The following is a 56960-nucleotide window of genomic DNA, read 5'->3' as shown; positions in this document are numbered from 1 at the left end:
GGCCAGGCTGGCGATCACCGTGGCCCGGATGTTCTTCAGGAACAAGAACACCACCACGACCACCAGGGACACGGCCAGGGCCATGGTGAGCTTCACGTCGGCCACGGACTCCCGGATGGTCTGGGAGCGGTCGTACATGACCTCGAACTCGATGGACTGCGGCAAGGTGGATTGGATGGCGGGCAGCAGGGCCTTGATGTCGTCCACCAGCTTGATGGTGTTGGTGCCGGGCTGGCGGCGCACGGCGATGGTGAGCGAGGGGTCCTGGTTATGGTACGAGGCGTTCTTGTCGTAGAGGGTGGAGTCCACGGCGGTGCCCACGTCTCTTAAGCGTATGGGGTTGCCGCTGCGCCAGGCCACTATCTGCTCCAGGTAGTGCTTGGCGTTCATGAGCATGCCCTTGGCCTTGATGGTGAAGAGCTTCACCTCGCCGTAAAGCGAGCCCGTGGGCAGATTGACGTTCTGGGCCACGAAGGCGTCGGCCACCTGGTTGACCGAGAGGTTGTAGGCCGCGAGCTTGTCAGGATCCACCTGGATGCGCGGGGAGTAGGTCTGGTCGCCGTAGATGGCCACCTGGGCCACGCCGGCCACCATGGAGATGCGCTGGGACACGAAGGTCTTGGCGTAGTCCGTGAGCTTGTAGAGCGGCAGGGTCTTGGAGCGCATGCCGATGTAGAGCACGGGCACGTCAGCCGGGTTGACCTTCTGGTAGGTGGGCGGGTTGGGCAGGTTGCTGGGCAGGTAGCCCGAGGCAGCCGAGATGGCGGTCTGCACGTCGGAGCCCGCGCCGTCGATGTTGCGGTTCAGTTCGAACTGCAGGACGATGGTGGTCTGGCCCAGGGTGTTCACCGAGTTCATGGAGGTGATCCCGGCGATGGTGGAAAACTGCTTCTCCAGGGGCGTGGCCACCGAGGAGGCCATGGTCTCGGGATCGGCTCCGGGCAGGGAGGCCGTCACCTGGATGGTGGGGAAGTCGATGGCCGGCATTTCGGACACCGGCAAGGAGTTGTAGGCCGTCATGCCCAGGAACAGCAGGCCGAAGGTGATGAGCGCCGTGGCGATGGGGCGCTTGATGAAAAGATCGGTCATTGGGCTGTCCCGGCTCCAGCGGTGGGCTGAGCGGCAGGCTGGCCCTCGGCATTCTGCCTGGCGCTCACCGGGCCTCCCGGGGCCACGCGGATGACGCCGTCGGTGATCACCGTCTCACCGGGGGCGAGCCCCTCGAGGACCACCACCCGGCTCCTGCCCACGGTACGGCCCAGGCTGACCTTGCGCAGCTCGGCGGTGGACTTGTCCGACACCACGAACACGAAGGAGCCGTCCTGGCGGGTCATGACCGCATCGGCGGGGATCACGATCTGATCCTTGTCCACGGCCAGGGTGGCGGACATGTTGACGTACTGGCCGGGCCAGAGGGCCAGGCTCTCGTTGGCGAACTGGGCCTGGAGGCTGATCATGCCGGTCTGGGGGTCCACGGCGTTGTCGATGGCGGTGAGCGTGCCGCGCTCCTTGACGTCCTGCTCCTCCTTGGGGAAGCGGGCCGAGGCGGAAATACCGTTCTTGCCGTAATACTTGCGCACCAGGGCCAGGTCGGCCTCGCTCACGGAGAAGCGCACCAGCACGGGCTGGATCTGGTTGATGGTCACGATGGTGGAGGTATAGGCGCTGACCGTGTTGCCGGGCTTGACCTGCTGGTAGCCGGTGACGCCCGTGACGGGCGAATTGATGCGGCAGTAGTCCAGGTTGATGCGAGCGGTCTCCAGCGCCCCCTGGTCGGCCTTGACCTGCTGCCAGCCGGTTTCGTAGGAGGTGCGGCGCTGCTCGTATTCGTCCTGGCTGACCACCTCCTGGCGCACCAGCTCCTTGTAGCGCACGTAGTCGCGCCCGGCCTGCCCGGCCGTCGCCCAGTCGCGGGCGAGATTTCCCTTGGCCTGGACCAGGGCGGCCTCGAAGGGCTGCGGATCGATGAGGGCCAGCTGCTGGCCCTCGCGCACCAGCGCGCCCTCCTGGAAGGACAGGGACGCAAGCTTGCCCGTCACCTGGGGCTGCACGGCCACGGTGCGCTGGGCCACCACATGCCCCACGCCCTTCACCACCAGGGGGGCGTCCGCCCGTTCGACCTTGACCACGCCGACGACCACCGGGGCCACGGCCGGGGCTTCCGTCTTCTTCTCACAACCGGGCAGCAAACAGACCGCCAATACCAACGCCGGAATGATCTTCACCGTGAACGCCTCGGAGAAACTGTTTTCCGGCGCATTACCCGTTTTGGCATCCCGCGTCCAGAACGTGCCAATTCGCTAGACTACCTAAGCTTTCGCCTCGCCTTTGCCTGTCCCGCCTTCCTCTCCCAGGGCCCGCGTCAGTTCGAGCGCCAGGCCGAGCCCACGGCGTATTCCGGGGTCTGCGAGCGCGCCCAGAAGGGCCAGGGGACCGGCCTCGCCCGCGCGCTCCAGGCGCACCTTGGAGGGAACCTCCGACAGTTTGGAAAGGACGGCCGCCGCATTGGGGTCGCCCAGGTTGCGGGCCAGGCCCATGAGCACCACCAGGCCGTCGCCCATGCGCTCCATGTCCTGTTCCCCATACGCGGAGCTGACCTTCTCCATGACGCCCACCAGCCCCTTGAGCACGGTGAACACACCCTTGGACTCCAGGTCCTCCAGAGTGGCTATCCACACCGGCACGCTCTGGCGCACCAGGGGCTCCAGGTTGTCCACCAGATTGAGGAGCGCCCCCAGCTGGTCCAGGGCCCTGTTGAAGGTGCGCACGTTGCGCATGGACTTCTTCACCAGGGCCAGGAGGTCCTCCAACTGGAAGTCGCTCTCCACGTCGGCCAGTTCCACGATCAGCGCCCGCACGGCCTCCTCCACCCTGGGGGCCAGGTCGCGGCGCAGGTTCTCCACGGACCGGGCGGCCTGCGTGAGCGGCGCCACGTCGGCGCGCAGGGCCTCGATGCCCTCCATGATCCTTTGGTCCTCGGCCATATGCCCTCCCGGCGTCACATTTTGCAGGCCGCGCCCGCGCGCATCTTGCCGGCCAGGTTCATCTGGTTCTCCAGGGGCAGGTCCTTGCCGCGCATCATGAGCTCCCAATAGACCCAACGGAACATCATCTTGCCCCAGTGGTTGGCCAGGCTCTCCTTGAGGAGCGAAAACGGCCCCACGCCCGGGAAGGGGAACTTGCCCGGCAAGGGCTCCACCTCGTAGTTGAAGTCCAAGAGGATGGCCTTGTCGTAGCCCGCTTCCAGGAAGCATGTGGCGTGGCCGTCGTAGCTGGGCAGCGGCTCGTGGCCGTCGATCTCGCGCAGCAGGTTCTCCACCAGCGTGTAGGCCTGGTAGTGGGCAGAGCTTCCGGCCTTGGACGTGGGCACGTTGGAGGCGTCGCCCAGCACGAAGATGCGCTCGGCCTTGTCGGACTTGAGGGTGTTCTTGTCCACGGTCACGTAGCCCATGGGGTCGGTGAGCCCGGAATTTTCCAGGCAGGCCGCCCCGAAGTTGGGCGGGATGGACACCAGCAGGTCGTAGCCCACGCTTCGTCCGTCGTGGGATTCGATGGTCTTGGCGTCCGAGTTGACCCGGGCGATGTTGAAGTTGGGGGTGACGTTTATGCGCTTCTTCTCCGCGATGTGAGCCAGGGCCTTGGCCGCGATGGGCTTGGTGAACACGCTGCCGAGCGGCGTGACCAGCTCCAGCTCCACGCTTTGGCGCGCCCCGGAGGCGGTGAGGAACCAGTCGCACATGAAGAGGAACTCCAGCGGGGCGATGGGGCACTTGAAGGGCAGCTCCGCGATGTTGAGCACGATCTTGCCGCAGGTGAAATACTTGAGCGCCTTGCGCAGCCGTTCGGCCCCTCCCAGGGTGTAGAAATTGTGGATGTCCGTGTCCCAGGCCTCGGCCATGCCCTCCACCTCGCCCGTGTTCAGGCGCGCGCCCGTGGCCACCACCAGCCAGTCGTAGGGATAGGAACCGCCCCGGGTCCGGACCGTGCGGTTTTCCGCGTCCACGCCGGTGACCTCGTCCAGCACGAACTCCACCCCCGGCGGAATAAAGAGGCGCTTGGGCTGGAGGATGTCCTCGCGCGAGTAGAGCCCGAAGGGGATGAACAGATAGCCCGGCTGGTAGTGGTGCTGCTCGTCGCGGTCGATGACCAGGATCTCCCATTCGTCCTCGGGCAGCTGCCCCCTGAGCTGGTTGGCCGCGATGGTCCCGCCCGCCCCCGAACCGATGATCACGATCCTTCGCATGGAATCCTCCGTGAACGGCTGGTTCGTCCCGGCCGGACGGGCCCGGGGTTTGCTCGCGAAAATAGCATTTTCGCGAGCAAAGTCCACCTTGAAGGAATGAAAAGAGCGCATGCCATGGCGGCCGGAAAAGCCCGAGCGCCCCTTGCGCCCCGCCACCCGCCGCGTTACTACACGCCCCCAAGAGCGGCCGGTTTCCGGCGCGCAACGTAAACCACATCATCCGGCACCATGGGCAAAATCCTCTCGATTCTTTTTCTGCTGGTCCTCGTCGGCGCGGGCGTCGGCGCATACTTCTTCACCAGGGACATGACCCCTCCAGAAGCCGCCCTCACTCCCGATCGGGCGGCCACCGGCAGCAAGCGCGAATTCACCCTGACCGCCAGGGACGCCTCGGGCGTCAAGGCCGTCAAGATCTCGGTGCTCCAGGCCCAGAAAGAGACCGTGATCGTCAACAAGACCTTCGAGCCCGCACAGCGCGAGGTGGTGGAGAAGTTCACCCTGGAGCAGGCCGGGCTGCGCGAAGGCCAGTTCGACCTGAACATGGTGGTCACGGACAAGTCCGTGTTCAACTTCGGCGCGGGCAACACCACCCGCATTTCCAAGACCATGGCCCTGGACAACCGCGCCCCGGTGATCAACGTGCTCTCCCAGGCGCACATCATCAAGCAGGGCGGCGCCTGCGGCGTGGTCTACCAGGTGAACAAGGACGTGGAGCGCTCCGGCGTCATCGTGGGCGACATGTTCTTCCCCGGCTACAAGCTCGATACCGGCAACTACGCCTGCATATTCGCCTTCCCCTGGAACATGGACCCCGCCCGCTTCCAGCCCCGGCTCTACGCCGAGGACTCCGCCGGAAACGAGCGCTCCATCACCTTCCGCTACCAGGCCAAGGCCACCAAGTTCAAACACGACAGCATCAACGTGGGCGACGATTTCCTGCAGTCCAAGATGCCCCAGTTCGAAACCATCTACCCCGACATCAAGGACCCGGCCCAGCTCTACATCAAGGTCAACCGGGACCTGCGCAAGGAGAACGTGGCCAAGCTCGTGGAGCTGTCCAAGAACACCTCGCCCAAGATGCTCTGGGACGGCGGCCCCTTCCTGCGCCTGCCCAACGCCGCGCCGCGCGCCGCCTTCGGCGACGGGCGCACCTACATGTACAAGAACCAGCGCATCGACGAGGAGACCCACCTGGGCGTGGACCTGGCGTCGCTGGAGAACGCCCAGGTCCCGGCGGCCCAGAGCGGCAAAGTCATCTTCACCGGGTTCTTCGGCATCTACGGCAACGCGGTGGTCATCGACCACGGCTGGGGCCTGCAGACCATCTACTCGCACCTGTCGCAGATCAGCGCCAAGGTGGGCGACGACGTGAAGAAGGGCGAGATCATCGGCAATACCGGGGCCACGGGCCTGGCCGCCGGAGACCACCTGCACTTCGGCATCATCCTGGGCGGCATCGAGATACAGCCCATCGAATGGTGGGACCCGCACTGGATCAAGGACAACATCACCAGCAAGTTCCAATAGGCCTTCGCGCTCAATAAGCGCCCAACATTGCGAACTGGACCGCGCGCCTGGGGTTTCCGCCCCGGCGCGCGGTTTTGTCTTTCCAGCCTGCGTTTCCCCGTGGACGGCCTCCCCGGGACTGTTTTCCCGCGCACTAGCCGTGTTGACCCCGCCCCGCCTATGCGGCAGAGTATGGAGGATTCCCAATCCCGACAGAGGAGCTCCATATGCTCAAAGCCGTCATCGCAGCATTGCTGACCGTGTTCCTGGCGCTTCCCGCCCTGGCCCAGCAACAGATGGGACCTCAGATGATGGGTAATCAGCCCATGGGATCCCAGATGATGAACCGCCAAACCCCAGGCCCCATCCCCAACCTCGTGGGCGCTTGGGAGGCCGGGGACTTCCAACTGCACCACAAGACCCACGGTTTCATTAAGGCCGAGGGCAATACGGCCAAACTGGTGGTGACCGCGCAGGAGGGCCGGGTGTTCCATGGCACGGTGGAATGGGGAGGCAAAAACGCCGGCAAGGATTCGTTCTCCGGCGTCATCGACAAGGACAACACGACCTTCTACCTCGCCGGACACACCGAAGGGCTGCGCCTTGGCAAGATGGAAGGCCCCGACGCGTTCACCTTCTACTATCTGGTTCCCGGCGGCGTAAGTCCCAGGGCCGGATACGTGGAATACAAACGGGCGAAATGAACGCAAAAGGCCTCCGGGTTTACGCCCGGAGGCCTTTTTGTTTCCGTCATCCGGCTGAGCTTGCTAGCGCAGCATCTCCAGGTTGATCACCACCTCGGCCGTGTCGCCGAGCGCGCCCATGCGCTGGAACTTGCCATCGCCCACGTGGAACTCCAGCAGGTTGATGGAGAACCGCGCCTCGAACCCGACCACCTGCTTTCCCTGCTCCAGGGGCGAGGGTTTGGTCCCCAGGTAGGTGAAGGGCAGCTGGATGCGCTTGGTCACGTCCTTGATGGTCAGGTCGCCCTCGGCCACATACTCGCTGCCGCCCTTGGATGTTATCTTCTGACTGACGAACCACATGGCCGGGTACTTGCCCACGTCGAAGAAGTCCGGACTCTTCAGGTGTTCGTCGCGCTTGGGCACGCCGGTGCTTATGCTGGCCATGTCCACGCTCACGTCGATCACGCTGCCCTCCAGGTTCTGCGGATCGAAGCGCACCGTGCCGGAATAGCTTTCGAAGCGTCCCGGCACCTTGGCCAGGATATGTTTGACGAAGAACATCACCGAGCAGTGGGGCGGGTCGAAACTCAAGGCCGGGGCGGGAGCAACGGTCTTGGACTCCGCCCCAGCCGGGGCGGGCCCGGCGTGCGTGGCTGTGGTCCCCGAAGGCTTGGCGGGGGCTGCTGACGGCGATCCCGGCGCCGCGGGCTGAGCCGGCTGGGCCTGAGCCGGCTGCACTTGAGCCGGCTGGGCCTGGTCCGTCCCGGCAGCCACGGCGATGGGAGCCCAGGCCGCAAGCCCGGCGACGGCCACGAGCGCGGCGATGCTCCAGAAGCGCGGAAAGCGTGTCATGGTTCCTCCCGGTTTCACGTTGCGGCTTCGACCGGCCGCCGGAGACCGTACCTTCAGTTTGTGAAGCCTCCGGAGCCCACAGGGACAAGCCCTTTGGGCTCCCCCCGCTCTACTTGAAGAGCGGCGCGTACTGACCGTACCCTTCTTTTTCCAGATCCTCGGCCGGAATGAAGCGCAGCGCAGCCGAATTCATGCAGTAGCGCAGCCCCGTTGGCGGAGGCCCGTCGTTGAAGACGTGTCCCAGGTGCGAACCAGCCAGCTTGGAGCGCACCTCGGTGCGCACGGAAAAGAGCGAGCGATCCTCCTTGGTGACGATGTTGCCCGGCTCCAGGGGCCTGACGAAGCTCGGCCAGCCCGTTCCGGAATCGTACTTGTCGAGGGAAGAAAACAGCGGCTCGCCCGAGACGATGTCCACGTAGATGCCGGCGCGCTTGTTGGCGTTGTACTCGTTGTCGAAGGGCGGTTCGGTGCCTTCGTGCTGCGTCACCTTGTACTGCATGGGGGTGAGGGTCTTTTTCAGTTCAGCGTCGCTCGGCTTCGTGAACGCCTTGGGACCGGCAACGGGTCCGCCCTGCCCCGGCCCTGGTTCGTGCTGCTCGCCCCAGGTCTTCTTCAGGAACTGGTCGCGCCCGGAGCCCCAGCGGTAGTAGTTGTACCGCACGGGATTGTTCTTGTAGTAGTCCTGGTGGTAGTCCTCGGCAGGATAGAAGGTCTCGTAGGGCCGAATCTCCGTGACGATGGGCTTGCCTTCGAATACGCCGGATTTCGCCAGGCGCTCCTTGGATTCCTCGGCGATCCGCTTCTGCTCCTCGTCGTGGTAGAAGATGGCCGAGCGGTACTGCTTGCCCCGGTCCACGAACTGCCCGCCCGCGTCGGTGGGGTCGATGTGATGCCACAGGTATTCCACCAGTTCGGCATAGCTCACCTTCCCCGGATCGAAGAACACCTGGATCGATTCCATATGGCCGGTGCTCCCGGCGGAAACTTCCTTATAGGTGGGGTTCGGTTCCTTGCCTCCGCAGTAGCCGGAAATCACCCGTGTGACTCCCGGGACCTTCTCGAAGTCGGATTCGGTGCACCAGAAGCATCCACCCGCGAAGGTGGCCACGGATTCGCCGGGTCTCGGCTTGAGCTCCTCGGCGGTAACGGCCAGGGCGCCGCCGTCCAGGGGCCAGATGCAGCCCGCCGCCACCAGGGTGAAGAACCAGCCCAGGGTCAGTGAAAACGTCCTCATGATATTGCCCTCGGATACGTCTGGGTGCCTGGCTCAGACCGCCAGGGCGCAGGTCTCGTAGTCCTTGGAGAAGCCCCAGCTGCGGGCCTCGGCTTCCTCCACCCAGGGTTTGGCGTGCCCGTGGCTGGCGCGCACGCCGTTGGAATCGGTAAAGACGAGAGCTCCCGGCCCCTCCACCATCAGGATGGCTCCCATGCTGGTCATCATCCCCGTCCTGGGAGCGATGATTCCGATGATCTCGCCGGTGGCGTCGTCAAGTACGGGCAGAGAGAACAGTGCGCGCATGAGGTGCCTCCTGTGTTGAAGTTAAGAGTCTTATCGGCCACATACCACGCTTTTCAGGAAAGGCAACGTAAAAGCGGCCGGTGCATTGCACGTTTACCTGTCCGCACCGGCCCGGGACATCCCCGGAAGCTTCTGTTTACGCCCGGTCCGGGTCCTGTTATGGCCTTGCCGGAAAACTTCCGGAGATTTCGATGGGTGCACGCATCCCCACCACCCTGGCAGCCTTTCTAGCCGTTCTGAGCGTCCTGGCGGCCGCATTCCTCCCCCTTCCCCTCGAGGCAGCCGACACCGCCCCTGCCCCCAGACAGGAGGGAAAATGGCGCATCGCCTACGTCGAGGGAGGCACCTACGAGAACTACCAGAAGGTCCTCAAATCGTTCGTGCGGGGTCTCGAGAAGCTCGGCTGGATCCAGGCCGACGAAACCTTCCACAAGACCAGCTTCCCGGACGATCGGGCCATGTGGGCCTGGCTTTCGCAAAACGCCCGAAGCGACTACCTGGAATTCGTGCCCGACGCGTTCTGGTCGGCCAACTGGGAGGAAACGGCGCGGGAGCGGAACAAGGACGAAGCCATCAACCGTCTGCGCGAGCGCAGGGACATCGACGCGGTCATCGCCATGGGCACCTGGGCCGGGCAGGATCTGGCCAACGACCGGCACTCCACCCCGGTGATCGTCTTCCAGTCCAGCGATGCGGTGAAGGCGGGCATCGTGAAGTCCGCCCAGTATTCCGGGCGGCCCCATGTCTTCGCCCTCTGCGATCCCGCGCGCTACAAGCGCCAGGTTTCCGTTTTCCACGACATCGTTCACTTCAGGAAATTGGGCGTGACCTTCGAGGACAGCCCGACGGGACGTATTTACGCCGCCATCGACGACGTGAAGGACGTCTGCCGTGAACAGGGCGTGGAACTGGTGGAATGCCACGCCGTGACCAACTCGCCGGATTTCTCCCAGGCCGTGGCCAGCTTCCGCGCCTGCAACGAACGGCTCGCCAAGGAAGCGGACGCGGTGCTCATCACCCATTCCATGACCGTGAAGCCCAGCACCATGCCCGAACTGTTCAAGCCGTTTCTGGACGCCAAGATTCCCACCTTCGCCCAGATGGGCTCGGGAGCAGTCCGCCGTGGGGCGCTCCTGAGCCTCTCCCAGACCGACTTCAAGGCCATCGGCCTGTTCTACGCCAGGGCGTTTTCCCAGATACTGCGCGGAGCCAGCCCCGGCAGCCTGCCCCAGGTGTTCGAGGATCCGCCGGTTCTCGCCGTCAACCTGGAAACCGCAAAGCGCATCGGATTCAACCCCCCGAGCGACGTCCTGGCGGAATCGGAGGAAGTCTTCACCAGCATTCTCACCCAGGATTCTCAATGAGGCTCCCCAGGCGATGACACGTCCCTTCGCCACAATTCAATCGCGGATTTTCGCGGCTGTGGCGGCCATTTTCGCCGCTGGTGGACTGCTGGTGTTCTCCATGGCCAGGACCATGCTCACCGATGACATCCTGACCCTGGAAAAAGGATTCGCCACCGAGATACGCAGCCTCGTGCGTCTCACCGCCGAAAACAGCTTCAACCGCTACCTCGACCTCAAAAGCGCCGCCGTGGCCGAGCGCAAACGCCGCATCCAGCAGGCGTGCAGAGGCGCGCTGGTCGGCATCTCCCTCCTGCACAGCCTCGAGAACGCCGGGGACATGACCGGCGAACAGGCCCGCAAGAAGGCCCTGGCCTGGGTCAAGAGCCGCACCTTCGGCCCGGACGCAAGTTCCGTCTTCATCCTCGACCACGACCTCACCGCCCTCGCAGTGAAGGACCCGGGGCTCGAAGGTAGGAAATGGACCGGCTTTCCCAACCTCAAGGGCCAGGACGCATTCGAACTCGTGGGAAAGACCGTCCGGGAGACGGGCAGCGCGAGTTCGGTCTTCTGGTGGGCCGATCGCGACGGCGGCCAGAAGAGCAAGCGCATGGGCATGTTCTTCGCCTTTCCGCAGTGGGACTGGATCGTGGGCACCATGGTGGACATGGAGGAGTTGGAGAAGATCGACGGCGTCCTGCGCGAGAAGGCGGTCCAGGAACTGGCCTCGGACCTCTCCGGCATACACTACGGAGACAAGGGGCGTCTTTTCATTGTGGACAAGACGGGGCGGGTTCTCCTCAACCCTTGGCGCGAGGGAACGGCGGCAAGCGGCATGACCGGGAACGCCGCGGGATGGGCCTTCCCGGAAGAGGTGCTGCGCTCCGCCCAGGGCACCGGCCAGCCAGTGGAATACCGATGGCCGAACCCCGTCACGGGCGAACCCGAGAGACAGATCGCCTTCGTGGAGCATTTCAAGCCCTTCGACTTGAACATCGCCCTGATCGCAAGCATGGACGAACTCACCCGGCCGGGCGACAAGCTGGCCCTCGTGCAGGCCGTCATCGCCTTCGGAGTGCTGATGCTCGGGTTGTGCGCGCTCTATCCGATCCTTTTGGGCATATCCAAACCGCTCAAGGTGCTCTCCGAGGAGGCCCGCGAGCTGCCCAGGGGCAATTTTTCGCGGCCGGGCCAGCTCGCCATGGAGCTGGACACCCTGGCCGAAGGCGCCACCACGGAGGTGGCCGACCTGGCCAAGGGCTTCCGGTTCATGCTCCAGGAACTGGCCACGCACCTGCAGGCCATCAGCGAATCCCAGGCCATGCTCACCTATCTGAACCGCACCCTGGAGCAGCGGGTGGACGACCGCACCAAGGACCTGGAACTGGCCAACTCAAGGCTCCAGGCAGAAATCGCCGAGCGCATCGCCACGGCCGAGCAGATGATCCAGGCCAAGGACGAAGCCCTGGAGGCGTCCAAGGCCAAGAGCCAATTCCTGGCCAACATGAGCCACGAGATACGCACGCCCATCACCTCCATCCTGGGGCTGGCGGAGCTGTCGCTGCTGGCCTCGTCCCGGGGCAAGGAGGGGCACTACTCCAGGCAGATCATCCAATCCACCCGCGACCTTCTGGCCCTGGTCAACGACATCCTGGACCTCTCCAGGGTCGAGGCCGGAAAGATCACTCTCGAAAAGATCCCCTTCGCCCCCAGGGAGACCATCGACTTCGCGCTGGGCCGCTTCCAGGCCGCCTGCCGGGAAAAGGGGCTGTCCTTCTTCGTGCGCTGGGAGGGGAACCTGCCCGGCCGCCTGTTGGGCGATCCCCTGCGCCTGTCCCAGGTGCTGGGCAACCTGGTGGGCAACGCGGTCAAGTTCACCCGCAAGGGCTCGGTGACCGTGACCATCGGACCGGCCAGGCCCTGCGGGGATGGGCGCATCGAAATCCAGGCTGCGGTGGCCGACACGGGCCCCGGGATCGCGCCCGAACAGAAGGAGAAGGTTTTCGAAGCCTTCCATCAGGCAGACTCGGGCTATTCCAAGTCGCACCAGGGAAGCGGGCTGGGACTGGCCATCTGCCGCGAACTGACCGCGCTCATGGGCGGGAGCGTCTGGGTGGAAGCCGGCCACGAGGGGGGGAGCGTCTTTTTCTTCACCGCCCGCTTCGAGTCCGCTCCGGCCCAGACCCAGGAGGCCCTCCCCCAGCCGTCCGCAGGGGCGGTGCATGGGCGACGGCTGCGAATCCTCCTGGCCGAGGACAACGCCCTCAACCGGGGCTTCTTCGAGGAGTTCCTGGAATCGCTCGGGCATCAGGTCCTTTCCGTGGAGGACGGGCAGGCCGCTCTGGACGCCCTGGTGCGCGAGGAAGTCGATCTGATCCTGATGGACGTGCAGATGCCGCGCCTGGACGGCCTCGAGGCGACCCGCCGAATCAGGGCCGGGGAATGCGGTCCCCGTGCGGCGGCGGCGCCCATCGTCGCCCTGACCGCGTCGGCCATGCTGGGCGACCGGGAACGCCTGCTCCAGGCGGGCATGAACCACTACCTGTCCAAGCCCGTCAAGCTGGACACCCTTCAGGGTGCGGTGGAGATGTTCACTCAGGGGCCGGACGGCGATCCCGCCCCGGAGTAGCGTAGGCCTTCCCGGCTCATCCTCTCGAACGCCGGGGGCCCTTCCTTCCGGCGGGCCTGCCGCGTCCGCCCCGGCCGGGCTCAGGCTGGGGTCCGGCTGGGCCGCCCTGCGCCGTGCCCCGGCTCTTCCCTCCCCCGTTTCGGCGAGGGTCCTTTGCTGCCTGCGCGGCCGGACCCGCATGCGAGCCGCCCGCGCCGCCGCGAGAGGCGCGGGGATGCGTTCCGCCGCCTTCCGGCTCGCCGCCCCGGCGTCCTGGCGCGCCGTTGCGCTCCTGTTCCTTCCTGTCGCCGCCGCGCCTGCCCGCCCCTGCTCCGGCCAGGCGCCGCTCGCGTCCGGAACTGAGCGCCGCGTGCTGGCCCAGGCGCTCGGCGTCGCTTCGGGCCACATGGATGGGCTGGCCTTCCAGGTCGGTCCCGGCGAAATACATGGCCGCGGCTGCGGTTCCGGGAAGCGGGATGAAGCACTGCACCTGGCTCGGCTTCCAGCCCTTGGCCTTGAGCCAGCCCGAGAGGTCCTCCATGTCCTGCATGGTGCAGCCGGGGAAGGCGCTCATGAGGTAGGGGACCACATACTGCTCCTTGCCCGCGCGGTCGGATTCGTTCTCGAAAAGCCCCAGGAACTGCTCGAACACCGAAAAGCCCGGCTTGCGCATGAGCCGCAGCACGTGGGCGGCCATGTGTTCGGGGGCCACCTTGGCCTGCCCGCCGGTGAACTCCCGGATCATGCGCGACAGGGCGGGCTTGTCCGCCAGCCCCAGGTCCATGCGCCAGCCGCTGGCCACCCGCACGTGGCGCACGCCCGGCACGCGGGACACGTCGTCAAGAAGCTCCACGAAGGCGTCCTGGTCCACCTGGAAATGCTTGCAGATGCGCGGCGTCAGGCAGCTTGACCGCACGCAGGAGGTCATGTCCCCGGCGCAACGGCCTCCCCACATGTTGGCGCTGGGGCCGCCCACGTCGCTTATGCTGCCGGTGAAGCCCTTGGTGCGGGCCAGGCGGGCCGCCTCGTCCAGGGCCGAGCGCCTGCTGCGGGAGCGGATGCGCCGCCCCTGGTGCAGGGCCAGGGTGCAGAAGGAGCAGCCCCCGGCGCAGCCGCGGTGGATGTTCAGGCTCCCCCGGATCATGTCCGCCGCCGGAATGGCCTCGGAGTACGACGGGTGGGCCTGCCTGGTGAAGGGCAGCGCGTAGAGCCCGTCCAGGGCGTCCCCTTCCAGGCCCTCGCCCGGCGGGGTCAGCACCACCAGCCGGTCGCCGCTTCGCTGCACGGCGGTCTGCCGGTTCTGGTGGACGTGGCGCTCCATGGTAAGCGTGGCCTTTATGAGGAGCCTCGGGTCGGCCAGGATGTCCTCGTGGGAGGGCAGCTCCAGCACGTCCATTCCTTCGGGAAGACTGCCTGGCTTGCACGCGTACACCGCGCCGGGAACGCGCTGCAGCACGTCCGCGAGTTCCCCTCCCTCGGATTCCAGTCGGTCCAGTCCCTCGGCCAGGGACAGCACCGAGTGCTCGGCCATGCCGTAGAGCACCACGCTGGCCTTGGCGTCCAGGAGGATGGATCGTCTGAGCGAGTCGGACCAGAAATCGTAGTGGGACACGCGCCGAAGCGAGGCCTCGATGCCGCCCAGGGCCACAGGGATGCCCGGAAAGGCCCGGCGCACGAGGTTGGCGTAGACCACCGACGCCCGGTTGGGCCGCGCGCCCGCCTGGCCGCCCGGGGTGTAGGCGTCGTCGGAGCGTTTTTTGCGGAAGGCCGTGTAGTGGGCCAGCATGGAGTCCAAAGACCCGGCCGTGACGCCGGCGAACAGACGCGGGCGGCCCATGACGGCCAGGTCGTCCGGCGCTTCCCAGCGGGGCTGGGCTATAATGCCTGTCTTGTAGCCGTGGCTGACCAGCCAGCGGCCCAGAAGCGGCGCGCCGAAGGAAGGATGGTCCACATAAGCGTCGCCGGTGACGAGGAGCACGTCCAGTTCGTCCCAGCCGAGGCGGTCCATCTCGGCGCGGGTCATGGGGAGGAAGGCGGGTTGGTCGATGGGGGTGCGGGGCATTTCGTGAGTATGGCCACTGGAAGTGTTTCCGTCCAGTGGCCTTGCCGGTCCCACGCAAAAAGGCGGCCTCGCGGCCGCCTTTTTGCTATTCGGGATTCCAAAGGGCGTAGCCCTTTGGCCGCCGGAGGCTCTAACCTCCGGCCTTTTCTCTTTTACTCGACTACCAGCTCTTCTTCCTCTGGTCTGCCAGGGCCTTGGCCTGCTCCTCCCAGTCGCTGAATCCGGCGTGGTAGAGGGCGTCGGCCACGGTCTTCTCCCAGTCCCAGGCGGCGTAGATCACCGGCTTGTGGAAGGCTCCCCGGTACTTCTCCAGCTCCTGGCGGTAGAAGCCCTCCTTGGGGGTGTCCAGGTGGTCGCGCAGCTGAGTGGCAAGCCTGGTCAGCTCGCCTTCGTACCACTCGGAGAGGTCCTTGGCGGACTTGTACTTCTTCAGGATGTGCTCGTACTTGTGGGATTTCAGCAACTCGTGCAGCCGGTTCAGGTGCTGCTCGCCGATCCAGCCGCCCAGCCTGGACACCGGGATGTTCATCCCTTCCACGGAGGCCACGTCGAACTTGGTCTGGTAGTAGGTGTCGGGCACCACCGAGGCGCTCACGATGCCAGCGATGGACACCAGGCCCCGCAGGATGAGGCTGTTGGACACGCCCTGGCCACAGAAACCCACCTTCTTGCCCATCTTCTGTCCGGTGAAGATGGTGGCGAGGATTGCCCAGACCACGGCCGGGTCCTCCTCGTCGTAGATGTGCTGCAGGCTCGGGTTGTCGCGGTCGGTGGCCAGCACCATCTGGGTCATGTCGTTGGAGCCGATGGAGAAGCCGTCGAACTCCTGGATGAACTCCTTGGCCAGGATGGCGTTGGAGGGAATCTCGCTCATCATGTGGATCTTCAGGCCGTCCTCTCCGGAACGCATCTTGTGCACCTTGGAGAGGTAGCGCTTCATGGAGCGGGCTTCTTCCAGGGTGCGCACGAAGGGCAGCATCATCTGGAGGTTCTTGCCGCCGAAGATGCCGCGCGCCAGCTTGAAGGATTCGATCTCCCAGTCGTGGATGTTGCGGGAGACGCCCCGGTAGCCGAGCATGGGGTTGTCTTCGTAGTTCTCGAAGAGCATGCCGCCCACCAGGTTGCGGTACTCGTTGGATTTGAAGTCGGTGGTGCGGTAGATGATGGGCCGGCCGTAGAAGGCCATGGCGAAGAGCGCCAGGTTCTGGGCCAGGGTCTGGACGTAGAGCTCCTTGCCGGTGCGGTAGCCGCGCGAACGCAGCTGCTTGCCGATGCGTCCGGGCAGGGTGCGCACCTCTTCCATGTCGCGCTGGATGCCCACCTGGCGGGCGATCTCGGCGCGCATCTGGGAGATCTTCTCCAGGGTCTCGATGATGAAGGGCTCATTCGCCACGGCCTGGGCGCGCTCGGCCACGTGGGCCTTGACTTCCATGCGGCGCTTCACGGCCTCGGCGTGGGTGGAGGTGTCCTGCAGCTCCTCCCAGTAGCCCATGATGACGGCCACGTGGTCTTCCAGGCTAGTGGAGGTCTTGAGCACCTCCAGGCGGCGGGTGGCGTTGCCCAGGTATTCGTCGAGCTTCTTGTCCAGCTCGCGCAGGCGGCGGTGGATGGCCAGCACCTCGTCGGTGCCTCTGGCTCCTTCCCTCTCGGTCAGCTGCTCCAGCTCCTTGGCGAGGCCGGTGACCAGGCCCACGTACTGGCGGAGCTTCAGGTCCATGGGGATGTAGCCCGCAGCCATCTGCTCGCGGATGACCTTGGTCAGGCGCTGGTCGTATTCCAGCAGCTTCTTGTCCACCAGCTGGTTCAGCATGCCCTGGTCGTAGGCTTCAAGGGCCATGGGGTGCACGCCGATGTTGCCCAGCATGAATTCGGCGCGCAGGAGGCCCACTTCGAAGTCCTGCACCATGCGCAGGCGCGACAGGAACAGGGCCTGGCCCACGTCGGCCAGGATGAGGCCGACCTTGGTCTTGGTGGCGGGAAGCTTGGAGAGGTCCATCTCGCCGCCCACGGCCACCAGGGGCAAAAGGCCCCGGTAGGCCACGCCGCGCGAGCCGTCCACGGTGACTTCCTGGCCGTCCAGGGAGCGCAGGAGCTCCGCGCGCTGGATGCCGATGACCGCCGGGATGCCAAGTTCCCGGGAGGTGATGGCGGCGTGGGAGGTGTCGCCGCCCACGTCGGCCAGGATGGCGGAGGCCACGCGCATGCCCGGCACCATGTCCGGGTCGGTGCGTTCGGCGGCCAGGATGTCGCCCTTGTTGATCTTGTTGAGCTCCAGGGCCGAGCGCAGGAACTTCACGGTGCCCTGCCCTGCTCCGCGCGAGGCGCCGTTGCCCTCGAGGATGACCTCGGCCCGGGCCAGGGCAGCCTTGTCCACCTCCATGCGGCGCATGAAGATGGTGTCGGGGTGCAGTTCGAATTCCTCGTTCCAGCGGGTCTCGGGGCGGGCCTGCACGAACCAGAGCCGCTCGGACTGGTCGATGCAGAACTCGGTGTCCATGATCATGCCGCCGTAGGCCACGGAGATGGCGCGCACGCCGCGGGCCACTTCCTCGGCCTGGGCCAGGGACAGGGCCCAGCGGTAGGCTTCGAGCTCGTCCACGGGCACGATCTTGGTGCCGCCGCGCTCGTCGTAGATGATCTTTTTGTCTTTAAATCCCATGAAGCGGATGACCACTTCGCGGGAGTCCTCGCTCTGGAACACGTAGAGCTTGTCCGGGGTGACCATGCCGCCCACAACCGCCTCACCCAGGCCGTAGGAGCAGTCGATGGAGACCAGGTCCTTGCGGTCGGTTCCCCGGCAGCCGGTGGAGGTGTCGGCGGAGAAGGCCGTACCGGAGATGACCGGGTTGATCATGCGCATGATGCACACCGAGAGCGAGGTGTTCTCGATGGCCCATTCCTGCTTGGCCTTCTCGGCGATGGTGTTGTCACCGGTGCGTTCGGCCAGCTGCACGGCGTCCAGGATGGCCTCGCGGCGGTAGGTCATGGAGCGCAGGTTGTAGGCCGAGGAGCAGTCCCACTGGTAGGCTTCGACCACGCGGTCGTCGCCCACGATGTTGAGATACGTGTCCTGCAGGCCCGCGAAGGCTTTCTTGCGCGAGTCCTCGCCGGCGGCGGAGGAGCGCACGGCCACGGGCACGTCTTCGAGCCCGGCGTCCCTGCAGATGTCCTGGTAGGCGCTACGCACGGCCTCGGCCACGTCGGCGGGCATGTCCACGCAGAGGATGGCCACCTGCACGAGAACGCTTCTCTTGCGCAGCTGGTCGATGCCCTCGGGGGAGGTGGCGAAGCCTTCCACCACGTTGTTGACGAAGGTGCGCAGCTTGATGAGCGTGGCCTTCTCGGGGGAGGTGGCCTTCACTTCCTGGGCCAGGGTGCGCACGAAGTGCTTGAGGAACTCGGGGTCCTTGTTGACCTCTTCGCCCGCCCAGTCGATGCGGTTATATTCGTGGTCCACGGTCTGGCGGATGAGCGCCGCGTTGACCTTGGTCTCGTCGAGGAGCTTATGGAAAGCCACGGAGGAAACGGCCCGGAACTGCGGGGCGCGGATTCCGGACACCTGGCTTATGATGGCGGTGTTGTAGTTCTTGCCCCCCACCAGGAGCTCTGCCTCTTCTCCGATGGCCGCGATGTCGGCGCCGGTGAGGATGAGCTTCTTGGTCATTTCTTTCTTCTCCTTGGCGGGAGCTTTGGGGGCGGCAGCTTTGGCAGCGGCTTTAGCCATTCGATTCCTCCTTAGGAATATCCAAACAACGTCCTGGAACGCCAGCCTCGTGGGCTTCGCGCTATCAGATTGAGTGACGGACGGGCAAGTGAAACCCGTTTAATCCGCGTATTCCATACCGTGCCCGCACCAGGGGCAGTACTGGAAGTCCTCGGCGGCCAGGGGGGCCTTGCAGCCGGGACAGACCTTGCTCACGGGCATGAGCTCCACGAGCAGTTCGCCTTCCTTCACCGGAACCATCTTCTTGTCCTCGAAGTAGTCGGCGTTCTTGATCACCCGCTTCACCACTCCCTCGACCTGGGAGAAGACGGACTTCTCCTGCTTCATCACGGAGATGTTGAACACCTCCTGGCCGGGCTTGAGGAAGTCGCCGGGGCTCACGTGCATGACCCACAGGTCGCCGTTGCACGGGGCCGCGATATGGTACGGATTGGACGGGTCGGCCATCTCCACGGCCTGGGCCTCGCGGCCGCCCAGGGCCTCGGCCACCTTGACCTGGTGGGACAGGATCTCCGAGTCCAACACGTAGCGGACCACGCTCATGCCCTGGTGGTCCGGGGCGGAGATGTCCAGCAAGGTGAATGTGTGGGGCTTGCCGCGGGAGTCCTCGAAGAACATCTCCTGGCCGGGCTCCAGGCCCTCGAACCACACATCCAGGGGCAGGCGGTTGGGGTCGCCGTATTTGGTGCGGAACTCGATGGTCTTGAGCGCGTCGCCGGGATGGTTCAGGTACATCACGAACTCTTCGCCGGAAGGCTGGCGCTGCAGGCGTTTCTCCAGGGCTTCGAACTCGCCGGTCAGGTCCACGTCCTTGAGCGAAACGAGCGGGGATTCCATGGTGCGCTGCTCGATGGCGGTCTTCCAGTCGGAGCCGAAGGCGGACTCGTAAACCCAGTCGGCCGGCCAGCCCAGGGGAAGCTTTCCGTACTTGCCCAGCAGCAGCTGGCGGAAGGCGTCGTTGGCGTCGGCGTAGAGCATGAGCCGGTCGGCCTTGCAGGCCTGGGTGATGCACTCGTCGGGATGCTGGCTGGTGGCGTCGAGCACTTCCAGCATGTCGCGCACGGCGCGCTCGCCGCCACGCTTGTAGGCCCCGGTGACGGCCAGGAAGGCCGTGTTCCAGGTGATCTGCGAGCCGGGGGTCACGTCATGGTAGCGCACGATGCGCCGCGTGCCCGCCAGGAACTTGAGCATGTACGGGAGCAGGTGGATGTAGCCCTGCTTGAGCGCGCCCTCCTGGCTGGAGCTGGTGGCGCCGCCAGGCATGCCGTGCTCCACCACGTCGTAGTCGATGCCCTGGAAGTAGGGGGCGGTGTACTTGTCGTAGTAGGGCATGATCTGCTTGAGCACAAAGCCGCAGGTGCGGATCATGTCCTTGTTGAGGCTGGTCTTGAGGCCCAGCTCGTCTTCGAGGTAGGCGGCCGTGGAGAGCACCTCGCCCTGGCCGTACCAGCGCACGGAGGCCCCGATGGCCGTGTCCACGATGTGCGCTCCGGCCTTGGCCGCCGCGCCCACGGCGGGGACGAACAGGCCGTCGGTGTAGTGGCGGTGGTAGTCCACCACCAAGTCCGGGTATTTCTCGCGGATGGCCGTTACCAGCGAGGAGATGAAGCGCGGCGGGCACACGCCGGCCATGTCCTTGAGGCCCAGGGTGATGATCTTGGTGACCTTGCGCTTGGAGAGCCCGGCCACCTTGCCGCAGCACTCCAGGATGTCCTCGAGCACGCCCATGTAGTGGTGCACGTCGAAGCCCTTGGCCCAGGAGAGCGAGATGGCGGGCTGGAAGATGTTGCCCTTGGAGTTGAGCGCCACTTCGGCGAAGGGCAGCATGTTCTCGATATGGTTCAGGAAGTCGAAGCAGCGGATGATGTCGTAGTGCTCGCAGATCATCTCGCCGGTCAGGCGCATGACGTTCTTGGGCTGGGGCTTGTAGCCGAGCACGTTGGTGGAACGGATGAGGATCTGCTTGCAGGTCTTGGGGGCGAAGCAGTTCCACTGCTCCCCTTCGGTGAAGGGGTAGGTCATGTTGGCCATCATGGCCACGTGGAAGTGCGCGCCCCCGCCGTTCTCAAGCGACAGGAAGCCACAGTTGTCCAGGTAGGGGCCTATGAGGGCATCCTCGGCCAGACGGAAGCGGTTGCCCGAGTTGGACTGGGTGATGTCGCGGGTGGTGGTGTCCACGAAGTGCACGATGCCCGAGTCGCGGATCTGGTCCAGGAGCGCCTGGCGGTCGCCCCGCGGATACGGGGCATTCCAGGACTTGTGGTCAAGCAAAGGCATGGCCGGGATGAAGCGGCCCAGACGCTTGTCCTGGCGTCCCCGGTACTCGCCCAGCTGCACGTGGGTGTTGTAGCCCTTGGCGGAGATTTCCGAGGTGAGGCGCGCCAGGCGGAAAGCCTCGGGCTCCACGTCGCGGTATTCGAGCAGTTCGGGCGCGGTGGCGATGAAGTTGGTGTCGTAGTCGCCCGAGCGGAAGCGGGCGTTGTTCATCACCTGCAGGTGGAAGGGGATGGTGGTCTTGACCCCGCCCACGATGTACTCGCGCAGGGCCCGGTCCATGATGCCCACCACCTTTTCCCAGGTGCGGGCGTAAGTCATGAGCAGCGCGCCGGCCGAGTCGTACTGCGAGGGGAATTCGTAGCCGGCGGAGATGCAGGAGTCGAGACGGACGCCCGGGCCGCCGGGGGAGATGTAGCGGGTGATGAGCCCGGCGTTGGGCGTGAATCCCTGGCGGGGATCCTCGCAGTTGATGCGCACCTGCAGGGCCCAGTTGGTGGGCTTGGTGTTGTTCTTGGTGTAGCGCAGCTTGGCCCCGAAGGCCACGGCGATCTGCTCCTCGACCAGGTCGATGCCGTAGCGGCATTCGGTGATGCCGTGCTCCACCTGAAGGCGCGTGTTCACCTCGATGAGATACGGGGTGCCGTCGGGCTCCACCAGGAATTCCACGGTGGCCAGCGAGTAGTAGCCCACGTGCTTGATGAGCTTCTCCGACCAATCCTTCAACTGCTCGCGCAGTTCGGGGGTCATGCCCTTCCAGGGGGAAGGGGTGATCTCCACGAGCTTCTGGTGGTTGCGCTGCACGGTGCAGTCGCGCTCGTCCAGGGCCAGGACGTTGCCGTGCTTGTCGGCGATGACCTGAATCTCGATGTGGCGCACGCTGCGCAGGTACTTCTCCACGTAGAGGCGCGGGTTGCCGAAGCTGGCCTGGGCCAGGGCGGACGCCTTGGAGAAGGCCTCCTCCAGCTGCTTGGGCTCATGCACCACGTAGATGCCGCGTCCGCCGCCGCCGCCCTCGGCCTTGAGCATGATGGGGAAGGTGATCTGGCTTGCGATCTCGCGCGCCTCGGGCACGCTCACGGCCGACTCGGAACCGGGCACCACGGGGATGCCGAGCTCCTTGGCCACGTTGCGCACGGCCACCTTGTTGCCCAGCAGGTTCATGGCCTCGGAGGTGGGGCCGACGAAAACGATGCCCGCCTCGGCGCACTTGGCCGGGAAGGTGTGGTCCTCGGAGGCGAAGCCCCAGCCCGGGTGGATGGCCGCGATGCGCTTGGCCTTGGCCTCGCGGATGATGAGGTCCAGGTCGAGGTAGGCCCTGGGATCCTCGCCGAGCAGGATCAGCTCGTGGGCGCCGGCCACCGACGGGGAGGTCATGTCCACTTTGGTGGCGGTGAGAACCGGCACGGCCTGGAAGCGCTCGCGGATGGAGCGCAGCACGCGCCTGGCGGTTATACCGCGGTTGGCGACAAGTATCTTCTTGCCCTGGATTTCCTTGAGAACGTCCTGAAAGCTCTTAACGCCCATGGGGATGTACCTAACCTGGATTCTTGAGCGGGCCCTCGGGAGCCCGCCAGATGCTGCCGGAGGTGAGAAGCCGTTCGCCCGCCACGCCAGCGGGCTTAACCCTAAGCGCCCCGTCCGGGGCGAGCCCTATGATCCGGGCCCGCCAGGGGGTCTCACCGCCCTCGCGGACCAGCACGTCTTGGCCCAGCCATTCAAGATGGGGCTCGATCAAGGACGTTACGTTGTGGGGTGTGCCTTGGGTAAGAGTCGTTTCGTAACAGATTTTCACAAAATCCACAAGATCGCGCCACAACCCCAGGGGGGTGGCGTTCAATCCGCAGGCCTTGAGGTATCCGGCAGGCACGGCGTGGTCCTCGCGCAGCATGGCCAGCGGCGGCGAGCTCACCAGGTTGAGCCCGATGCCGGCAAGCACAGTGCCCCTGCGCTCCTCCACCAGCATGCCGCCCACCTTCACCCCGCCGGCCAGGATGTCGTTGGGCCACTTGATGCGCGCGGGAACCTTCCTGCCGAGCAGGAATCCGGCCATGCAGTACCCCAGGATCAAGGGCAGCAGGCTGTCGTATTCGCGGGGAGGCTGCGGCAGCACCAGGGCCGCGTACAGGTTGCCGGGCGGGGAATCCCAGCCGCGCCGGAGCTGCCCGCGCCCCGACCACTGTGATACCGCCAGCACGGAATCCCACGGATCCAAAAGCTTGTTCTCGGCCATGGGCCGGGCCACGTCCAGGCAGGACGAGCATGGCCCGCACACGACTATCCTGCCCCTGACCTTCTCGCTCGAAAGCCACCAGGACTCCTGGGCGCAGGCCGAACACCACGGAACCAAAACCTCTTGCCAAGGCGCGAAAGCACGCGCATCCTCTGCCCACCCCGGGTGGCAATCCGCCAGTTTTTCGGGAAACAACGGATCGGCCAGCTCCTCACGCCCCTGCGCCCACAGGAGCACGCCCGGTCCCGGAATACGGGGACCCTGAAGCTCCGTCACGGATCGGAACCCTCCATGGAAATATACCTGGTTGGCGGCGCGGTGCGCGACCTCCTGCTCGGAAGGACCGTCACCGACCGCGATTACCTCGTCGACCACGCCGACCACGCTTCGTTTCTTGGGCGGTATCCCACGGCCCGCCTTGTCGGCAAGTCATTTCCGGTGGTTATCCTGGACGGGAGCGAATATGCTTGGCCGCGCGGCGGCTCGCTCGAACGCGACCTGGAACTGCGCGACCTGACCGTGAACGCCATGGCCCTGGACGAGAAGGGGCTCCTGCGCGCCCACCCCCAGGCCCTGCACGACCTCCAAGCGAAAATCCTGCGCCCCTGTTCGCCCACCTCGCTCACCGACGACCCGGTGCGGGTCTTCCGGGCGGCGCGCTTCGCGGCCCAGTTCCCGGACTTTTCTCCTAGCCCAGAGCTTCTGGACCAGATGCGCAGCGCAGCCCAACAGGGGCTTCTGGCCGGCCACGCGGCCGAACGCGTGGGGCGTGAGGTGTCCAAGGCCCTTTGCGCGCCGGTGCCGTCTCGCTTTTTCACTCTTTTGGCGAAGGCGGACTGCCTCCTGCCCTGGTTCGAGGAGCTGGCGGCCTGCGTGGGGGTGCCTGCCGGGCCTCCCGCCTACCACGACAAGGACGTGTTCGACCACGCCTGCGAGGTGATGGACCGGCTGGCAGGAGACGCCCTGCTCGCCTGGATGGCCCTGGCCCACGACCTGGGCAAGGCGACTACTCCCCGCGAGGAGTGGCCCGCCCACCACGGGCACGACAGGACCGGCGTCGCGCCTGCCCGGGAGTTGGCCCTTCGCCTTCGCCAACCGCGGGTCTTCATGGAGGCGGGCATGGCCGCCTCGGCCGAGCACATGCTCGCTGGCCGCTACGCCGAACTGCGCCCTGGCACCAAGGTGGACCTGCTCGTGCGCCTGGAGGCCAAGAAGCTCACCGCGCGCATGTTCCGGCTGGCCGCAGCCGACAAGCGCCAGGCGGACGAGGACACCCTGCGCCAGGCCCGGCGCGACCTACGCGTGATCCTCAAGGTCAGGCTGCCGGACGACAAGAAGGACCTGGGCGAGGCGTCAGGGGAGATGCTCAGGCAGCTCCGGTGCGACGCGCTGGCCGCCATTCAAGGCGTAAGCAAACCTTGTCCAATCATACACACATAACAAATGCACAATCCAAACTATTCAGCATTGTTATTATAATTCGTTTTTTCTCGCTTTTCCCTATGAATTCTATCAGACAAATAATACAGCCCAAGAAATGTAGTAACAAACAAATTTGAAATCATAAATGAAAATATAAACATAAATACTAACTTAACATATGCAAAAACATTCTCATCCAGAATGAAAATTTTTAAATTATTAACGCCTACATCAACGACAGAACTCAACCCACAAATGATAATTGACAACGCCGAAAGATACCCAAACATCAAGCACAAAAACCGCCTTCTCGACAATTGCTCAGGCTTGTTTCTATAATGCGTCACAAGCCTCGGCGGCGTACCCGTCATCGGCTCATCCATGTTACTCTTGTTGAACGTAGAAATTGCAGCCAATGCTGCGATATAAAATCCTGGCAAGATTTGAAGGAGACCATTAATCTTTACAATCAACCCGTCCGCACCTACCAATTTTGGCTTTGCAGGTAATATTACATATAATGCCACCATAACGATTGCCAACACTAGCGGAGCGACAAAATCATATTTATATTTGGATTCGTGAGTCACACGCAAATAATCAACAACTCTAAACAATCTTGAAAACACGGTCTTCATGACTCACCTTCCCTACTAACTTCCTTCATCAACATTTTTTTCATCTTTTTATTCAATTCACCATGAATTTCATGCGTACACTGCTTAATCACCTCAGCTGTTGAAACAAAATCATATTTTCCGTAAGCAATGCTTTGTGCATCATTTTTACTCACACCAAAACTAATGGTCCTCTCTTTCCCCCACTTATTTTTAAGACGTACACGAATCTCTGAATACCCTTCCTTCTTCCCTTTTTTCCTAATTCTATCCATCAATGAAAACGCTGCATCACTTTTAAATGCCTTCTTAACCGACAAAGCCACGGTCGAGGACAGAGGTTCAATTTCATCATCTTGATCAAAGTCTTTGATCGCTTTCTTATATTTTACCAGTTGAAATTCCTTTAAAGCACCGTTGTCTAAATCGTCTTTTAATTCTTGTGACGCAAGAGCTTCAAAATAAACTTTCGGCCTGCATTTTTGATCTACACCATTTTCATTCTTAAAAGTATAATTGCTTCCTTTCCGAAGCAAATAATTAATGAACGGCCCAATTAACCCTCGACCAACACCAGGAATACACTCTAAAACTGCGAGATTCCCTCCAGACTTACTATCACTCATCGAGATGACCAAGTGCACAGAAACAGCTACACCCTCACCAGCAAGCTTAGGCTCTTCTCTCAAGTCGCCTGTCTCCAGATTTTCAAAGACAGGATTGCTAACATTTTTATCAGAATAATTTATTAGGAGCGTTACTGCACCACCATCTTCATCAACAATAAAATCCCTAATGCGCATAGCTGCAGTCCGCTTTTTAAGATACTTAAACGTTTCACCATCCTTAAATTACTTCAATAAAACCTCAAGCGTCTCGGAAAAGGTAAAAGCATCAAAATCTCCATCTTCAGGTAACGACGTGATCGTCATATCAAAATACAATAACTTCCTTGTCTTTTGATCCAGCATTACTATCCCTCCACCTCTCAAAATATTCGAGTGATGCACCGATTATTGCAAAATTAAAACGAAATAACAAATGAAAAATCGACACCACGGAACTCTTACCACCATATATTCCACCCCTCGTATCGGGCGTCACCACCCGGCCTGATCCACCGCGTAGAAGTCGCCGTGGCCGGGGAACACCCTGGCGCGGCCGCCTTTTTTCTTCATCCCGGCCTCGGTGTGCAGCATGAGCTCGCGCAGCATGCCCATTTCCTGGCTGAAAAGCGCCGAATCGGCGTTGGTGCTGGTGAGCAGCGACTTGTGCACGGACAGGGCCTCGCGCTCGCGGGGCGACAGGCTGGCCGCGTCCAGCAGGTAGTCGCCCGAGAAGAGAATCCCGAGCCCGGGGTTGAAGTAGAACACCTGCCCGGCGGCGTGGCCGCCCAGGCTCTCCAGGGCCAGAAGCTCCAGGTCGCCTACCGCCGTCTTGCCGATCACGGGGAATCCGCCGAACTCGCCCGTGGCGGGCTCGAAGGCGTCGATATGATCCGGCGCGGTCAGCCCCGAAAGCCTGCCCACGAGCCGGGTGAAGGGCCGGTTGATGCCCGCCAGCGGCCCCCGGCCCAGGGTGCGGTCCTCCTCGGCGAAGACCCGCGCTCCGTCCGGGTGCATGAGCACCCTGGCCCCGTACAGGGCCTGCAGGCGTCCGGCCCAGCCCGCGTGGTCCGCGTCAGGATGGGTGGCCAGCACCGTGCGGATGCGCGAGGGGTCGAACCCGTGCGCTCCCAGCCAGGCGGCCACGTCGTCGAAGTAGACCCCGAAGTTGGTGTCCAGCATGCTGAACCGGTCGTCGTGGCAGAGGAGGTAGCTGTTGGCCCCCTCGGGGCAGGCCAGCATGTACATGACCACGCCCGGGGTCAGGCGCACCGGGCCGGTCAGGCGCAAGGTGAAGCGCTCGCCCGTGGTGCCCACGGCCATGGCCGCCAGCCGCAGGATGTTGGTGAATACCTCGGAGGCGGCCAGAGTTTCGCCCGTGGCCCCCGAGGCGTGGCGGAACTCGTCCAGGGCCTGGCGCACGGCCTGGGAGGTGCTGAAGAGTTCCTCCAGGGTGTTCATGCGCTCGGGCGGCAGCACGTGCCTGAGCTTGAACAGGAACGCCTCCACGCCGGAGAGGCCCAGGGCCTCGTCCACGTCGGCGTCCTCCCCGCCGCGCCAGAGCACGTGGTAGTGGTAGCCCGCCCGGGTGAGGTCGCCAAGGAGGTCCGATACCTGGCGCGCCCCGCTGGTGGACACCGACACTTCGGCCATCTCCGGATCGGAGGCGATGTCGTAGCGCATGTGGATGACGTTGGCCCCGAACGCCTTGAAGCGCCCCGCCAGGGTGGCCAGCGCCCCAGGGCGGTTCTCCAGGGCCACCTTGAAGCTCAGGACCCCGGCCACGTCGGTTATGATCTGCGGCTCCGCCCCCTGCTGCGGCGGGGGGGCCAGAAGCCCGCGGGCGTCCATGGCGTCGAGCACCGTGCCCGCACGGGCGGCGCTCAGGCAGGTGAAGGACACTTCCACCCGGTTGGGATGGCGGCCCCGGTCGTAGAGCAGGCGCTCGATGTTGCCCCCGCTCTCGGCCGTGAGCTCGGCCATGTCGGCCAGGGTTCCGGGCCGGTCGGGCAGGTCCACGGCAAGCGACGCCCGCCATGCTCCGTCCTCGCGGAAAAGGACGCACTCGGGACAGCTCTCGGCCTGGTCCATCCTCCATTCCTCCTCGAAAGATTTGATGCCGGCCGGGATTGCATGCGCCCCCGGGCCTGGATTAGGGTCGATATTCCGCCGAGGCTCCCGACGTGGGAGAGCGCCCGGCGGCAAACCGCGCGTCTGCCGGAAATCCGGCGACGCGTCCGGAGCCCTCCGTATGGACGAGCCGATCAGACTTGGCAAGGGCGCTTCCGCAAGCCGCACCGAACTCTCCATGGCCATGCTGCCCCAGGACGCCAACCCCTACGGGTCCATCCACGGCGGGGTGATCCTCAAGCACATCGACGCGGCGGCGGCCATGGCCGCCATGCGCCATTGCCGCTGCAACGCCGTCACCGTGGCCATCGACCAGGTGAGCTTCCTGGCCCCCTCGCGCGTGGGGGAGCTGGTGACGTTCAGGGCCCAGGTGAACTTCGTCGGGCGAACCTCCATGGAGATCGGGGTGCGGGTGGAGTCGGAGAACCTGTTCTCCGGCCAAGTGCGCCACACGGCCTCGGCCTACCTCACCTTCGTGGCCCTGGACACCAGCGGCAGCCCCACCCCCGCCCCGCCGCTGCTGCTGGAGACCGAGGACGACTACCGCCGCCACGCCGAGGCCGTCACCCGGCGCAAGCTGCGGGCCGGGGCCTGTTCGTAGGCGCTTGCCATCGCGCCCCCGGCCGGGTACACGGCGCTGCCCGCCATATCCGTCCTCCGAGGTTCCCCCATGTCCTTCAAACGCGTCCGTGAAGAAAAATCCAGCTACGCCCAGAAATTCTGCGTGGGCCAGGCAGGCAAGATCATGCGCCAGCTGGAGATGCTCTCTCCCGGGGCCAAGGTGGGCGTGGCCGTTTCCGGCGGAGTGGACAGCTTCGTGATGCTGAACGTCCTGCGCCTGCGGCAACGCATCGTGCCCTTCAAGTTCGACGTGCTGGCCCTGCACGTCAATCCGGGCTTCGATCCCGCCTCCCACGCCCCGCTGGTGGAGTGGTGCGCCGAGAAGGGCGTGGCCCTGCACTCCGAGGTGACGGACCATGGACCCAAAGCCCACTCCCCCGAGAACCGCAAGGCGTCGGCCTGCTTCTACTGCGCCATGCTCCGGCGCACGCGCCTCTTCCAGCTGTGCGAACAGTACGGGCTGACCCACCTGGCCATCGGCCACAACGCCGACGACCTGGTGACCACCTTCTTCATGAACCTCTTCCAGACGGGCAGGGTGCAGGGGCTCTCGGCCTCGGAGCCCTTCTTCGGGGGCAAGCTCCGGATGATCCGCCCGCTCATCACGGTGGAGAAGGACCACATCAAGCGCGCGGCCCGGCAGTGGGGGCTGCCCATCTGGTCCAACCCCTGTCCGTCGGCCGGCAATACCCGCCGCTCGGACTTCGAGGGCTGGCTCAAGGAGATGTTCGCCAAGGACAGGCGCTTCAAGGCCAACGCCTTCGGGGCGCTCACCCGCTGGCAGCTTGACACCGGGCTGGCCCGGCCCTAGCCTCGCGCCGCCCCTGGTCCTGCGGACGCTCCGGGCGGATAACCCATGCCAGACTCATCCAGATTCGAAATCTTCAAGGACCTGGGCAACATCTACAAGCCCGTGCGTCCCAAGATGCGGCTCGTCCGGGCCGTGCTGGTCCTCATGTGCCTGGTGCTGGCCGGCAACGTCTGGTGGCTCATGGCCACCCTGGCGCGCCCAAGTCTCGAGGAGGAACTCGAGGACAGCCTCAAGTCGGCCTCCATGCGCACCCAGGCCCTGGAGCGCATAGCCGCCAAGACCCACGAGGCCGAGGAGGGCGTGGACCGCCTGCGCCAAGGGGACGCACAGCTCAGGGAGATGATCCGCCTGGACAAGGAAGCCAGGAACGCGGCCCAGGGCGTGGGCGACGGAGCGGACCAGAAGCCCGCCCAGCAGGCCCTGCTCACGCGGATGGAGATCCGGGCGGCCTACGTCCGGGCGCTGAATCGGCCGGTGCGCATGGTCATGGCCGATGCGCAGTCGCTGACGAACATGCTGGCCCAGGGCCCGTCGCCCATGGGGGCGGCTCCGGACGCCTGGCCGGTGCGGGGCGTTGTCTCGTCGGAGTTCGGCGTGCGCCTCTCGCCGTTCGCGGGCCAGGAGGAATTCCACAAAGGCGTGGACATCATGGCTCCGGCCGGGTCTCCGGTGCGCGCCCCCGCCCCCGGGGTGATCCTCTTCGCCGGGGTGGACGCCGAGGGCAGCCAGGCCGCCATGCTGGACCACGGCGGCGGCTACGTGACCACGTTCTCCCACATGCAGCGCCTGGACGCCAAGACCGGCGACAGGCTGGACCGGGGGGACCCCATCGGCGCGGTGGGCCAGGAGGGGCGCTCCACCGGGCCGCACCTGCACTATGAAGTGCGCCTGCACGGCGTGCCCGTCGATCCCCGCAAGTACCTGCCCTAAGCGGCTGTCTCCGCCATTCGACTCCGTTCGCGCTCCGCCTCGCCTGGCCCGGGATTTGCTAACACGCCCGGCATGGAGCTCTTCAACATCCAGGCCTCGCACTTCTTCAGCTTCTTCCTGACCTTCATGCGGGTGAGCATCGTGGTGTTTCTGCTGCCCTTCTTCGGGGCGGGCAACATCCCCAACCCGGTCAAGGGCGCGTTCTGCCTGGTGCTCTCCCTGGCCATCTGGCCCAAGCTCTCCTTCCCCGGGGACATGCTGCCCATGAACGTCTTGGGCCTCATCGTGATGTTTCTCGGGGAGATGGTGCTGGGACTGGTGCTGGACATCATCATCCGCTTCCTCTTCTCGGCGGTCATGTTCGGCGGGCACATGGTGGGATTCTCCATGGGGTTCGCCATGATGAACGTCCTGGACCCCATGACCGGCACGTCCGAATCCGTCACCGCCCAGCTCATGTACCAGTGCACCATCCTGATGTTCCTCTCCATGAACGGCCACCTGTTCCTGCTCTCGGGACTGGCCGAGAGCTTCCGGCTGGTGCCCCCGGGCGGGCTCTTCATCACTCCGGCCCTGGCCGATTCGGTGCTCAAGTTCTCGGGGGAGATGTTCATCCTGGCGCTTAAGATCAGCGCCCCCGTGGTGGCCTCGCTCTTCATGGTGGACCTGGCCCTGGCCCTGGTCTCCCGCGCGGCCCCGCAGATGAACGTCATCCAGATCGGCTTCCCCTTCAAGGTCGGCGTCGGGTTCCTGTTCATGACCCTCACCCTCACCGCCCTGTCCCACTTCGTGGGCGACTACATCACGGACCTTGGCCCCATGTTCACCGCGGTGATGAACAGGCCCCACTGAGGAGACGGACATGGCCGAGAGGGAACCGGGAAGAACAGAAAAAGCCACCGGCAAACGGCGCAGCGACGCGCGCAAGAAGGGGTCGGTCCCCAAGAGCGGTGAACTGACCAAGCTGGCGGTCCTGCTGGCGGGCATGCTGGCCGTGCGCTACTCCATCGACACCTACGACCGGGAGCTGCGCGAAATCTTCCGCTGGTTCTTAAGCTCCGGGATGACCGTCAGCATCACCACCACCACCGTCAACAATCTGCTCACGGACATAACCTGGCGCATGGCCAAGATGCTCCTGCCAACGCTGGTCATCCTGGCGGGGACGTCCTGGCTGGTGCTGCGCCTGCAGGTGGGCAAGCTCTGGGTGCTGCCCTGGCACAACTTCAGCTGGGGCAGGATGTTCAACATCATGGGGGGCATCAAGAAGCTCCTGATCGACCCCAAGACATTCGTCCGCCTGGGCAAGCAGATAGCCCAGGCCGCCGCCATCGGCGTGGCCCCCTACCTGGTGCTCAAGCACGAGTTCGGCAACTTCATGCCCCTCTTCTATACCAACGCCCAGGGGCTGGCCTCGTATATCCTCGCCAACTGCATGACCATGCTCTGGTACACCATGGTCCCCATGGTCCTCATCGCCGCCGCGGACCTCTGGTACACCCGCTGGGACTACGAAGAGAACCTCAAGATGACCAAGAACGAGGTCAAGGACGAACGGCGCAACGTCGAAGGCGACCCGGAGATCAAGCAGAAGCAGAAGCAGAAGATGTTCGCGGTCATGGGCAAGCGCATGCTCAAAAACGTGCCCAAGGCAGACGTGGTCATCACCAACCCCACCCACATCGCCGTGGCCCTGCAGTACAACCCCCTGCTGGCCCCGGCCCCCATCGTGCTGGCCATGGGCGCGGACAACATGGCCCAGAAGATCAAGGAAGTGGCCCGGGAGCACAACATCCCCATCCGGGAGAACAAGCCCCTGGCACGGGCATTGTATAAGGATGCTGACGTGGGGGAGATGATCCCCGAAGCCCTGTTCCAGGCGGTGGCCACGGTGCTGGCGCAGCTGGACAAGTTCAAGAACCGCGGGCCGCGTTAGAAGCGGGAAAGGTGTCAAAGATATGGCTAAACAGCTGGCGGTGAATTTCGACTACGCCAAGTTCTCCAAGCAGGGCGACATCATGCTGGCGGGGGGCGTGGTGCTCATCCTGTTCGTCATGCTGGTGCCCGTGCCCACCATCATCATCGACCTCATGCTCACCCTGTCCATCTCGGTGAGCATGGTGGTGCTGGTGACCTCCATGTTCATGAGCTCCCCCCTGGAGTTCTCCATCTACCCCTCGCTGCTGCTGGTCACCACCATGATGCGCCTGGCCCTGAACGTGGCCTCCACCCGCCTGGTGCTCCTGCACGGCGACGAGGGCACCGGAGCCGCCGGACAGGTCATCAAGGCCTTCGGCGAGTTCGTGGTGGGCGGCAACTACGTCATCGGCATCGTGGTCTTCCTGATCCTTTTCTCGCTCAACAAGACGGTCATCGTGGCGGGCACCACGCGCATCGCGGAAGTGGCAGCCCGCTTCACCCTGGATGCCATGCCCGGCAAGCAGATGGCCATCGAGGCGGACCTGAACGCCGGGCTGCTCACCGAGGAGGAGGCCACCCGCCGCCGCGAGCTGATCCGCAAGGAAGCCGACTTCTACGGCGCCATGGACGGCGCGAGCAAGTTCGTTTCCGGTGACGTACAGGCCACCATTCTCATCTCCGCCATCAACATCGTGGGCGGCTTCCTGGTGGGCGTGCTGCAAAAGGGCATGGACTGGAAGCAGGCGGCCGCCACCTACACCATCCTGACCATCGGCGACGGTCTGGTGTCCATCATCCCCTCCATCATCATCTCGGTGTCCGCGGGCCTCATCGTGTCGCGCGCCGCGGCCGAGGCCAAGATGGGCGAGGAGTTCATCGCCCAGCTCACCGGACACCCCAAGGCCCTCACCCTGGTCAGCGGCATCATCTTCCTCTTCGGCTTGGTGCCGGGAATGCCCTTCGTGCCCTTCACCATCCTCTCGGTGCTCATGTTCGTGCTCTCTCGCGTGACCCAGAAGCAGAAGGACATCGTCTCCGAGGGCTCGCAGGCCGAGAAGGCCGCGCCCCAGGAGCTGGAGACCCCCGAGGAGGTCCAGCAGCTGCTGCCGCTGGACTCCCTGGAGCTGGAAGTGGGCTACGGCCTGATCCCCCTGGTGGACGAGGACCAGAACGGCAACCTGCTGGCGCGCATCCGCTCCATCAGGCGCCAGTTCGCCCTGGACATGGGCGTGATCATCCCCTCCCTGCACCTGCGCGACAACCTGCAGCTCAAGCCCGGACAGTACGCCGTGCTCATCAAGGGCAACGAGGTGGCCTCGGCCGAAATTCTGATCGACCACTTCCTGGCCATGGACCCGGGCGACGCCAAGCACCGCATCCAGGGCGTGGAAACGCGCGAACCGGCCTTCAACCTGCCCGCGCTGTGGATTCCCGAAGTCTCCAAGGAAGAGGCCATGCTGGCGGGCTACACCGTGGTGGACCCGGCCACGGTGATCTCCACGCACCTGACCGAGGTCTTCAAGCGCAACCTCCATGAGTTCCTGGGCCGCCAGGAAGTGCAGGCCCTGCTGGACAACCTCCACAAGCGCGCCCCCAAGGCCGTGGAGGAGCTGGTGCCCGGCATCCTGAGCCTGGGCGCGGTGCAGAAGGTGCTGCAGAACCTGGTGCGCGAGGGCGTGTCCGCGCGCGACATGCTGACCATCGTCGAAACATTGGCGGACTACGGCATCTCAACCAAGGACCCGGACCAGCTCACCGAGTACGTGCGCTCGCGCATGGGCCGCTCCATCGTGAAGCCGTTCCTCACCGGCGACGCCACCCTGCCCATCTTCACCCTGGCCCCCACCGTGGAGGGCATGGTGCAGGAATCCATACGCCACACCGACCACGGCTCCTTCCTGGCCATGGACCCGGGCTCGGCCCAGAACCTGATCGCCAGCATCAACCAGCACCTGGAACGGGCCGTGGTCAGCGAAGGCCAACCGGTGTTGCTGGTTTCGCCGGTCACCAGGCCCCACTTGGCCCAGCTTTTGAATAGGTTCCTCCCGACGTTGCCGGTCATCTCCCAGGCGGAGATTCCGGCGGAGATCAGGCTGCAATCCCTCGCAACAATAGGACTGAGCCATGCGGGTTAAGACATTCAGAGGTTCCAGCGCCGCCCAGGTGATGGCCCAGATCAAGAAGGAACTCGGCCCCGAGGCCGTGATCCTCTCCAACCAGACCAAGCGCGAAGACGGCAAGTCCATCTGCGAGATCATGGCCGCCGTGGAGCCTGACCAGGACCCGGCCGAGACCGGCGCCGACCAGGACATCCCCGGCGCCCCCGGGCGCAAGGCCCCGCAGGACGGCTGGGAGCGCGAATGGTGCGAGATGAAGGGCCACCTCTCGGCCCTGCTCAAGCCGCACATGGACCTGGCAAGCCTCCAGCCGCGCCAGAAGATGGCCATGGAATACCTGGAGCGCGAAGGCGTCGAGGAGCCCATCCTCATGGGGCTCTTCCGCAAGCTCAAGTCGGCGGCGGGAGCCTCCCTGCTGGCGGAACTGGGCCACGTGGCCCGGGTGAAGCCCTACGTCCAGTTCCACGAAAAATTCCAGATGGTGGCCGGCCCCACCGGCTCGGGCAAGACCACCGCCCTTGTGCGCATGGCCATCACCGCCAAGCGCGCCGCCCCGGACAAGCGCGTCGGCATCCTCAATTGCGACGGCCGGGGAGCGGGCGGCAAGGCCATTCTCAAGCGCTACGCGGAACTTTCAGGAATCACTTACGCCGAGGCTCCCGAACCCGAGGACTTCATCAAGGTTCTTCTGGCCTGCCGGAACTTTGACGTGATCTTCGTGGACCTGCCCGCCCTCACCCAGGGGCAGACCCTGGCCCAGTGGCTGGCCGAACGCAGCCTGGCCCTTCGCGACGACGTCGCCGTGCATCTGGCCCTGCCCCCCTTCATGGCTCCGGCCCACTACCGGTCCCTGTGGGAACGCTACCGCTCGCCCCTGGTCAAAAGCATCATCTGGACGAAACTCGATGAAGCCTGTAGTTTCGGAAGCCTTATAAACGTGGCCCAGATGACCGGACTCCCCGCCTCGGCCCTGTCCTTCGGCCCTGGGGTGGTTGGGTCCATGTCGGCGGCCGAGTCCCAGGCGCTGTGGAGGCTGGTGTTCTCCCATCAGATGCCCGGAAACTCCCAGGCGCCCAACCAAAACGTGGAACAGGCCGCGTAAACGGACCAAAAACCATGCAAGGCAATCTTCCCCTGGTGTTTTCCGTCACCTCCGGCAAGGGCGGAGTGGGCAAGACCAATATTTCCGTGAACCTGGCCGTGAGCCTGACGAAGATGGGCAAGCGCGTGGTGCTGCTCGACGCGGACCTCGGCCTGGCCAACGTTGACGTGCTCCTGGGCATGGCTCCGGAGCTCAACCTGTTCCACCTGTTCCATAAGGGCGTGAACCTGAAAAAGGTGCTCTTCAAGACGCCCTACGGGTTCCACATCCTGCCCGCGTCCTCGGGCGTGTCCGAGATGCTCTCGCTCTCCACCGGCCAGAAGCTCGACCTCCTGGAGGCCATGGACTACCTCGAGGACAGGATAGACTACCTTATCGTGGATACGGGCGCCGGAATCGGCGACAACGTACTCTACTTCAACCTTGCCGCACGCGAACGCCTGCTGGTGTTGACGACCGAACCCACTTCGCTTACCGACGCATACGCGCTGGTCAAAGTCATGCACTTGAACCATGCGGTGAACCGGTTTCGGGTCGTGGTGAACATGGCCCCGAGCGAGAAGGCGGCCAAGCAGGTATTCGGAAAACTCTACGCCGCCTGCGACCACTTCCTGGACGGGATTTCGCTGGATTTTGTGGACTTTATCCCGCAAGATGCTACCGTTCGGCAGGCGGTGATCAAGCAGATCCCGTTTTGCCACATGGCTCCGGAAGCCCCGGCAAGCTTGAAAGTGGCGGACATCGCCCGAAAAATTACAAGTTGGGATTCAGGCTCGCAACTCGATGGAAACATCAAGTTCTTCTGGAAAAAGCTCCTCTTCCAAGAGCAGTCCGTGGCTTAGCTTCGAAGCCGGAGCAAGGCCCTGGCAGGATTTCTCCCAGCCGGACCGCCAGGAGATCGTCAGGCACTATTCTCCCAAGATCAAGCTCCTGGCCCTGCGTCTCAAGGCCAAGCTCCCCCCCAGCGTGGAGATGGGCGAACTCATCAGCGCCGGAGCTCTGGGCCTCATGGAAGCCCTGGGACGCTTCAAGCCGGAGCTGGGCATCAAGTTCGAAACCTTCGCCGAGTCACGCATCAAGGGAGCCATGCTCGACGAGCTGCGCAAGCTCGACTGGTTCAGCCGGGGCCAGCGCCACCGGGTACGCGTTGTGGACGACGCCATCCGCAAGCTGGAATCCGCTTCGGACGAAACGCCTACGGTGGAAAAGCTCTCCGAGGCCACGGGGCTCACCTCGAAGGAAGTCTCCCAGGCCATGGAGGCCATGCAGAGCCAGCTCTGCCTGAGCCTGGATGCAATCACCGAAAATCTGACATCCTTCAAACGCCAGCAGATCGACAACGAACCGTACAAATCCGCCGCACTCAAAGAAATCGTTGACAAACTGGCGCTGCTTATTGATGAACTGACCCCAAGGGAACAGCTCGTGCTCTCCCTGTATTACGTCGAAGAATTGAACATGCGTGAGACCAGCGAGGTCATGGGAATCACCGAAGGCCGCGTCTCACAGCTGCATTCCCAGGCTCTGGCCAAGTTGCGCAGTAAATTCCACGCGCAGTACGGCATCGTGGACGCCTAAAGCCAAGCGTACAACCCGGCCCCCAGCGGGCATGGCAAAAGGAGATAGGTATGGCTTACAACAAAGACATGCGTGTGCTGGTGGTGGACGACTTCTCCACCATGCGGCGCATCATCAAGAACATCCTTCGCCAGCTCGGCTTTACCAACATCATCGAGGCCGACGACGGCACCACCGCGTGGGAGACCCTCAACAAGGACCGCATCGAGTTCATCATCTCCGACTGGAACATGCCCAAGATGCCCGGCATCGAACTTCTGCGCAAAGTCCGCTCCAGTGAGGAATTCGCCAACCTGCCCTTCCTCATGGTCACCGCCGAAGCCCAGCAGGAGAACATCATCGAAGCCGTCCAGGCCAAGGTATCCAACTACATCGTCAAGCCCTTCACCGCTGAAACGCTTGGCCAGAAGATCGACAAGATCTTCGACAAATAGACGCGGGCGGGGCTAGCCCCCGCCCCAACCCGCCATGCTTTCGTCCTCCTCCGATTCCGGCTCCGCAGGAGGCCCGCGCTCGGACGCCTTGTCCGCCGACGAGCAGGACCAGAACAAAGCCAAGCTCGACGACACGGAACTCAACGTCGGCTCCCCCCGCGCCGCCCAGAAGGTCGAGCTCGACCTTGACGACGCGCCATTCCTCGAGGAAGAGGAGGCCCCCCCGCCACCGGCCGAGGAAATCCCCGCCGCGCCCCCCGCCCACGACCTGGGCGAGCCCGTCAAGCTCCCCATCTGGAAGAACAAGAAGGTCCTGTTCGGAGGCGTGGGCGGACTGCTCCTGCTTATCGGCCTGGCCGCCTGGTGGTTCTTCATCCGGGAAGTGAAGGTCCACGAGGAACCCCCTCCGCCGCCGCCACCGGCTCCCGCGCCCGTGGAGCCGCCCAAGCCGGCCGAACCGCCGCCGCCCCAGGACGTCTTCGTCCCCATGGAGCCCTTCCTGGTGGAGAAGACCGACACCAAGGGGGCCTTCAAAATTCTGTCGCTCAAGATCAAGCTCGTCTACAAGGAAGACCCGCGCCTGGCCCGGGAAATCCAGACCAAGAGTTTTGCGTTGCGCGACGGCCTGTATTATAATCTCAAGAATAAATCTTTCACGAATCTGACCGATAAGGATTCCGTGGAAAAGCTCCGCGAGGAGCTGCGTGGAGTGGTGAACAACTACCTGAACACCGGCCAGATTGATCAGGTGCTCTTCGAGGAACTTCTGGTGAAATGATGTCCGACATCAACATCGCCACCGTAGTCGCCCAGCTGCCCAACCTCCAGGGAGTGGCCGGGGCGCAACTCGCCCATCCCGAAGCGCAACAGGTCTTCGCCGCCCAGATGGCCCAGCAGGCCCTCAAGGACCAGGGCCACCAGGTCCAGAAGGTCGAGAAAGAAGAAGGCAGCGAGGCCGTCAAGGACGAAAAGGAAAAACGCAGGGGGGCCGAACAGGAACCGCACCCGCGCAAACGCCAGGCCCAACAGGCCGCCCCCGAAGAGCCGGAATCCCCAGCCCAACCGGGCTCACCCTGGCTCGGCCATCTCATCAACAAGCAGGTGTGACCGGTGTCCCTCCAAGAATGGCTTCTTCTGCTCCTCACCGGCAGCGAGCTGGTGCTGCTGATCCTCGTGGTCGGCTTCTTCGCCCGGCTGCGCCGCTCCGAAGACATGCTCCAGGCCCTCCAGAACAACCAGGCAGAGCTCATGGGCAAGCTCCAGAAAAGCGCCCAGCTCGAGCAGGAGCTGCTGGAATCCTTTGAAGACCGCCAACGGGAGCTCATCCGCCTGGAGGACAAGCTGGCCACCCGCGAACGCGAACTCTCCAAGCTGCTCAAGCAGGCCGAGGAAATCAGCCGCTCACCGGATTTTTTGCGCCAGGTGGTGCTCGCCGGGATGAAAAAGGGCCAGTCCGCCCGGGAGCTGGCCAAGGCCACCGGACTCTCGCAGGACGAGGTGGAGCTGATCATCTCGCAGGCGCGGGGATAAGAGTAAGATGCCTCCGGCGGCCAGAGAGAACTTTTTGAAAAAAGTTCTCTCTGGACTCTCTCAAAAACTTTTAGCGGGCTTCGCAATGGGAGCGCCGGGCCGGTCGGTCTGGACCGGCTAGGTTCCGGGCGGCGGGTGACGGATCGTCTTCAAATCGGTCCTAGCCCGCCGCCCGGGACACGGACGGGCCAGGCTGACCGGCACGGCGCGCCAGTGGGCACGAAGCTACTGAGGGTCCAAGGGGATCATCCCCCTGGCGGGTCAAGGGCAGAGCTCTTGCGGGGTCTGGGGCAGAGCCCCAGGCAGGTTCATCATGCGCGTACGCGGTCACGGTTCATCTTTCTCCGGCTTCGGCGGCCAACAACGCGACTCGCAGCGCTCCGAGCGCTTCCGCAAGGCGCACCGCCCGGGCCAGAAGGTCCGGGGCGTCATCCTGGAGTGGCAGTCGGACGATCTGGCCTGGGTGGAGATCGACGGCCACCGCCTGCTGGCGCAGGTGGCCAGGAATTTGGCCCTGGGCCTTGAGCGATCCTTCCTGGTCGTCAGACTCGATCCCGATATCGTCCTCAAGGAAATCACGGCGAAAGAGTCCGGCCTGAACGTGATGGTGTGACCAGGACGCGCGGGCGAGCGTCTAACAAGGGAACGCCCGCCCCATAAGCGGCGCCCCAAGGAGCCACGAAGCGATGATCCTGATCGGCACCCCCAGCTACAACGGCACCGTGACCCTCAATTACATGCGCTCGGTGCTCCAGATGTTCGATGTCTGCAACGCGGCAGGCGTTGGCACGGGATTCCAGCCACTGGCCTACGAGAGCCTCATCACCCGCGCCCGCAATTACATAGCCAACGAGTTTTTACGCCAGCGAGAGTTCACCCACCTGCTCTTCATCGACGCCGACCTCGGATTTCCCGCCGACGCGGCCCTGCGTTACTTCCGGTCGGGCAAGGACGTGGTCTGCGGCATCTACCCGGTCAAGCACCTGGACGTGGACAAGCTGCGTCGGATGCCGGGAGAACTGGCGTCCGTGGACGCTGTGGCCGCCTCGCTCAACTATACGGTGAAGCTGAAGGCCGGATGCGTGGTGGACAAGGACGGCCTGGTGCCCGTGGAGTACGGCTCCACGGGGTTCATGATGATCAGGCGCGAAGTGCTGGAAAAGATGGCCCAGGCGTATCCAGAACTGCGCTACCGGAACTCATACGTCAACACCGGCGACGAGGAAGACGACAACTGGGCTTTCTTCGATACCGCCATCGATCCCGGGAACCGCGACTACCTCCCTGAGGACTACGCCTTCTGCAAGCGCTGGACGGCGCTCGGCGGCGAGATACACGCCGATGTGGCCAGCCGCTTCATCCACTCCGGAAACTGCGACTACGCGGGCGACTATCCGGCTTTCCTCAAGAACTTTCAGGCCGGATGCGAAGGGAACGGCCAGGGCTGAGCCCCGCTCTCATCCGCGATCACGCGCGCAAACGGAAAGGCCGGTCCTCGAGGACCGGCCTTTTTGTTGCTTCGCCTCCCGGCGCGCCGCTACCAGTAGCGCCGGTAGTAATAATGCGGATAATAGTAATAGCCGTAAGGGTACGGCTGCGGCGCAGGCGCGTAGTACGCGGGAGGAGGCGCAGGCGCGTAGTACACCGCGGGGGGCGGTGGCAGGAACTCGTAGTGCGTCTGCCCTTCCTTGTCCTTGTACACCGCGCAGGAGCACAGCATGAGCAGACAGAAACAGAGCGCGAAACGTTCCATGGTCATTCTCCTTGCGGACCGGCCGGACGGAAAAATACCGCGTCCCCTGCACGGGCCGCCCGGACTGTTAGTCGTTCGAGTCTTTGTTCCGGGTTACATCCGCCGGAATATAGGGCCCAATCCGCCTGTGTCCAGGCGAGCCTGCCCCTCGCCCCGCTAGGGAATTCGCCTGCCCGAAGGCATGATTCGCGTCCCCCAGGCCCGGGAAACGGCCTCTTGCCCCGGAACGCCCCCGTCCGCTTGCCCGCATTTTTTCACCCACCGCGTTGACAAGCTGCCCAGCTATGTTAATATCAACTTTATCTCCTGTAATTTTATCTATTTAGAAGAACAATATTTGACCGGCTGGAGCGGTTGGACCGCAGGTTGTTCGGGTAGTGCCAGCCATCACCCCGCCCCGGCCTGCCACCGGGGGAGCAACCCAGGAGGATGTCATGCCCGACACCCCTTCCAAGCTTCGAGAGAACGATTTCGTGTGCACCACCCCGCTCATACACAGCCTGATCACCATCAAGTGCACTTGCGGGAAGAAATTCGAAGTATCCCTGGACGACGTCCACTTGCAGAAGACTATCACCTCCCGCCCGTGCTGCGCCGAACCCGCTCCGCTGCAGGAACTGAAAAACACGATCGAACTGTTCTCACGGTATGTGGATGCCAGGGCCAAGCTGGGCGGCCTCGGCTGGGATGTCGAACTCACGGCCCTTCCCTGGTGCGAAAAATGACGCAGGGGCCATGCGGCACGGCAACGCGCCAAACAGGAGGATACCATGGGAATCGACACCATCTTATGGCCCACCGACCTTTCCGAGGGTTCGTTCAAGTCGGTGCGGCACGTAGTATCTCTGGCGGAAAAGTATAACGCAAAAGTGGTGGCCCTGTACGTGGCGGTGGACCTGTGCGCCTATTTCCCGGCCTACGGCAACTATCCGAGCCCGGAACTCATCCAGCAATTCCAAAGCTGGGAGATGGAGGAGGCGCGGCGCAAGCTCGAAACCATCTGCCAGGGCATGTTGCACGGGTGCCCCAACTTGAAGGTGAAGCTGGTACGGGGCAATGCCGCCGAGGAGATCCTCAAAACGGCCCGGGAGGAGAAAGCCGGGCTCGTGGTTATGACCAGCCGGGGTCAAGGCCTGGACAAGGGCCCGGCCGAGGCCACGGGCCTCGGGTCGGTGGCCCGGCAGGTGCTGGAGAAGTCCACGCTGCCGGTGCAGATCGTGTACCCCTGACCCGGTGCCGGTCCTTGCAGCGATAATTCCCGGAACAGGCGCGCGCCTGCTCCGGGGGGCCGCCCCGCCTCGCGGGTGGGGGCAGGAGACGCACGCCCCCGCCTCGTCGGGCGTAAGACGGGAATCCTCTCAAGGGAGGAGACATGATGAAAAGTATCATTCTTTCAGTACTGGTGCTTTTGAACTGCGCCCCGGCCGCACTGGGGCAATCCGGCCCGTGGGACGAAGTGGAGGCCGCGCTCGGCAGGAAAGGAGTGGAACAGGGTGGAGTCTACAAGGTCGCATTTCCGAGAATGGACCTCACGGTCACCAGGGGGAAGGTGCGCGTCCTGCCCGGGGTGGCCCTCACCTCCTGGATGGCTTTCACCGGGAACAAGGACCGGTGCATGGTGATGGGCGACATGGCCCTTCTGGATGCTGAGGTCCAACCGGTAATGGCCGCCCTTTTCTCCTCGGGCATCGAGATCAGCGCCCTGCACAACCACCTCACGGGCACCACCCCCAACATCCTCTACCTGCACTTCAACGGCACGGGCGATCCCGCCAAGCTGGCCCAGGGTCTGCGCTCGGCTCTGGCCGCCACTGCCACGCCTTTGGGCGACGCCGGCTTCGCTCCGGTCGAACCGGCTCCGGACTGGAACAAGGTGGAGAAAGTCCTGGGGACGGCCGGACAGAAGAAGGGCGTCCTCGTCCAGTTCAGCTTCCCCCGCAAAGAGCCCGTCCTGGAGGGAGGCATGGAAATCCCCACGGCCATGGGCATGGCCACGGCCATCAACATGGCCATGGTGGGCGGCAAGGCCGAGGCATCCGGTGATTTCGTGCTCCTGGCCGAGGAAGTAAACCCCGTGGCCAAGGCCCTGCTCAAACACGGCATCGAGGTCACCGCCGTGCACGGCCACATGCTCAGGGAGTCGCCCCGGCTTTTCTTCATGCACTTCTGGGGTGTCGGGGAACCGGAAAAGCTGGCCCGGGGATTGAAGGCCGCGCTGGATGCCGCACAGTCCAACTGATCGGTGAACGCAGTCGGGCTGCTCCCGCGCGGAACCACCCGCATCCCCGGGCGTGAACCGACGTCCCGCGCCATCCGCAACAAAAGTGGGAGACAAGCCGGCAGCCAACCGGATCACGTCGCGCACGTTCGTCGAAACCGGCAATCCCGTGGACAAGATACTCAAGAAAAAACCCGGCATGTCGCGCATGCCGGGTTTTTCAAGTCGAAGATGGCCTGATGCGCCCTAAAAAGGCACGTCGTCCATGCCCGAGGCTTCCGAGGGAAACGCGGGCCCCAGGTCGTCGTCGCGGCCCTGTTGCTGCTGGCGATTGTTGTTCTGCTGGTACTGCTGCTGCCGGGGCGGGGCCTGACGGCGCTGTTCGCCTCCGCCGTAGCCGCCCTCCATGGGCGCGGCCTCCACGCCGCCTCCCTTGGAATCCATGAACTGCACGGTGTGGCCGGGCCCCGAGACCACCACTTCCGTCATGTAGCGCTTCTGGCCCTGCTGGTCCTCCCAACTGCGGGTGCGAAGCCCTCCCTCGATGTACACCAAGCGGCCCTTGCCCAGGTAGTTGGCGCACACCTCGGCCTGTTTGCCGTACACCTTGATGCGGTGCCATTCTGTGCGCTCTTCCTTCTGCCCCTCGCGGTTCTTGAAGGATTCGTCCGTGGCCAGGGTGAATTCGGCGGCGGGTTGGCCAGAGGGCAAATAGGTCAGCTTGGGGTCCTGCCCGAGCCTGCCGACGAGAATAACCTTGTTCACGCTACCGGCCATGCGAAGCCTCCTGTATGTTCGGCCGCGCGGCTTCGTGAGCGTTTCGCGCGGCCCGGGTGTCGGGTGATGCGCGCCCATGGCGGGCGCGGGGGATCGAAAATCAATACGCTGGCGGATACTAGCGGTATCCCGCCTGGCCTTCAAGGTCGTCCAGGGCGTCCTCGATCTTTTCGGTGAGGAGCTGGGCCTTTTCCGCCTGCCAGGAAGCCAGGGCCTCCCGCAGGCTCTCCACCTGCCGCGTGAGCGCCTCGACCCCGGGGCGGATGCGCCCGGCCACGGCCTGGGGCACATCCCCGGCGGTGAGCCGCGCGTGGAGGGTGTCCACAAGCTCCAGCACCCCGCGCTGGGCAGGGGCGTAGCCGTGGCCCGGAGGATACGCCAGGTGCGAGAGGATGGGCCAGGCATCCTCTACCTTGCCGGGATCGATGGTTGCGGCGCTGACGCGCACCTGCAGGAGCTTGCCCATGATGATCCTCCTGGGGGAGAGCCCGGGACGGAATAAGCCCAGTCCCGGAGTATCCTGCAATCCTACGCGAAGCGGAGAGACTGTCCAGAGGGCTTCGCCCTCTGGCCGCCGGAGGCTTTCCCTCCCGCGGCGCTAGTCCCGCTCTTCCCAGTCGGACTGCACCCGGTTCACCACGTCGCGGATCACGTCCATCTGGCTTTCGGGGCAGACGCTGATGAGGGGCTGCCCCGCGTCCACGTTCTGGTCGTGGGAGAAGTACGTGGCGTAGATGATGCCTTCCGGCCCGGAGTAGCTGAGGCCCTTTTCGCGCTTCATGCGCGAGACGATGAACAGGTCCATGCCGTCCTTGACCTTGATGGACTGGCAGCCCGACACCTTGACCTTCTTGTCGGTCTCGGCGGCGAAGTAATACTTGGCGCGCTCCGGGGCGTTGAACAGGAAAAGCACCTTCTTGAGGATGAGTTGGGTGACTTCGTCCTTGGTGAAGAAGTGGCGCAGCACCATGAGCGGCGTGCCGGCCTCCACGAACTTCCCGTTCAGGTGGGCGTGCACGGTCTGCACCTCGCCCTTGCGGGTGCAGTGGATGTTGCGGGCGTTGCGCTCGCGCACCAGGGTGGCCAGGAGCGTTCCCGGCTTTTCCTTCCAGGTGCCGCTGGCGGCCAGCACCTTGGCGCCCTGTCCGGAGACCTTGAATTCCACAACCCCGGTGTGGGGGGCGAGCACCTCGACCTCCTCGTAGGGGGAGGCTTTGATCTCTTCGAGTATGGCTTTCACGTCCTGCACGGCTGACCCCTTAGCGGTAGTAGAGGTTGCGGCCGCCGATGGTCTGGAAGGCCTGCACCAGGTTGTTTCTGATCTCGCGGCGGTCCCAGATGCCCTGGATGTGGCCGCGCGCCAGCGCGTTGTACGCCAGATGGTAGTCGGGCGGGATGTCCACGCCGGTGGTCTCCTTGATGACGCCGGGACCGGCGAAGCCGATGTTGGCCGAGCGCACGGAGAACTGGTAGGGCGAGCAGCCCAGGAAGCTGGCCACGGGGCCCGCGTAGGAGTTGGTGTCGTAGAGCACCAGGTAGAGCCCGCCCGCCTCGATGTAGCGGCGCACGGCCATGGTGACGCGCGGCATCTGGATGACGCCGTTGGTGCCCTCCTGGATGCGGATGCCCGCGGTGCCGTGCACGTAGGCCAGGAAGGGGTAGTGCTTCTTGCGGGCCCGGGCCAGGGCGCGGATGAACTTCTCGCCCTCGGCCGCGCCCACGGTGCCGCCCCGGAAGGGGGCCACCAGCATGCCCACCACCACCTTCATGCCCTCGATGGAGGCTTCGTAGGTGACGCAGGAGCTTTTGAGCTTGAGCTTCTTCTTGGCGTCCTCGAGCTTCTGGTCGAAGCCGGGATAGTTGAGGGGGTTGGCCGCCTCGACATCCTGGTTGAACTCCATGACGGAATCCTTGTCCAGGACGTTGTTCATGACCCACTGGTATTCCATGGGGAAGTGGTGGCCGCAGTACTGGCAGACGCCGGCGAAATCGCCGAAGAGGTCCGGAGCCCAAAGGTCCAGGCAGCCGTGGGTGGCGGCGTTGGGACAGGTGACGGCCTTGTCCTCGCGGGCCTTGGGGCTCAGGTAGGCCCCTTCCCATTCGCCGTCCAGGCAGATGCCGTCCTCGGCGCAGGAGAGCTCTGTGAGCTTCTGGATGGTCTCGGTGTCCACCTTCCTGGCGCCGGTGCGCTTGAAGGGGCGCAGCAGGCGCTGGGCCACCACGCGCACCTCGGCCTCGGCCTCCTCGGCCAAGTGCGAGAGCTTCTGCCCGTAGGTGCGCAGGAACTCGTAGCGCAGGTAGGAATAGGTGGACCAGGACATCTGCTGCAGCGTGTCCTTGACCCGGCGCGACACGGAGGTCTTGTCCATGCAGGCGTGCTTGGCCATGTTGCGGAACTTGCTGTAGCGCTTCCAGACCAGGCGCTCGGCGGCGCGCTCGTCCAGGGACCAGCGCACGAAGAAGGACTCGGCGTCGGCCAGGGCGGCCTGCTTGCGGCGCTTGATGGCCTTGGCCCGGATGAAGTTCATGCCCTTGACCGAGAGCATGGCCTCGTCGGTGGCCATCATCATTTCCTGGCGCAGGCGCTTGAAGAAGTCGTAGTGGTGCGGCCTGGCCCCCAGGGGCGGTTCCTGCACCACGCGGTCGACGTAGCCCATGCGCAGGTTGTCTTCGGCGGTGATGTTGAGCCGGGCGGCGCACTCCTCGATGAGCTCGACCGGGGCGCGCTGGCCCTGGCGGATGCCCGATTCGATGGCGCCCGCGCCCTCGGGGGAGATGACCGAGTAGTAGCCGTGGGAGAGCATGAGGCGCGTGTCGGCCAGGGCGATGGCCTCGGCGCCGCCGGAGCCGCCCTCGGAGAAGCAGGCGATCACGGGCACGCGCAGCGCGGCCATCTCGTAGAGGTTGCGCGCGATCTGCTGGGCCGCTCCGGGGTAGTCCTCCACGGGGAAGGCTCCGGGCGTGAAGACGTAGGTATGGATGGGGATGTTCTCGGTCTCGGCGACCTTCATGTACTGAAGCGCCTTGGCGTTGCCCCAGGGCTTGACGGAGCCGCCGTTGCGGAACTCCTGGCCGTGGCCCTTTTCCTGGCCGATGACCATGACCGGCTGGTTGTGGACCTTGTCGCCCTGCCTGCGGGTGATGTAGGCGCGCGCGATGAGCATGGACGGGTCGATGGAGTACTCGTCCTGGCCGCCGATCTCGGTGTAGTTGTCGTAGCAGAACTCCAGGATGTCCTTGAGCGTGATCCGCTGGGGGTGGCGCACGATGCGCACCCTGTCCATGGGGGTGAGCTCGGGGTCCAGCTTCTTTTCCACGAAGACGAAGAGGTCTTCCAGCTGGGAGAGCAGTTTCACCTTCTGGGCCATGGACGCCCCGGCCTCGCGGGAGCGGAACTCCTCGAGCTTCGAGGAGAGCAGCGCCACGTCATCGGACTTGCGTGATCCGAAAATGTCCCGGATGTACTGGAGCCTGTCGGCAAGCTCCTGAATGCTTTTTTCTATATCCATAGGGGTGGTTGGCTTCGAGTGTCGGGCGTCCGGTTAGAAAACCAGGATGTCCGCGGTCTTTTCGCGCAGGAACGCGATGTTGGACTTCATGGGGTTGCCCTCCTGATCCTGGCCCTCGAGCACGAGCCGGTCCAGGTATTCCACGCCACGGGCCTTGGCCTCGGCCAGGTCCTTGCCCCAGATGATGGCCAGGGCCAGGTTGGGGTCGAACTCCGTGGGGATGACGTAGGGCTTGTCCTGGGGAATCTGGGAGTGCAGCGACGCCCAGGGGGCCGAGGGCGGAGTGAAGCGGTCGATGCGCCCCACCCAGGGGGTGAAGCGGTTGGCCGGGTCCTCGGCGATGATGCGGTATTCAATGCCGATGCCCTCGAAGGTGATGTCCTCCTGGGTGAAGCCCATGGGCTCGCCCAGGCCCATGCGGATCTGCTCCCGGATGATGTCCACGCCCGCCTGGCCCTTGAGGCGCGAGATGGCCGCGGACACGCCGTTCTCCACCTGGATGCGGGTGTTGACCTCCATGAGGAAGGGCTGTCCCGCCGGGGTGACGATCCATTCCCAGGTGCCCACGTTGTCGTAGCCGACCTCCTTGGCGATGGCCAGGGAGTGCTTGGTGATGTCGTCGATCACCTTGGCCGCGTCGAAGGCGTACTTGATCTGGTCCGGGGCGAAGCCGGGGGCGATCTCCACGCGCTTCTGGCGGCCCGTGGACTGGATGGTGCAGTTGCGGGTGCCGAAGTGGGCGATGGAGCCGTGGCGGTCGGCCGCGATCTGCACTTCCAGGTGGTTGAAGTCCAGGATGCGCTGCTCGATGAGCACGCCCTCGTCGTGGAACTGGCGCTTGGCGTAGTTGCGGATGCGCCGGTACACGGTCTTGAAGTGGTCGATGTTCTGGACCTCTTCAATGCCCATGCCGCCGCCGCCCGCCGAGGCCTTCACCAGCACGCGAGGCTGGTCGATGCCCTGCTCGGCCTGGAAGCGGAAGAGGGAATCGGCGATCTCCTCGGCCTCGAGCTCGTCGTAGACCGGGCGGTCGGAGCCGGGCACGGTGGGCACGCCCAGCGACCGGGCCAGGCGCTTGGTGTTGATCTTGTCGCCCAGGGTGCGGATGACGCGCCAGCTGGGGCCGATCCAGACCATGGGACGGGTGCGTTCGCTGACGCGCCGGGCGAAGCGGTAGTCTTCGGCGAAGTAGCCGTAGCCGGGATGGATCGCCGTGGCTCCGGCGTGGTCGGCCGCGGCCATGATCTCGTTGGCGTCGTGGTAGGAGCTGATGCGCAGCACCTGCCCGCCGAGCTCGCGCGCCAGGGTGAGATGCCCGGAGGCCTCGTCCTCCCTGGTGTGGACGCAAACAAAATCCAGGCCCAGCTTTCGGCAGGCCTGGATGATTCGCATGGCGATCTCGCCCCGGTTGGCCACCAATACCTTATGTCGTGTGCTCGTCGTCAATGTGGCTCCCGTACAATTTGGTCTTGGAGATGGTGTATTTTTGGACCTCGAGCACCAGCTTGTCCAGCCGTTCCTCCTGGCGCTGCGTCAGGTCCGTAAACTTAAGCCCCGCCACCTGGTCCTGGCGTCTGGCCACCTCGGCCAGAAGCCCCGTGATGATGACGTGGTCCCTGAGAAGGACATCGATGTTCAGCACGTCTCCCACTTTCAGGGCCGCCGCCTCGTCCTCGAGGGATATCCCGGTGGCGCTGATGTCGTTGACCGGGAACACCGTCTGGGTGGCGCAGTCCCGAGCTACAAGCCCCGGAACCCTGGCGCGGTATGCCTTGCGGGGCGCTCCGGGAGACTGCTCGTACGTAAAAAGCGGTTTATTCTTCATCCCTCAACCTGCACTTCCAGGACGAAATCCAGGCGGCGGTTCCGCGCCCGGTTTTCATCGCTCGTGTTGGGGAAAAGCGGTTCTAAATCAGCTAACCCGGTGGATGTCAACCGGTTCGCGGGCACTCCCTGGGACATCAGGAAACGCAGGGCTGACACGGCCTGCAGGGAGGACACCTCCCAGTTGTTCTTGAAGCGCGAGTCGGGCGGAGGGGGGGTGTCGTCGGTGAATCCCTTGATGTGCACGCGCTGGTCCGGGTGCTTGGCCAAAAAATCGGCCACGGTTTTGAGCCTTGCCTTGCCCGCGTCGGTGAGCTGGGTGACGTCGGTCTTGGAGAACATGCCCTCGGTGGGCATGGAGATGGTCAGGCGCGGCCCGTCCAGCTTGGTGCGCATGATGGATTCGCCGCGCCCCAGGAAATAGGCGGTGAGGTCCTCGTGGGTCTGGCGCTGGCGCAGGATGAGCTGCTCGCGCATGGAGACCTGCTCCATTATCTTCTTGTTGCTGGGCGCGCCGGGGGTCTTGGGGACGGCGGATTCGGTGCGCAGGCGGTCGCGCACGCTCTCCAGCGTTTCGGTGACACCGTCCGGATTGTTGGTCGAGAGAGAAAACAAAAAGATGAAGAAGCTCATCATCAGCATGGACAGGTCGGCCAGGCTGATGAGCCACACCATGGGCGGCCCCGCCGGAGGGGCGTCCAGTTCTTCGCCGACGGCGTCCTGGCTAGCGTCCAACCGTGCGCTCCTTGGGCGGGACGAAGCTCATGAGCTTGTCGCGCACCAAAAGGGGGTTGTTGTTCTGCAGAATGCAGCGCGCGCCCTCGAAGATGATCTCCAGGTTGAGCACCTCCTGCTGGGTGCGCGCCCGAAGCTTGCCCGCCACCGGCAGGAACAGCAGGTTGGCCGAGAGCGCCCCGTAGAAGGTTGCCAGCAGGGCGATGGCCATGGCCCCGCCCAGGGCCTTGGGGTTATTTAAGCGCGCCAGCATCTGCACCAGGCCGATGAGCGTGCCGATGAGCCCGAAGGCGGGGGCGAAGGTGCCAAGGGACCGGAAAACGGTCTCGCCGATCTGGTGGCGGCGCTTGAGGGAGTGGATTTCGATGCGCAGGGTGTCTTGGATGAGCTGGGGGCCTGCGTTGTCGGCGATGAGCTTGCAGGCCTTTTTGAGCACCACGTTGTCGGTGCGGATGTTCTCCAGGGCGAGCAGGCCCTCCCTCCGCGATATCTCGGCAATGCGCACCATCACGTTCACCACTTCCTGGGCCGTGACCTTGCGGGATGCGAATATCTTGAAGCCCGCGTTGAAGGCCTGTATCACCTCTTCCACCGGGTGGCTGACGCAGATGGCCGCAAGCGTGCCGCCGAAGACGATCATGGCGCCCGGGCCGTCCATGTATTGCAGGAGCGATCCATCGATCAGGATGGCGGTGATGATCAGGCCGATGCCTGTGACAAGCCCGAGCAGAGTCGCGAAATCCATCGGCACCTCACCTTACGTCAACGAAATCGGAAGGCCAAGGACATGCAAAACGCCGAAACGGCCAGCCGGGCCACGGACTGGCTCAGAAACGCCCTGCCCGGCGGCTTTCGCCCCAAAGCGGCCGTGATTCTCGGCACGGGGCTCGGGCAGGCGGACTGGAACCTGACTGGCGAAACCGTGATCGCCTACAGGGACATCCCGGGATTTCCGCGCTCCACGGTGCCGGGGCATGCCGGGAGCCTTGCGGCGGGCGTCCTGTCCGGGACGCAGGTCCTGGTCTGGCGAGGCCGTTTCCACCTCTACGAGGGCTACACCCCGGCGGAGGTCTGCATGGGAGTGCGGGCTTCGGCGCTTCTGGGCGCGAAGGTCCTCGTGGCCACCAACGCGGCCGGAGCGCTCAACCCGCTCCACAGCCCTGGAGAACTACTGGCCATATCGGACCATGTCAATCTCACCGGCGAAAGTCCGCTCGCGGGACCCAATGTGGACGCCTGGGGGCCCCGTTTTCCGGACATGAGCCGGGTTTATTCGCCGCGTTTGCTGGAAATCGCGGACGAAAACGCCATGAAGCTGGGCATCCGGCTGGAGAAAGGCGTGTATGCGGGTGTGCGGGGGCCGCAGTTGGAGACGCCCGCGGAGACGCGGATGCTTCGGATGCTGGGCGCGGACGCAGTGGGGATGTCCACGGTGATGGAGGTCATCGCGGCTAAGCACATGGGGATGGAGGTACTGGGGCTCTCCTGCCTGGTGAACAAGAACCTGCCGGACTGCATGGCCGAGGTGACGCTGGAGGAAGTGCTGGAAGTCGCGGGGAAGGCCGGAGAGAAACTGGGACGGCTGGTTGCGGCGGTCATTCGCGATTTATAGACAACCAAGGCATGCACGGCCAAAGGACGCGGGATGGAAACCTCTGAAATAATCGCAATAAGCGCAAGCATTGGCACATGTGTATCTGCAATTGCCACCCTTCTCACAGTCAGAGAGATATCAAAACAAAGAAAATCATCTCACAAACCAGAAATTGCTTTCTTTAGAACTAACATCATAGGAACAACAGACACAAAACAAAGCGGAGAAATACCGAATATATGGAAAAACAATCCTGACGAACAACATAGCTGCGGCAACTTTCCATTCCTATACCTGCATAACATCGGATCAGGAGCAGCTAAAGATATCGAAATATCCTGGTCTTTCCCCATCGGCGAAGTTGCATACGAGACAAATTTCATCCTCGAACAACACTCCGAAAACAAAATATTACACTATGAAAACGGATCACTCTGCATAAACCATGAACACTCACACAGCATGTCCCTATGGAGAAATCAAAAAAATCAAAAAATTGACTTTTTATTGCCCGTCGGCAGAGACTCAAAAGCAATCAAGATTATAATACCTCCAGCATACATACTGGCAACATCATCATTCATATATGCGTCATCCATCTCAAAGCACTTTGAACAACTATCAAACATTAGACCGTTGTATTGCACAATTAATTACAATGATATTGATAACTACAACTCCACAAGATATGTGAAAATTAATTTTGACATTACATGTGCCCATGGAAATGGAGACAAATTTGAAGCGATATTAACACCGCAAGGCATTTCAAAGAATGAACTGATGGACCAAAATCCATGAAGAATATACAAATAAAAGAACACACTATCGCGTGTCAGCGTTAGCTCTCGTCCTCCCTAAACCCTATAATCCCCCTCTTCCCCAGTTCCCTCAGAAACGCCGCCACCGAGAGTTCGGCCTCGCGGGCGGGCAGGCCGTATTTCTCCGCCAGCACCTCCGCCATGTCCTTTACCGGGCGCGCGCCGTCTATCAGGTTCCAGCAGAACGTGCCCAGTTCGTCCAGATCAAGCTTTCTCTCCAGCGGCCTGCCGTCCCAGGCCCCCATGCGCCGAGCCAACCCCGCGAACCACGGCTTGTAGGCCGACAGGTAGGTCAGGCGCACCACGCCGCCGTCAAGGATCTCCTCGCGCACGAGCTTGCTGCGGGCCGGGAGCATGGCCAAGCTGCGTTCGCGGCCCATCGCCTCCTCCGCCTCGCGGCGGGGGGCGGCTTTTTCGCGTTTACGGCGTGCGAAGAACATAGCGGCGGCAGACCTCCTCGAAATTATCCCCGGACAGCCCCCCCCTGTGGAAGGCCACGGCGGCGAGAATCTTGTGGGCATCCGGACGCCAGGCCAAAGCCCTGGTGAAGCGCGCCCCGGCGAACATGCGGGCCGCGAGCGAACGCAGGCTCCGGGCCAGTCCGCCGGGCGTTCCGGACTCGTGGCGGGCGGCGGGGAAGCCGTCGAATTCTCCGGACGCGAACCTGGGGGCCTTGCCCAGGGTCTGAACGAACACGTTTCCCGCCCAGTCCTCGAGGGCCTTCCGGCGCAGGATGACCTCGGCCGGGGCGAAGCGGTAGTAGTCCAGGGTTTCGCTCCCCAGGCGGTAGCGGAAGTGGAAATGCCCCAGTTGGACGCTGAAGGCGGCCAGGGAGAACCCGGGCGGAGCCTCGCCCGAGACGTCGAACAGGCTGAAAGAGCCGGGGTCGGCCGGAGCGAGCGAGGCTGCGGCCCGCACCCACGGTGTGGCCTTCTCGTCCGGCTTGGCGTGGGGAGCGGCCAGCACGGCCGTCTGCGCGCCCGGCAGCACGAAGAGCACGGCGTCAGCGCCTTGGCCGGAGACGTCCGCGCAGGGCAGCGCCCCGCACTCGGGCGGCAGGGCCGAAAGCATGGCGGCCACCGCTCCCCGGGGCTTGTCTGAGGGGCCAAGCTGCTTGCGCCTGGAAAGGCGTTTGAGAACCTTGTGCGGCGCGGCGGGCCTTTTCACGCGCTGCCAGCGCAGGGTGAGCCGCGGGCCGGAGGCGTCCTCGAACCGGGCGTATCCCAGGCCCAGGCGGGCCGGCTCCCACGAGGGGGGCAGGTCCACGGCCAGGCCGTCCCAGATGGTCCGGGCGGTTAGGGCGGCCGGTTGGGATACTCCGGTCAGGCTTTGGCTCATGCGATCACGAGGTTGGTCACGTCCGGCGGGCAGAGCAGGCGCACGGGCAGGCCCGAATAGCCGAGCCCGGCGGTGACGGCGATGCGTTTGCCGTCGATCTCGTTGAGCCCGGCCACGATCCGCCGGTCGGCCTGGTTCACCATGGCCCCAGCGCCTGGGATGCGCATCTGCCCGCCGTGGGTGTGTCCGCACAGGCAGACCAGGGGCGCGTTGTGGGCGGGGATGTTCAGGACCGCCTGGGGGTTGTGGACCAGCAGAAGGGTATGATCCGGGTCCTGTGCGAGCAGCCTGCGCCCGTCGGGCCGCTCTTCGGTCATGTCGCGCAGCCCGAGCAGGGTGAACCGCCCCCAGGGACCGGTCAGCTCCGTAGCCTCGCCCCGCAGCGGGGTGACTCCGTTCAGCCTGTGGAAGGCGGCCATGGCGTCCGGGTCGATGTATCCGTCGTGGTTGCCGAGCACCGCGTAAACCGGGGCAATTCCGGCAAGGTGGCGGAAAAATCCTTGGACCTCGTCCAGGGCGGAAAGCTCGTACTCCACCGTGTCGCCCCCGAAGAGGACCACGTCGGGCCTGAAGGCTTCGATGATCCCGGTGGCCTGGGACAGGTATCCCTGGGGCAGGAAGAAGCCCGCGTGCAGGTCGGAGATGAAGCTCACCCGCAGCTCGCGCCCGGGGACCGAGCCCGGGCGGCGCTTGAGGTCGATGCGCCGCTCGGCCACGTCCAAGCTCTGCCCAGTGGCCGCGTCCACCCCGGCGAAGGTGACCAGGGTGCCCGCCGCTGCGGCCACGCCTCCCGCCAGGAAACGCCGCCTGGAAGCCGCGTGCGGACACGAGGCGGCTCCCGCCGGGCCGTATGCCGCCGCCAGAAGCCCGAGGGCGGACGCGCCGAAGCAGGCCAGGACCGTAAGCCAGAACATGATCAGGTATTTGCCGTGCATCCGCACGATGGGAAAGGCGCAGAGCGCGGCCAGGGCCGTAAGCGACCAGGCCCACAGATACGCCCGGCGCACGCGCGGGGAAATCCTCGCACCGCGCCTCTTGAGCAGCAGAAACCCGCCGAAGACGGCCGCCAGGGCCATGGGGAAAAAGAGCAGCATGACGGGGCTTACGCCCCTGAATCCGAGCAGGGTCATGAAAAAACCTCGATCAGCGAGAGTCCGAGCATTGACAGACTTGCCCGCCTCTGTCCATGGGGATAGGGTATGTGAACGAAGAGCAGGAGACGACCGCCCATGGGAACGCGATGAAAACACTCGACTTCAAACGCCTGCGTCTCATCATTATCCTCTTCACGCTGGGCTTTTCGCTCCTGCCGCTTCTTGTGCTCGGCCTGGCCGTGAAGCAACGCTTCTCCAGCGCCTACCAGGACGCCCTCCAGGGCAGCCTGCGCACCCTGGTGGACAGCAAGCGCAACGCCATCGACCTCTTCCTGACCGAACGCCTCGCTCAGCTCTCCACCCTGGCCAGCGCCCTCACCTACGAGGAGGCGTCCGACCCGGAGAACCTCGGGCGCGTGTTCAGCCAGCTGCAGAGCACCTCCCGCTACTATATCGACCTCGGGGTCATCGGTATGGACGGCAGGCACCTGGCCTACGCCGGCCCTTACGACCTGGGAGATGTGAACTATAAGAACGAAGAGTGGTTTGCCAAGGTGATGGCCAAGGGCGTGCACATCTCGGACGTGTTCCTGGGATTCCGCAAGTATCCGCACATCATCATCGCGGTGCTCAGGCGCGAGGGCAACAAGTCCTGGATACTGCGGGCCACCATCGACTCCGACGTGTTCGAGTCCTTCGTCAAGCGGGTGCAGATGGGGCGCAAGGGCGACGCCTTCCTGGTCAACAGCCATCTCATGCTCCAGACCAAGCCGCGCTTCGGCGGCAACGTCATGGAGGACATGGAGCTGCCCTTCCGGGCGGACACCCGCTTCCCCGGCACCCGCGTGCAGGACCTGACGGTGAATTTCCGCCACTACCTCTACGGATGGACCTGGATCGAGAACAAGGACTGGCTGCTGGTCATCCGCGAGGATCCCGAGGACGAACTGCGCCCGCTCTTCGAGGCCGAATACCTCATCTGGTGGCTGCTGGCAGGCGGCGTGGCCGTGATTATCGCGGGCACGGTGTTCGTCACCAACACCATGGTGCGCAGGCTGGAGCACGCCGAACGCGAGAAGGCCACACTGGACGCCAACCTCACCCAGTCCGGCAAGATGGCCGCCCTGGGTAAGATGGCCGCGGGCGTGGCCCACGAGATCAACAACCCGCTGGCCATCATCCGCGAGCAGGCCGGGTGGATCAAGGACCTCATGGAAGAGCCGGAGGTCAAGGCCATCCCCCAGTTCAAGGAGATAGCCGACTCGGTGCACCGCATCGAGCACCACGTGGAGCGGGCTAAGAACGTCACCCACCGTATGCTCGGCTTCGCCAGGCGCATGGAGCCAGTCATGCAGGAGGTGGACGTCAACAAGCAGCTCACCGAAACGGTGCAGTTCCTCAAGACCGAGGCCCTGCTGCGCAACATCGACATCCGCATGAGCCTGGCCGAAGGCATGCCCCCCACGCACTCGGACTCCACCCAGCTGCAGCAGGTGTTTCTGAACCTCATCGACAACGCCATCGACGCCATCGGCAAGAACGGCGAGCTGACCCTCACCACGCGCTACGATCCCGTCCATCACGAGATCGCCGCCGAGTTCGCGGACACCGGCTGCGGCATCGCGCCGGACAAGCTGGACAAGATATTCGATCCCTTCTTCACCACCAAGAAACCCGGGGAAGGCACGGGCCTGGGCCTGTCCATCGCCTTCGGGATCATCGAAAAACTCGGCGGACGCATCACCGTGGCCAGCACCGTGGGCCAGGGCACCACCTTCACGGTTTTCATCCCGGTCAGCTGAAGCGGGGGAAATGCATGGACAAGGCGAGGATTCTGGTCGTCGACGACGAGAAGGACTTCAACGAAACCGTGGTGAAGCGCCTGAACAGGCGCGGCTTCCAGGCGGAGACGGCCCTCTCCGGCCCCGAGGCGCTGGGGATTCTCGAAAAGCGCGAATTCGACGTGGCCCTGCTGGACATCATGATGCCCGGCATGGACGGCATCGAAGTGCTGCGCGAGATGAAGAAACGCCATCCCGGCCTGGAGGTCATCCTGCTCACCGGGCACGCCTCGGTGGAGTCCGGCGTGCAGGGCATGTCCATGGGCGCCAACGCCTATCTCCTCAAGCCCGTGGATTTCGAGGAGCTGTTGGGAGCCATCGCCCAGGCCCACGAGCGCAAGCTCCTCGGCGCGGAAAATGCCTGACCCGAAAATCCTCACCGCCGCCACGGCCGCGTTGGCCCTGGCGGCCGCCGCCCTCCCCTTCCCGTGGTCGCTTGCGCCAGGGCTCGCGGCCGGATGGTGCGCCTTCAGGGCCTACCGCCACCTGAACGCCTGCCTGAACCGTTCGGAGTCGCAGAAGTGCGCCCTGGACGAACAGCTCTTCCAGTCCCAGAAGCTCGCAGCCATCGGCGAGGTCGCCTCGGGCA

The 56960-nt window shown here is 64.1% G+C and carries 54 protein-coding genes (2 of these 54 only partly in view); 28 read left to right on the top strand and 26 right to left on the bottom strand.

Annotated elements, in window-relative coordinates:
* The 4 genes from ML540_RS06185 to sqr all read right to left on the bottom strand — a co-directional run.
* A protein-coding gene (locus tag ML540_RS06185) for an efflux RND transporter permease subunit (protein ID WP_243359376.1) crosses the window boundary here: on the bottom strand, positions 1-1089 show its 5' end (the start). Its footprint begins 1992 nt before the window's first position; only the first 1089 of its 3081 coding nucleotides appear in the window; its start codon is at positions 1087-1089; the stop codon falls past the left edge of the window.
* Entirely contained in the window at positions 1086-2225 is a 1140-nt protein-coding gene (locus tag ML540_RS06180; RefSeq protein WP_243359373.1) for an efflux RND transporter periplasmic adaptor subunit, read from the bottom strand. The genes ML540_RS06185 and ML540_RS06180 overlap by 4 nt, the downstream gene beginning before the upstream one ends.
* An 84-nt stretch (positions 2226-2309) precedes the next feature.
* Positions 2310-2984: a DUF1641 domain-containing protein gene (locus tag ML540_RS06175; protein ID WP_243359372.1), complete on the bottom strand. Its 675-nt coding sequence runs from the start codon at positions 2982-2984 to the stop codon at positions 2310-2312.
* Between the two features lie 14 nt (positions 2985-2998).
* Positions 2999-4243 (bottom strand): type III sulfide quinone reductase, selenoprotein subtype, encoded by a 1245-nt coding sequence (gene sqr, locus ML540_RS06170; protein ID WP_243359370.1) that lies wholly within the window; start codon positions 4241-4243, stop codon positions 2999-3001.
* Positions 4244-4471: 228 nt separating this feature from the next.
* On the opposite strand from sqr, the gene ML540_RS06165 reads away from it, so the two are divergent.
* Positions 4472-5770 carry a M23 family metallopeptidase gene (locus ML540_RS06165; protein WP_243359369.1) on the top strand — a complete coding sequence of 433 codons (1299 nt, stop codon included), beginning with the start codon at positions 4472-4474 and terminating at the stop codon, positions 5768-5770.
* Positions 5771-5976: 206 nt separating this feature from the next.
* On the top strand, positions 5977-6453 hold the full coding sequence (locus ML540_RS06160; RefSeq protein ID WP_243359363.1) for a hypothetical protein: 477 nt from the start codon (positions 5977-5979) through the stop codon (positions 6451-6453).
* A 63-nt stretch (positions 6454-6516) separates the two neighbouring features.
* On the opposite strand, the gene ML540_RS06155 is transcribed toward ML540_RS06160, so the two are convergent.
* From ML540_RS06155 to ML540_RS06145, 3 genes are all read right to left on the bottom strand, one after another.
* Entirely contained in the window at positions 6517-7287 is a 771-nt protein-coding gene (locus tag ML540_RS06155; protein ID WP_243359361.1) for a YceI family protein, read from the bottom strand.
* Between the two features lie 109 nt (positions 7288-7396).
* Entirely contained in the window at positions 7397-8521 is a 1125-nt protein-coding gene (gene msrB / locus ML540_RS06150) for a peptide-methionine (R)-S-oxide reductase MsrB (protein ID WP_243359359.1), read from the bottom strand.
* A 33-nt stretch (positions 8522-8554) separates the two neighbouring features.
* On the bottom strand, positions 8555-8806 hold the full coding sequence (locus ML540_RS06145) for a hypothetical protein (protein ID WP_243359357.1): 252 nt from the start codon (positions 8804-8806) through the stop codon (positions 8555-8557).
* 191 nt (positions 8807-8997) lie between these two features.
* Between ML540_RS06145 and ML540_RS06140 the strand changes: the two genes are divergently transcribed.
* Complete coding sequence (locus ML540_RS06140; protein ID WP_243359356.1) at positions 8998-10170, top strand: ABC transporter substrate-binding protein; 1173 nt, start codon at positions 8998-9000, stop codon at positions 10168-10170.
* 58 nt (positions 10171-10228) lie between these two features.
* Positions 10229-12778 (top strand): cache domain-containing protein, encoded by a 2550-nt coding sequence (locus ML540_RS06135; RefSeq protein ID WP_243359352.1) that lies wholly within the window; start codon positions 10229-10231, stop codon positions 12776-12778.
* Positions 12779-12794: 16 nt separating this feature from the next.
* On the opposite strand, the gene ML540_RS06130 is transcribed toward ML540_RS06135, so the two are convergent.
* The 4 genes from ML540_RS06130 to ML540_RS06115 form a co-directional block, all read right to left on the bottom strand.
* Positions 12795-14819, bottom strand: coding sequence for a YgiQ family radical SAM protein (locus ML540_RS06130; RefSeq protein ID WP_243359350.1), 2025 nt, complete (start codon positions 14817-14819; stop codon positions 12795-12797).
* Between the two features lie 160 nt (positions 14820-14979).
* On the bottom strand, positions 14980-18543 hold the full coding sequence (locus ML540_RS06125) for a PEP/pyruvate-binding domain-containing protein (protein WP_243359349.1): 3564 nt from the start codon (positions 18541-18543) through the stop codon (positions 14980-14982).
* Positions 18544-18642: 99 nt separating this feature from the next.
* Positions 18643-22344, bottom strand: a complete 3702-nt coding sequence (locus tag ML540_RS06120; protein ID WP_243359348.1) for a pyruvate carboxylase — start codon at positions 22342-22344, stop codon at positions 18643-18645.
* Between the two features lie 10 nt (positions 22345-22354).
* On the bottom strand, positions 22355-23326 hold the full coding sequence (locus ML540_RS06115) for a biotin--[acetyl-CoA-carboxylase] ligase (RefSeq protein ID WP_243359345.1): 972 nt from the start codon (positions 23324-23326) through the stop codon (positions 22355-22357).
* A gap of 15 nt (positions 23327-23341) precedes the next feature.
* Here ML540_RS06115 and ML540_RS06110 point away from each other — a divergent pair, with 15 nt between their 5' ends.
* The gene (locus tag ML540_RS06110) at positions 23342-24490 is read left to right on the top strand and encodes a tRNA nucleotidyltransferase/poly(A) polymerase-related protein (protein WP_243359344.1); all 1149 of its coding nucleotides are present in this window, start codon (positions 23342-23344) and stop codon (positions 24488-24490) included.
* A gap of 17 nt (positions 24491-24507) precedes the next feature.
* Here ML540_RS06110 and ML540_RS06105 read toward each other — a convergent pair whose 3' ends face one another.
* From ML540_RS06105 to ML540_RS06095, 3 genes are all read right to left on the bottom strand, one after another.
* Positions 24508-25110, bottom strand: coding sequence for a hypothetical protein (locus ML540_RS06105; protein ID WP_243359343.1), 603 nt, complete (start codon positions 25108-25110; stop codon positions 24508-24510).
* A complete protein-coding gene (locus ML540_RS06100; protein ID WP_243359339.1) occupies positions 25107-25892 on the bottom strand; it encodes a hypothetical protein in 786 nt (261 codons plus the stop codon). Before ML540_RS06100 ends, ML540_RS06105 begins: the two co-directional genes overlap by 4 nt.
* Positions 25893-26189: 297 nt before the next feature.
* Positions 26190-27785, bottom strand: a complete 1596-nt coding sequence (locus ML540_RS06095) for an MBL fold metallo-hydrolase (RefSeq protein WP_243359338.1) — start codon at positions 27783-27785, stop codon at positions 26190-26192.
* Positions 27786-27945: 160 nt separating this feature from the next.
* On the opposite strand from ML540_RS06095, the gene ML540_RS06090 reads away from it, so the two are divergent.
* The 15 genes from ML540_RS06090 (at position 27946) to ML540_RS06020 (ending at position 40315) form a co-directional block, all read left to right on the top strand.
* Positions 27946-28425 carry an acyl-CoA thioesterase gene (locus ML540_RS06090; RefSeq protein WP_243359334.1) on the top strand — a complete coding sequence of 160 codons (480 nt, stop codon included), beginning with the start codon at positions 27946-27948 and terminating at the stop codon, positions 28423-28425.
* Positions 28426-28494: 69 nt separating this feature from the next.
* Entirely contained in the window at positions 28495-29256 is a 762-nt protein-coding gene (locus tag ML540_RS06085) for a tRNA lysidine(34) synthetase (RefSeq protein WP_243359333.1), read from the top strand.
* Between the two features lie 45 nt (positions 29257-29301).
* Positions 29302-30186: a M23 family metallopeptidase gene (locus tag ML540_RS06080; protein WP_243359331.1), complete on the top strand. Its 885-nt coding sequence runs from the start codon at positions 29302-29304 to the stop codon at positions 30184-30186.
* A gap of 72 nt (positions 30187-30258) precedes the next feature.
* On the top strand, positions 30259-31038 hold the full coding sequence (gene fliR, locus ML540_RS06075; protein ID WP_243359329.1) for a flagellar biosynthetic protein FliR: 780 nt from the start codon (positions 30259-30261) through the stop codon (positions 31036-31038).
* A gap of 10 nt (positions 31039-31048) precedes the next feature.
* Complete coding sequence (flhB, locus tag ML540_RS06070) at positions 31049-32122, top strand: flagellar type III secretion system protein FlhB (RefSeq protein WP_243359328.1); 1074 nt, start codon at positions 31049-31051, stop codon at positions 32120-32122.
* A gap of 22 nt (positions 32123-32144) precedes the next feature.
* A complete protein-coding gene (flhA, locus tag ML540_RS06065) occupies positions 32145-34241 on the top strand; it encodes a flagellar biosynthesis protein FlhA (protein ID WP_243359326.1) in 2097 nt (698 codons plus the stop codon).
* On the top strand, positions 34231-35325 hold the full coding sequence (locus ML540_RS06060; protein ID WP_243359324.1) for a flagellar biosynthesis protein FlhF: 1095 nt from the start codon (positions 34231-34233) through the stop codon (positions 35323-35325). Before flhA ends, ML540_RS06060 begins: the two co-directional genes overlap by 11 nt.
* A gap of 14 nt (positions 35326-35339) precedes the next feature.
* Entirely contained in the window at positions 35340-36167 is an 828-nt protein-coding gene (locus ML540_RS06055) for a MinD/ParA family protein (protein WP_243359321.1), read from the top strand.
* The gene (locus ML540_RS06050; RefSeq protein WP_243359312.1) at positions 36109-36903 is read left to right on the top strand and encodes a FliA/WhiG family RNA polymerase sigma factor; all 795 of its coding nucleotides are present in this window, start codon (positions 36109-36111) and stop codon (positions 36901-36903) included. The genes ML540_RS06055 and ML540_RS06050 overlap by 59 nt, the downstream gene beginning before the upstream one ends.
* Before the next feature lie 50 nt (positions 36904-36953).
* A complete protein-coding gene (locus ML540_RS06045) occupies positions 36954-37337 on the top strand; it encodes a chemotaxis response regulator CheY (RefSeq protein ID WP_243359304.1) in 384 nt (127 codons plus the stop codon).
* 34 nt (positions 37338-37371) lie between these two features.
* The gene (locus ML540_RS06040; RefSeq protein ID WP_243359302.1) at positions 37372-38115 is read left to right on the top strand and encodes a flagellar basal body-associated FliL family protein; all 744 of its coding nucleotides are present in this window, start codon (positions 37372-37374) and stop codon (positions 38113-38115) included.
* The gene (locus ML540_RS06035) at positions 38115-38444 is read left to right on the top strand and encodes a hypothetical protein (RefSeq protein WP_243359301.1); all 330 of its coding nucleotides are present in this window, start codon (positions 38115-38117) and stop codon (positions 38442-38444) included. Before ML540_RS06040 ends, ML540_RS06035 begins: the two co-directional genes overlap by 1 nt.
* Before the next feature lie 3 nt (positions 38445-38447).
* Positions 38448-38867, top strand: coding sequence for a hypothetical protein (locus ML540_RS06030; protein ID WP_243359300.1), 420 nt, complete (start codon positions 38448-38450; stop codon positions 38865-38867).
* 313 nt (positions 38868-39180) lie between these two features.
* A complete protein-coding gene (locus tag ML540_RS06025; RefSeq protein ID WP_243359299.1) occupies positions 39181-39480 on the top strand; it encodes a hypothetical protein in 300 nt (99 codons plus the stop codon).
* A gap of 73 nt (positions 39481-39553) precedes the next feature.
* Positions 39554-40315, top strand: coding sequence for a hypothetical protein (locus tag ML540_RS06020; RefSeq protein ID WP_243359298.1), 762 nt, complete (start codon positions 39554-39556; stop codon positions 40313-40315).
* A gap of 89 nt (positions 40316-40404) precedes the next feature.
* On the opposite strand, the gene ML540_RS06015 is transcribed toward ML540_RS06020, so the two are convergent.
* Complete coding sequence (locus tag ML540_RS06015) at positions 40405-40620, bottom strand: hypothetical protein (protein ID WP_243359297.1); 216 nt, start codon at positions 40618-40620, stop codon at positions 40405-40407.
* Between the two features lie 434 nt (positions 40621-41054).
* Here ML540_RS06015 and ML540_RS06010 point away from each other — a divergent pair, with 434 nt between their 5' ends.
* From ML540_RS06010 to ML540_RS06000, 3 genes are all read left to right on the top strand, one after another.
* Positions 41055-41345: a hypothetical protein gene (locus ML540_RS06010; RefSeq protein WP_243359296.1), complete on the top strand. Its 291-nt coding sequence runs from the start codon at positions 41055-41057 to the stop codon at positions 41343-41345.
* 45 nt (positions 41346-41390) lie between these two features.
* Positions 41391-41849, top strand: a complete 459-nt coding sequence (locus ML540_RS06005; protein WP_243359294.1) for a universal stress protein — start codon at positions 41391-41393, stop codon at positions 41847-41849.
* 146 nt (positions 41850-41995) lie between these two features.
* Positions 41996-42859 (top strand): DUF1259 domain-containing protein, encoded by an 864-nt coding sequence (locus tag ML540_RS06000; RefSeq protein ID WP_243359293.1) that lies wholly within the window; start codon positions 41996-41998, stop codon positions 42857-42859.
* A 225-nt stretch (positions 42860-43084) separates the two neighbouring features.
* Here the strand turns inward: ML540_RS06000 and ML540_RS05995 are convergent, their stop codons facing one another.
* From ML540_RS05995 to ML540_RS05960, 8 genes are all read right to left on the bottom strand, one after another.
* A complete protein-coding gene (locus tag ML540_RS05995; RefSeq protein WP_243359291.1) occupies positions 43085-43615 on the bottom strand; it encodes a single-stranded DNA-binding protein in 531 nt (176 codons plus the stop codon).
* Between the two features lie 118 nt (positions 43616-43733).
* On the bottom strand, positions 43734-44081 hold the full coding sequence (locus tag ML540_RS05990; RefSeq protein WP_243359289.1) for a formin-like protein 18: 348 nt from the start codon (positions 44079-44081) through the stop codon (positions 43734-43736).
* Positions 44082-44213: 132 nt separating this feature from the next.
* Complete coding sequence (locus tag ML540_RS05985) at positions 44214-44864, bottom strand: biotin attachment protein (protein ID WP_243359287.1); 651 nt, start codon at positions 44862-44864, stop codon at positions 44214-44216.
* Positions 44865-44874: 10 nt separating this feature from the next.
* On the bottom strand, positions 44875-47124 hold the full coding sequence (locus ML540_RS05980; RefSeq protein WP_243359284.1) for an acetyl-CoA carboxylase carboxyl transferase subunit alpha/beta: 2250 nt from the start codon (positions 47122-47124) through the stop codon (positions 44875-44877).
* A gap of 33 nt (positions 47125-47157) precedes the next feature.
* Positions 47158-48516, bottom strand: a complete 1359-nt coding sequence (locus ML540_RS05975) for an ATP-binding protein (RefSeq protein ID WP_243359282.1) — start codon at positions 48514-48516, stop codon at positions 47158-47160.
* Positions 48517-48547: 31 nt separating this feature from the next.
* Positions 48548-48949: a PilZ domain-containing protein gene (locus ML540_RS05970; RefSeq protein WP_243359280.1), complete on the bottom strand. Its 402-nt coding sequence runs from the start codon at positions 48947-48949 to the stop codon at positions 48548-48550.
* Positions 48946-49683, bottom strand: coding sequence for an OmpA/MotB family protein (locus ML540_RS05965; RefSeq protein ID WP_243359278.1), 738 nt, complete (start codon positions 49681-49683; stop codon positions 48946-48948). The genes ML540_RS05970 and ML540_RS05965 overlap by 4 nt, the downstream gene beginning before the upstream one ends.
* Complete coding sequence (locus ML540_RS05960) at positions 49673-50428, bottom strand: motility protein A (protein WP_243359277.1); 756 nt, start codon at positions 50426-50428, stop codon at positions 49673-49675. The genes ML540_RS05965 and ML540_RS05960 overlap by 11 nt, the downstream gene beginning before the upstream one ends.
* 42 nt (positions 50429-50470) lie before the next feature.
* Here ML540_RS05960 and ML540_RS05955 point away from each other — a divergent pair, with 42 nt between their 5' ends.
* Both ML540_RS05955 and ML540_RS05950 read left to right on the top strand, forming a co-directional pair.
* Complete coding sequence (locus ML540_RS05955) at positions 50471-51295, top strand: purine-nucleoside phosphorylase (RefSeq protein ID WP_243359276.1); 825 nt, start codon at positions 50471-50473, stop codon at positions 51293-51295.
* Between the two features lie 33 nt (positions 51296-51328).
* Positions 51329-52078 carry a hypothetical protein gene (locus tag ML540_RS05950; protein ID WP_243359275.1) on the top strand — a complete coding sequence of 250 codons (750 nt, stop codon included), beginning with the start codon at positions 51329-51331 and terminating at the stop codon, positions 52076-52078.
* Positions 52079-52118: 40 nt separating this feature from the next.
* On the opposite strand, the gene ML540_RS05945 is transcribed toward ML540_RS05950, so the two are convergent.
* The 3 genes from ML540_RS05945 to ML540_RS05935 are packed head-to-tail and all read right to left on the bottom strand — an operon-like array spanning position 52119 to position 54566.
* On the bottom strand, positions 52119-52478 hold the full coding sequence (locus tag ML540_RS05945; RefSeq protein ID WP_243359273.1) for a PqqD family protein: 360 nt from the start codon (positions 52476-52478) through the stop codon (positions 52119-52121).
* 40 nt (positions 52479-52518) lie between these two features.
* The gene (locus tag ML540_RS05940) at positions 52519-53436 is read right to left on the bottom strand and encodes a hypothetical protein (protein ID WP_243359271.1); all 918 of its coding nucleotides are present in this window, start codon (positions 53434-53436) and stop codon (positions 52519-52521) included.
* Positions 53433-54566 carry a metallophosphoesterase gene (locus ML540_RS05935; protein ID WP_243359269.1) on the bottom strand — a complete coding sequence of 378 codons (1134 nt, stop codon included), beginning with the start codon at positions 54564-54566 and terminating at the stop codon, positions 53433-53435. The genes ML540_RS05940 and ML540_RS05935 overlap by 4 nt, the downstream gene beginning before the upstream one ends.
* Before the next feature lie 110 nt (positions 54567-54676).
* Between ML540_RS05935 and ML540_RS05930 the strand changes: the two genes are divergently transcribed.
* The 3 genes in view from ML540_RS05930 to ML540_RS05920 are tightly spaced (at most 14 nt apart) and all read left to right on the top strand, a layout consistent with a single transcriptional unit that may run on beyond the window.
* Positions 54677-56332, top strand: a complete 1656-nt coding sequence (locus ML540_RS05930; RefSeq protein WP_243359267.1) for a sensor histidine kinase — start codon at positions 54677-54679, stop codon at positions 56330-56332.
* Positions 56333-56346: 14 nt separating this feature from the next.
* Complete coding sequence (locus ML540_RS05925) at positions 56347-56736, top strand: response regulator (protein ID WP_243359265.1); 390 nt, start codon at positions 56347-56349, stop codon at positions 56734-56736.
* Positions 56729-56960, top strand: the 5' portion of a protein-coding gene (locus ML540_RS05920; protein ID WP_243359264.1) for a sensor histidine kinase. 665 nt of this gene lie beyond the right edge of the window; the window shows 232 of its 897 coding nt (coding positions 1-232); the start codon lies at positions 56729-56731; its stop codon lies off the right edge, out of view. The genes ML540_RS05925 and ML540_RS05920 overlap by 8 nt, the downstream gene beginning before the upstream one ends.

This window comes from Fundidesulfovibrio terrae, from assembly GCF_022808915.1.
GTDB classification, from domain to species: Bacteria; Desulfobacterota; Desulfovibrionia; order Desulfovibrionales; family Desulfovibrionaceae; genus Fundidesulfovibrio; species Fundidesulfovibrio terrae.
Note: the sequence above shows the minus strand (reverse complement) of the source record. Positions and strands in the feature narration are given on the sequence as shown.

Coding starts and splice junctions, on each gene's coding strand:
- ML540_RS06175 (WP_243359372.1), bottom strand. CDS start 2,984: ATGGCCGAGGACCAAAGGATCATGGAGGGCATCGAGGCCCTGCGCGCC.
- sqr (WP_243359370.1), bottom strand. CDS start 4,243: ATGCGAAGGATCGTGATCATCGGTTCGGGGGCGGGCGGGACCATCGCG.
- ML540_RS06165 (WP_243359369.1), top strand. CDS start 4,472: ATGGGCAAAATCCTCTCGATTCTTTTTCTGCTGGTCCTCGTCGGCGCG.
- ML540_RS06160 (WP_243359363.1), top strand. CDS start 5,977: ATGCTCAAAGCCGTCATCGCAGCATTGCTGACCGTGTTCCTGGCGCTT.
- ML540_RS06155 (WP_243359361.1), bottom strand. CDS start 7,287: ATGACACGCTTTCCGCGCTTCTGGAGCATCGCCGCGCTCGTGGCCGTC.
- msrB (WP_243359359.1), bottom strand. CDS start 8,521: ATGAGGACGTTTTCACTGACCCTGGGCTGGTTCTTCACCCTGGTGGCG.
- ML540_RS06145 (WP_243359357.1), bottom strand. CDS start 8,806: ATGCGCGCACTGTTCTCTCTGCCCGTACTTGACGACGCCACCGGCGAG.
- ML540_RS06140 (WP_243359356.1), top strand. CDS start 8,998: ATGGGTGCACGCATCCCCACCACCCTGGCAGCCTTTCTAGCCGTTCTG.
- ML540_RS06130 (WP_243359350.1), bottom strand. CDS start 14,819: ATGCCCCGCACCCCCATCGACCAACCCGCCTTCCTCCCCATGACCCGC.
- ML540_RS06125 (WP_243359349.1), bottom strand. CDS start 18,543: ATGGCTAAAGCCGCTGCCAAAGCTGCCGCCCCCAAAGCTCCCGCCAAG.
- ML540_RS06120 (WP_243359348.1), bottom strand. CDS start 22,344: ATGGGCGTTAAGAGCTTTCAGGACGTTCTCAAGGAAATCCAGGGCAAG.
- ML540_RS06110 (WP_243359344.1), top strand. CDS start 23,342: ATGGAAATATACCTGGTTGGCGGCGCGGTGCGCGACCTCCTGCTCGGA.
- ML540_RS06105 (WP_243359343.1), bottom strand. CDS start 25,110: ATGAAGACCGTGTTTTCAAGATTGTTTAGAGTTGTTGATTATTTGCGT.
- ML540_RS06100 (WP_243359339.1), bottom strand. CDS start 25,892: ATGCGCATTAGGGATTTTATTGTTGATGAAGATGGTGGTGCAGTAACG.
- ML540_RS06095 (WP_243359338.1), bottom strand. CDS start 27,785: ATGGACCAGGCCGAGAGCTGTCCCGAGTGCGTCCTTTTCCGCGAGGAC.
- ML540_RS06090 (WP_243359334.1), top strand. CDS start 27,946: ATGGACGAGCCGATCAGACTTGGCAAGGGCGCTTCCGCAAGCCGCACC.
- ML540_RS06085 (WP_243359333.1), top strand. CDS start 28,495: ATGTCCTTCAAACGCGTCCGTGAAGAAAAATCCAGCTACGCCCAGAAA.
- ML540_RS06080 (WP_243359331.1), top strand. CDS start 29,302: ATGCCAGACTCATCCAGATTCGAAATCTTCAAGGACCTGGGCAACATC.
- fliR (WP_243359329.1), top strand. CDS start 30,259: ATGGAGCTCTTCAACATCCAGGCCTCGCACTTCTTCAGCTTCTTCCTG.
- flhB (WP_243359328.1), top strand. CDS start 31,049: ATGGCCGAGAGGGAACCGGGAAGAACAGAAAAAGCCACCGGCAAACGG.
- flhA (WP_243359326.1), top strand. CDS start 32,145: ATGGCTAAACAGCTGGCGGTGAATTTCGACTACGCCAAGTTCTCCAAG.
- ML540_RS06060 (WP_243359324.1), top strand. CDS start 34,231: ATGCGGGTTAAGACATTCAGAGGTTCCAGCGCCGCCCAGGTGATGGCC.
- ML540_RS06055 (WP_243359321.1), top strand. CDS start 35,340: ATGCAAGGCAATCTTCCCCTGGTGTTTTCCGTCACCTCCGGCAAGGGC.
- ML540_RS06050 (WP_243359312.1), top strand. CDS start 36,109: ATGGAAACATCAAGTTCTTCTGGAAAAAGCTCCTCTTCCAAGAGCAGT.
- ML540_RS06045 (WP_243359304.1), top strand. CDS start 36,954: ATGGCTTACAACAAAGACATGCGTGTGCTGGTGGTGGACGACTTCTCC.
- ML540_RS06040 (WP_243359302.1), top strand. CDS start 37,372: ATGCTTTCGTCCTCCTCCGATTCCGGCTCCGCAGGAGGCCCGCGCTCG.
- ML540_RS06035 (WP_243359301.1), top strand. CDS start 38,115: ATGTCCGACATCAACATCGCCACCGTAGTCGCCCAGCTGCCCAACCTC.
- ML540_RS06025 (WP_243359299.1), top strand. CDS start 39,181: ATGCGCGTACGCGGTCACGGTTCATCTTTCTCCGGCTTCGGCGGCCAA.
- ML540_RS06020 (WP_243359298.1), top strand. CDS start 39,554: ATGATCCTGATCGGCACCCCCAGCTACAACGGCACCGTGACCCTCAAT.
- ML540_RS06015 (WP_243359297.1), bottom strand. CDS start 40,620: ATGGAACGTTTCGCGCTCTGTTTCTGTCTGCTCATGCTGTGCTCCTGC.
- ML540_RS06010 (WP_243359296.1), top strand. CDS start 41,055: ATGCCCGACACCCCTTCCAAGCTTCGAGAGAACGATTTCGTGTGCACC.
- ML540_RS06005 (WP_243359294.1), top strand. CDS start 41,391: ATGGGAATCGACACCATCTTATGGCCCACCGACCTTTCCGAGGGTTCG.
- ML540_RS06000 (WP_243359293.1), top strand. CDS start 41,996: ATGAAAAGTATCATTCTTTCAGTACTGGTGCTTTTGAACTGCGCCCCG.
- ML540_RS05995 (WP_243359291.1), bottom strand. CDS start 43,615: ATGGCCGGTAGCGTGAACAAGGTTATTCTCGTCGGCAGGCTCGGGCAG.
- ML540_RS05990 (WP_243359289.1), bottom strand. CDS start 44,081: ATGGGCAAGCTCCTGCAGGTGCGCGTCAGCGCCGCAACCATCGATCCC.
- ML540_RS05980 (WP_243359284.1), bottom strand. CDS start 47,124: ATGGATATAGAAAAAAGCATTCAGGAGCTTGCCGACAGGCTCCAGTAC.
- ML540_RS05975 (WP_243359282.1), bottom strand. CDS start 48,516: ATGCGAATCATCCAGGCCTGCCGAAAGCTGGGCCTGGATTTTGTTTGC.
- ML540_RS05970 (WP_243359280.1), bottom strand. CDS start 48,949: ATGAAGAATAAACCGCTTTTTACGTACGAGCAGTCTCCCGGAGCGCCC.
- ML540_RS05960 (WP_243359277.1), bottom strand. CDS start 50,428: ATGGATTTCGCGACTCTGCTCGGGCTTGTCACAGGCATCGGCCTGATC.
- ML540_RS05955 (WP_243359276.1), top strand. CDS start 50,471: ATGCAAAACGCCGAAACGGCCAGCCGGGCCACGGACTGGCTCAGAAAC.
- ML540_RS05950 (WP_243359275.1), top strand. CDS start 51,329: ATGGAAACCTCTGAAATAATCGCAATAAGCGCAAGCATTGGCACATGT.
- ML540_RS05945 (WP_243359273.1), bottom strand. CDS start 52,478: ATGGGCCGCGAACGCAGCTTGGCCATGCTCCCGGCCCGCAGCAAGCTC.
- ML540_RS05940 (WP_243359271.1), bottom strand. CDS start 53,436: ATGAGCCAAAGCCTGACCGGAGTATCCCAACCGGCCGCCCTAACCGCC.
- ML540_RS05935 (WP_243359269.1), bottom strand. CDS start 54,566: ATGACCCTGCTCGGATTCAGGGGCGTAAGCCCCGTCATGCTGCTCTTT.
- ML540_RS05930 (WP_243359267.1), top strand. CDS start 54,677: ATGAAAACACTCGACTTCAAACGCCTGCGTCTCATCATTATCCTCTTC.
- ML540_RS05925 (WP_243359265.1), top strand. CDS start 56,347: ATGGACAAGGCGAGGATTCTGGTCGTCGACGACGAGAAGGACTTCAAC.